General features: G+C 45.5%; 52 protein-coding genes and 1 pseudogene (1 of these 53 only partly in view). 40 read left to right on the top strand and 13 right to left on the bottom strand.

What is annotated here, in order from left to right; translation table 11 throughout:
• The 3 genes from rny to xerD all read left to right on the top strand — a co-directional run.
• Nucleotides 1–356, top strand: the 3' portion of a protein-coding gene (rny, locus tag GPK88_RS12215; RefSeq protein ID WP_021976878.1) for a ribonuclease Y. Its footprint begins 1,204 nt before the window's first position; only the last 356 of its 1,560 coding nucleotides appear in the window; its start codon lies beyond the left edge, outside the window; its stop codon occupies nt 354–356.
• Between the two features lie 129 nt (nt 357–485).
• The gene (locus tag GPK88_RS12210) at nt 486–1,094 is read left to right on the top strand and encodes a stage II sporulation protein M (protein ID WP_021976877.1); all 609 of its coding nucleotides are present in this window, start codon (nt 486–488) and stop codon (nt 1,092–1,094) included.
• Between the two features lie 204 nt (nt 1,095–1,298).
• Nucleotides 1,299–2,183 carry a site-specific tyrosine recombinase XerD gene (gene xerD / locus GPK88_RS12205; protein WP_215707852.1) on the top strand — a complete coding sequence of 295 codons (885 nt, stop codon included), beginning with the start codon at nt 1,299–1,301 and terminating at the stop codon, nt 2,181–2,183.
• A gap of 158 nt (nt 2,184–2,341) precedes the next feature.
• Here the strand turns inward: xerD and GPK88_RS12200 are convergent, their stop codons facing one another.
• Nucleotides 2,342–3,373, bottom strand: coding sequence for a 3-deoxy-7-phosphoheptulonate synthase (locus GPK88_RS12200; RefSeq protein ID WP_118062126.1), 1,032 nt, complete (start codon nt 3,371–3,373; stop codon nt 2,342–2,344).
• Between the two features lie 41 nt (nt 3,374–3,414).
• Nucleotides 3,415–4,749, bottom strand: a complete 1,335-nt coding sequence (locus GPK88_RS12195; protein WP_215707851.1) for a polysaccharide biosynthesis protein — start codon at nt 4,747–4,749, stop codon at nt 3,415–3,417.
• A 122-nt stretch (nt 4,750–4,871) separates the two neighbouring features.
• On the opposite strand from GPK88_RS12195, the gene GPK88_RS12190 reads away from it, so the two are divergent.
• From GPK88_RS12190 to GPK88_RS12175, 4 genes are all read left to right on the top strand, one after another.
• Entirely contained in the window at nt 4,872–5,300 is a 429-nt protein-coding gene (locus tag GPK88_RS12190) for an RrF2 family transcriptional regulator (protein ID WP_119239594.1), read from the top strand.
• 25 nt (nt 5,301–5,325) lie between these two features.
• Nucleotides 5,326–6,513, top strand: coding sequence for a cysteine desulfurase NifS (gene nifS, locus GPK88_RS12185; protein WP_148447435.1), 1,188 nt, complete (start codon nt 5,326–5,328; stop codon nt 6,511–6,513).
• 28 nt (nt 6,514–6,541) lie between these two features.
• Nucleotides 6,542–6,988, top strand: coding sequence for a Fe-S cluster assembly scaffold protein NifU (gene nifU / locus GPK88_RS12180; RefSeq protein ID WP_015526995.1), 447 nt, complete (start codon nt 6,542–6,544; stop codon nt 6,986–6,988).
• Between the two features lie 90 nt (nt 6,989–7,078).
• The gene (locus GPK88_RS12175; RefSeq protein ID WP_215707850.1) at nt 7,079–9,637 is read left to right on the top strand and encodes an HAD-IC family P-type ATPase; all 2,559 of its coding nucleotides are present in this window, start codon (nt 7,079–7,081) and stop codon (nt 9,635–9,637) included.
• Nucleotides 9,638–9,779: 142 nt separating this feature from the next.
• Here the strand turns inward: GPK88_RS12175 and GPK88_RS12170 are convergent, their stop codons facing one another.
• The gene (locus GPK88_RS12170; RefSeq protein ID WP_215707849.1) at nt 9,780–11,894 is read right to left on the bottom strand and encodes an alpha-amylase family glycosyl hydrolase; all 2,115 of its coding nucleotides are present in this window, start codon (nt 11,892–11,894) and stop codon (nt 9,780–9,782) included.
• 74 nt (nt 11,895–11,968) lie between these two features.
• Nucleotides 11,969–12,787 (bottom strand): histidinol-phosphatase HisJ family protein, encoded by an 819-nt coding sequence (locus GPK88_RS12165; RefSeq protein ID WP_022426901.1) that lies wholly within the window; start codon nt 12,785–12,787, stop codon nt 11,969–11,971.
• 305 nt (nt 12,788–13,092) lie between these two features.
• Here GPK88_RS12165 and gap point away from each other — a divergent pair, with 305 nt between their 5' ends.
• From gap to tpiA, 3 genes are all read left to right on the top strand, one after another.
• A complete protein-coding gene (gap, locus tag GPK88_RS12160) occupies nt 13,093–14,112 on the top strand; it encodes a type I glyceraldehyde-3-phosphate dehydrogenase (protein WP_021652276.1) in 1,020 nt (339 codons plus the stop codon).
• Between the two features lie 185 nt (nt 14,113–14,297).
• Complete coding sequence (locus tag GPK88_RS12155; RefSeq protein ID WP_215707848.1) at nt 14,298–15,494, top strand: phosphoglycerate kinase; 1,197 nt, start codon at nt 14,298–14,300, stop codon at nt 15,492–15,494.
• Nucleotides 15,495–15,538: 44 nt separating this feature from the next.
• The gene (tpiA, locus tag GPK88_RS12150) at nt 15,539–16,288 is read left to right on the top strand and encodes a triose-phosphate isomerase (RefSeq protein WP_015527001.1); all 750 of its coding nucleotides are present in this window, start codon (nt 15,539–15,541) and stop codon (nt 16,286–16,288) included.
• Between the two features lie 116 nt (nt 16,289–16,404).
• Here tpiA and GPK88_RS12145 read toward each other — a convergent pair whose 3' ends face one another.
• Nucleotides 16,405–16,653, bottom strand: coding sequence for a helix-turn-helix domain-containing protein (locus tag GPK88_RS12145; RefSeq protein ID WP_330626689.1), 249 nt, complete (start codon nt 16,651–16,653; stop codon nt 16,405–16,407).
• Nucleotides 16,654–16,784: 131 nt separating this feature from the next.
• On the opposite strand from GPK88_RS12145, the gene GPK88_RS12140 reads away from it, so the two are divergent.
• The 7 genes from GPK88_RS12140 to GPK88_RS12110 all read left to right on the top strand — a co-directional run bounded on the left by GPK88_RS12140 (nt 16,785) and on the right by GPK88_RS12110 (nt 25,023).
• Complete coding sequence (locus GPK88_RS12140; protein WP_177290991.1) at nt 16,785–17,006, top strand: hypothetical protein; 222 nt, start codon at nt 16,785–16,787, stop codon at nt 17,004–17,006.
• A gap of 123 nt (nt 17,007–17,129) precedes the next feature.
• Complete coding sequence (locus GPK88_RS12135; RefSeq protein ID WP_148447424.1) at nt 17,130–18,248, top strand: Mbeg1-like protein; 1,119 nt, start codon at nt 17,130–17,132, stop codon at nt 18,246–18,248.
• Between the two features lie 54 nt (nt 18,249–18,302).
• Nucleotides 18,303–19,598 carry a homoserine dehydrogenase gene (locus tag GPK88_RS12130; protein WP_148447422.1) on the top strand — a complete coding sequence of 432 codons (1,296 nt, stop codon included), beginning with the start codon at nt 18,303–18,305 and terminating at the stop codon, nt 19,596–19,598.
• A gap of 139 nt (nt 19,599–19,737) precedes the next feature.
• A complete protein-coding gene (gene gpmI, locus GPK88_RS12125) occupies nt 19,738–21,279 on the top strand; it encodes a 2,3-bisphosphoglycerate-independent phosphoglycerate mutase (protein WP_148447420.1) in 1,542 nt (513 codons plus the stop codon).
• A gap of 188 nt (nt 21,280–21,467) precedes the next feature.
• Nucleotides 21,468–22,820, top strand: coding sequence for an MATE family efflux transporter (locus tag GPK88_RS12120; protein ID WP_148447418.1), 1,353 nt, complete (start codon nt 21,468–21,470; stop codon nt 22,818–22,820).
• A gap of 153 nt (nt 22,821–22,973) precedes the next feature.
• On the top strand, nt 22,974–24,626 hold the full coding sequence (locus tag GPK88_RS12115; RefSeq protein WP_243279037.1) for a L,D-transpeptidase family protein: 1,653 nt from the start codon (nt 22,974–22,976) through the stop codon (nt 24,624–24,626).
• Nucleotides 24,627–24,723: 97 nt separating this feature from the next.
• Nucleotides 24,724–25,023 (top strand): DUF3784 domain-containing protein, encoded by a 300-nt coding sequence (locus tag GPK88_RS12110; protein WP_148447416.1) that lies wholly within the window; start codon nt 24,724–24,726, stop codon nt 25,021–25,023.
• Nucleotides 25,024–25,119: 96 nt separating this feature from the next.
• On the opposite strand, the gene GPK88_RS12105 is transcribed toward GPK88_RS12110, so the two are convergent.
• Together GPK88_RS12105 and GPK88_RS12100 are read right to left on the bottom strand one after the other, a co-directional pair.
• On the bottom strand, nt 25,120–26,478 hold the full coding sequence (locus GPK88_RS12105; protein ID WP_215707861.1) for an MATE family efflux transporter: 1,359 nt from the start codon (nt 26,476–26,478) through the stop codon (nt 25,120–25,122).
• A 2-nt stretch (nt 26,479–26,480) separates the two neighbouring features.
• Complete coding sequence (locus GPK88_RS12100) at nt 26,481–27,101, bottom strand: HAD family hydrolase (protein ID WP_215707847.1); 621 nt, start codon at nt 27,099–27,101, stop codon at nt 26,481–26,483.
• Between the two features lie 149 nt (nt 27,102–27,250).
• Here GPK88_RS12100 and sfsA point away from each other — a divergent pair, with 149 nt between their 5' ends.
• From sfsA to GPK88_RS12090, 3 genes are read left to right on the top strand one after another with little or no spacing between them, the layout of a single operon-like run.
• Nucleotides 27,251–27,931, top strand: a complete 681-nt coding sequence (sfsA, locus tag GPK88_RS18910; protein ID WP_252197766.1) for a DNA/RNA nuclease SfsA — start codon at nt 27,251–27,253, stop codon at nt 27,929–27,931.
• 12 nt (nt 27,932–27,943) lie between these two features.
• On the top strand, nt 27,944–28,999 hold the full coding sequence (gene mutY, locus GPK88_RS18905) for an A/G-specific adenine glycosylase (RefSeq protein ID WP_252197765.1): 1,056 nt from the start codon (nt 27,944–27,946) through the stop codon (nt 28,997–28,999).
• Nucleotides 28,996–30,012, top strand: coding sequence for a glycosyltransferase family 2 protein (locus GPK88_RS12090; protein ID WP_174095669.1), 1,017 nt, complete (start codon nt 28,996–28,998; stop codon nt 30,010–30,012). Before mutY ends, GPK88_RS12090 begins: the two co-directional genes overlap by 4 nt.
• Nucleotides 30,013–30,066: 54 nt before the next feature.
• On the opposite strand, the gene GPK88_RS12085 is transcribed toward GPK88_RS12090, so the two are convergent.
• On the bottom strand, nt 30,067–30,756 hold the full coding sequence (locus tag GPK88_RS12085) for a phosphatase PAP2 family protein (protein WP_215707846.1): 690 nt from the start codon (nt 30,754–30,756) through the stop codon (nt 30,067–30,069).
• Between the two features lie 84 nt (nt 30,757–30,840).
• Nucleotides 30,841–31,773 carry a diacylglycerol/lipid kinase family protein gene (locus GPK88_RS12080; RefSeq protein WP_148447403.1) on the bottom strand — a complete coding sequence of 311 codons (933 nt, stop codon included), beginning with the start codon at nt 31,771–31,773 and terminating at the stop codon, nt 30,841–30,843.
• A gap of 180 nt (nt 31,774–31,953) precedes the next feature.
• Between GPK88_RS12080 and GPK88_RS12075 the strand changes: the two genes are divergently transcribed.
• The 6 genes from GPK88_RS12075 to GPK88_RS12050 all read left to right on the top strand — a co-directional run bounded on the left by GPK88_RS12075 (nt 31,954) and on the right by GPK88_RS12050 (nt 38,039).
• Entirely contained in the window at nt 31,954–32,628 is a 675-nt protein-coding gene (locus GPK88_RS12075) for a response regulator transcription factor (protein ID WP_148447401.1), read from the top strand.
• Nucleotides 32,629–32,782: 154 nt separating this feature from the next.
• Complete coding sequence (locus tag GPK88_RS12070) at nt 32,783–34,978, top strand: DNA topoisomerase III (protein WP_148447399.1); 2,196 nt, start codon at nt 32,783–32,785, stop codon at nt 34,976–34,978.
• Between the two features lie 24 nt (nt 34,979–35,002).
• Entirely contained in the window at nt 35,003–35,383 is a 381-nt protein-coding gene (locus GPK88_RS12065) for a DUF6483 family protein (RefSeq protein ID WP_148447397.1), read from the top strand.
• Nucleotides 35,383–36,054, top strand: coding sequence for a YkgJ family cysteine cluster protein (locus tag GPK88_RS12060; RefSeq protein ID WP_148447395.1), 672 nt, complete (start codon nt 35,383–35,385; stop codon nt 36,052–36,054). The genes GPK88_RS12065 and GPK88_RS12060 overlap by 1 nt, the downstream gene beginning before the upstream one ends.
• A 43-nt stretch (nt 36,055–36,097) precedes the next feature.
• Complete coding sequence (locus tag GPK88_RS12055; RefSeq protein WP_148447393.1) at nt 36,098–36,997, top strand: LysR family transcriptional regulator; 900 nt, start codon at nt 36,098–36,100, stop codon at nt 36,995–36,997.
• A 253-nt stretch (nt 36,998–37,250) separates the two neighbouring features.
• Nucleotides 37,251–38,039 (top strand): shikimate kinase, encoded by a 789-nt coding sequence (locus tag GPK88_RS12050; RefSeq protein WP_215707845.1) that lies wholly within the window; start codon nt 37,251–37,253, stop codon nt 38,037–38,039.
• 94 nt (nt 38,040–38,133) lie between these two features.
• Here the strand turns inward: GPK88_RS12050 and GPK88_RS12045 are convergent, their stop codons facing one another.
• The gene (locus GPK88_RS12045; protein WP_215707844.1) at nt 38,134–39,042 is read right to left on the bottom strand and encodes a LysR family transcriptional regulator; all 909 of its coding nucleotides are present in this window, start codon (nt 39,040–39,042) and stop codon (nt 38,134–38,136) included.
• Between the two features lie 224 nt (nt 39,043–39,266).
• On the opposite strand from GPK88_RS12045, the gene GPK88_RS12040 reads away from it, so the two are divergent.
• From GPK88_RS12040 to GPK88_RS12020, 5 genes are all read left to right on the top strand, one after another.
• Entirely contained in the window at nt 39,267–40,106 is an 840-nt protein-coding gene (locus GPK88_RS12040) for a sugar phosphate isomerase/epimerase family protein (protein WP_148447387.1), read from the top strand.
• A gap of 18 nt (nt 40,107–40,124) precedes the next feature.
• On the top strand, nt 40,125–42,050 hold the full coding sequence (locus GPK88_RS12035; protein ID WP_173762884.1) for an oxidoreductase: 1,926 nt from the start codon (nt 40,125–40,127) through the stop codon (nt 42,048–42,050).
• A gap of 166 nt (nt 42,051–42,216) precedes the next feature.
• Nucleotides 42,217–43,098 carry a shikimate dehydrogenase gene (gene aroE, locus GPK88_RS12030; protein ID WP_173762885.1) on the top strand — a complete coding sequence of 294 codons (882 nt, stop codon included), beginning with the start codon at nt 42,217–42,219 and terminating at the stop codon, nt 43,096–43,098.
• A 5-nt stretch (nt 43,099–43,103) separates the two neighbouring features.
• The gene (locus GPK88_RS12025) at nt 43,104–44,303 is read left to right on the top strand and encodes an MFS transporter (RefSeq protein WP_173762886.1); all 1,200 of its coding nucleotides are present in this window, start codon (nt 43,104–43,106) and stop codon (nt 44,301–44,303) included.
• Nucleotides 44,304–44,497: 194 nt separating this feature from the next.
• Nucleotides 44,498–45,889 carry a SulP family inorganic anion transporter gene (locus GPK88_RS12020; RefSeq protein WP_173762887.1) on the top strand — a complete coding sequence of 464 codons (1,392 nt, stop codon included), beginning with the start codon at nt 44,498–44,500 and terminating at the stop codon, nt 45,887–45,889.
• Between the two features lie 188 nt (nt 45,890–46,077).
• Here GPK88_RS12020 and aroD read toward each other — a convergent pair whose 3' ends face one another.
• The 3 genes from aroD to GPK88_RS12005 all read right to left on the bottom strand — a co-directional run bounded on the left by aroD (nt 46,078) and on the right by GPK88_RS12005 (nt 49,968).
• Nucleotides 46,078–46,839, bottom strand: a complete 762-nt coding sequence (gene aroD / locus GPK88_RS12015) for a type I 3-dehydroquinate dehydratase (protein ID WP_173762888.1) — start codon at nt 46,837–46,839, stop codon at nt 46,078–46,080.
• A 31-nt stretch (nt 46,840–46,870) separates the two neighbouring features.
• A complete protein-coding gene (locus tag GPK88_RS12010; protein WP_118608570.1) occupies nt 46,871–47,749 on the bottom strand; it encodes a shikimate dehydrogenase in 879 nt (292 codons plus the stop codon).
• 221 nt (nt 47,750–47,970) lie between these two features.
• On the bottom strand, nt 47,971–49,968 hold the full coding sequence (locus GPK88_RS12005; RefSeq protein ID WP_173762889.1) for an oxidoreductase: 1,998 nt from the start codon (nt 49,966–49,968) through the stop codon (nt 47,971–47,973).
• A gap of 315 nt (nt 49,969–50,283) precedes the next feature.
• On the opposite strand from GPK88_RS12005, the gene GPK88_RS12000 reads away from it, so the two are divergent.
• From GPK88_RS12000 to GPK88_RS18900, 9 genes and pseudogenes are all read left to right on the top strand, one after another.
• Entirely contained in the window at nt 50,284–50,787 is a 504-nt protein-coding gene (locus GPK88_RS12000; RefSeq protein WP_148447374.1) for an NUDIX hydrolase, read from the top strand.
• Between the two features lie 262 nt (nt 50,788–51,049).
• Nucleotides 51,050–51,415: a BMC domain-containing protein gene (locus tag GPK88_RS11995; protein WP_021977225.1), complete on the top strand. Its 366-nt coding sequence runs from the start codon at nt 51,050–51,052 to the stop codon at nt 51,413–51,415.
• 11 nt (nt 51,416–51,426) lie between these two features.
• Entirely contained in the window at nt 51,427–51,858 is a 432-nt protein-coding gene (locus GPK88_RS11990) for a BMC domain-containing protein (RefSeq protein WP_173762890.1), read from the top strand.
• A gap of 18 nt (nt 51,859–51,876) precedes the next feature.
• The gene (locus GPK88_RS11985; RefSeq protein ID WP_148447370.1) at nt 51,877–52,407 is read left to right on the top strand and encodes a EutP/PduV family microcompartment system protein; all 531 of its coding nucleotides are present in this window, start codon (nt 51,877–51,879) and stop codon (nt 52,405–52,407) included.
• A gap of 316 nt (nt 52,408–52,723) precedes the next feature.
• A complete protein-coding gene (locus GPK88_RS11980) occupies nt 52,724–54,175 on the top strand; it encodes an alanine/glycine:cation symporter family protein (protein ID WP_173762891.1) in 1,452 nt (483 codons plus the stop codon).
• 3 nt (nt 54,176–54,178) lie between these two features.
• Nucleotides 54,179–55,789, top strand: a complete 1,611-nt coding sequence (locus tag GPK88_RS11975) for an amidohydrolase (protein WP_173745709.1) — start codon at nt 54,179–54,181, stop codon at nt 55,787–55,789.
• A 311-nt stretch (nt 55,790–56,100) separates the two neighbouring features.
• Nucleotides 56,101–56,691: a transcriptional regulator gene (locus GPK88_RS11970; protein ID WP_252197764.1), complete on the top strand. Its 591-nt coding sequence runs from the start codon at nt 56,101–56,103 to the stop codon at nt 56,689–56,691.
• A 256-nt stretch (nt 56,692–56,947) separates the two neighbouring features.
• On the top strand, nt 56,948–57,358 hold the full coding sequence (tnpA, locus tag GPK88_RS11965) for an IS200/IS605 family transposase (RefSeq protein WP_180214424.1): 411 nt from the start codon (nt 56,948–56,950) through the stop codon (nt 57,356–57,358).
• 54 nt (nt 57,359–57,412) lie between these two features.
• Nucleotides 57,413–57,671, top strand: a pseudogene (locus GPK88_RS18900) (RNA-guided endonuclease InsQ/TnpB family protein); the annotation flags it as partial.

Genomic DNA, 57,671 nt, shown 5'->3' with positions numbered 1-57,671 from the left:
TTGCGTCCCATCATGGCGATGTGGAACCGGAATCTCTTATCGCATGTATTGTACAGGCTGCTGACGCGATTTCCGCAGCAAGACCTGGTGCAAGACGAGAGACACTGGAAACCTATACCAATCGTCTGAAACAGCTCGAGGATATCACCAATGAGTTCAAGGGCGTAGAGAAATCTTTTGCTATTCAGGCAGGAAGAGAAATTCGTGTTATGGTTGTACCGGATCACGTAAGTGATGCAGATATGGTTCTCCTTGCAAGAGACATTGCAAAGCAAATCGAAGCAGAACTTGAATATCCGGGACAGATCAAGGTTAATGTGATCCGTGAAAGCAGAGCGGTTGATTACGCAAAATAAGCTTTCGCTCACAGAATACTCTGGAAATAATGAAAGCCGGACAGCTTTAATAGCTGGCCGGCTTTTTTGCTGCCCGGAAACAGGTTATATTACGGAGAGTTTGGACGTAAACTGGTACAGGGTGAGTGAATGGAAAAAAGAAATGAAAGCAGAAAATGGAAAACAGCTGGTCGTTTTCCGGCAGAGATTCTTTTTCTGACCGGTTTTCTGGTGGGAAATATCATACCGAATCTGATCTGGAAAATGGAATGGAAACAGAAAACCCTGGCTTCTTTCTATCTGATCCGGAATTTTGCGGGGAAAGATATTTCCGGCGGAGCATATTTGCTGGAAGTGTTACGACACAGGGGAGTACTCTTTCTTTTTCTGTTTTTCTGTGGGTTTACCATATTTGGGGTACCGCTGTCAGTGGCTTATATGCTGATTCTTGGGATGGAGACAGGACTTATCCTGACTTTATCCGTGCTGGAATTTGGTATTTACGGAGGTGTGGCCGGGGCCGGACTTCTGATTCCTCAGTATGTGATCTATATTCCGGTGTATTTTTATCTTGCTGGTCTTGTATACAGACAGTCCTATGATATCTGGAAAAACTATGGGCTTGTACCTCAGAAATCGAGGCTATATATCCGGCAGGGAATGACTGCATTTCTGGTGTATACAGGGGGAATTCTTGCGGAAAGTTTCCTGAATCCGTGGATTCTTGAGAAAGTTGTAAAGGGGCTGAAATTTTTTTGAAAAAATTTTTTACAATATGTAGTGATGGTTTCCATAAAATCTGCGATATTTGGTGGTTTGAGGCGGAAAGTGTTGAAATTGCGTGGTTTTGCGCTGAAAAACCGTTTGATTTTATGTAAAATACACAGTATAATTCAGTCATAAAAGAATACAGATTTTACGATTTTGTTGATAATGAGTTATTTAGAAACGGGATGTAAGAGAATGGACATAGAGATACGGGAATTTATTACATATTTACATAATAGAAAAAGAACATCTCATAATACAGAGGTGTCATATCAGAGAGATCTGAAGAAGATGGCAGCATATTTTGAAGGGCGTGGAATTTATGATATCCGTGAAGTGGGAGAGCTGGAACTGGAGGGATATCTCAGTTACATGGAGAGAGGACAGTTTGCCTCTTCTACCATTTCCAGAAATGTGGCTTCGATCCGTGCACTGTTTCAGTATCTTCAGCAGGAAGGCCGGATTGAGAGAGATCCATCCCTGGAACTGAAGCCACCTAAGGTTGAGAAGAGGATGCCGGAGATTCTTTCTGTGGATGAAGTGGACAGACTTCTGAGACAGCCGGATTTGAATACCCCGAAAGGAATTCGGGACAGCGCCATGCTGGAACTTCTTTATGCGACAGGAATGCGTGTCAGTGAACTGCTTCACCTGAATCTGGAGGATATGAATCTTCAGCTTGGTTATGTGGTCTGTCACGATGAAGAGAAGGAACGGGTCATTCCTGTGGGAAATGTGTGCAGGAATGCCATGGAGAAATATCTGAAAGAAGCCCGTGGAACATTTGTGAAAGAAAATGAGACACAGAGCCTTTTTACCAACTGTTCAGGAAAGTCCATGAGCAGACAGGGGTTCTGGAAAGTGCTGAAGGGATATGCGGAAGAAGCAGGAATCCAGCATGATATCACACCACACACCCTGAGACATTCTTTTGCCGCACATATGCTGCAGAACGGGGCGGATGTAAAGAGTGTACAGGAAATGCTGGGACATTCGGACATTTCCACTACACAGATCTATTTGAATTTTGGTGTTGCAAAAATGCGCGATGTGTATATGAAGGCGCATCCGAGGCATTAACCTGTAAACAGAAATATAATATTAAGCAGAAAAAAATAAGAACCGACGCTTCCAAAAAAGGAAGAACGTCGGTTCTTTTGATGTGCATTTCAGTCAAGGGAATATTTGCAATCCCGTAGGGACCCCTTGATTTGTTAAAACTGCAGATCGGACGGATCTTAGCAGTTCTCAGCAATCGTATAAAGCAGTTTCTCAGACTCATCCCATCCAAGGCATGCATCTGTGATGGATTTTCCGTAGATGTGATCTACACCGATCTTCTGATTGCCTGGCTCAATATAGCTCTCGATCATGAGACCTTTTACCATAGTGTGAAGCTCAGGATCTACCTGACGGCTGTGAAGAACCTCGCTTGCGATACGAACCTGCTGCTCGTAGTGCTTGTTGGAGTTGGAGTGGTTGGTATCCACGATTACTGCCGGGTTGGCAAGGTTCTTTGCGTGGTATTTGTCATAGAGAAGACGAAGATCCTCATAATGGTAGTTCGGGATAGCTTCTCCGTGTTTGTTTACCGCACCACGAAGGATTGCGTGGGAGAGCGGGTTACCGGTGGTCTCAACTTCCCAGCTTCTGTAAATGAAGCGGTGAGCGCCCTGTGCTGCAACGATGGAGTTCAGCATAACGCTGTAGTCGCCACTGGTAGGATTCTTCATACCAGCCGGAACGTCCATGCCGCTGACTGTCAGTCTGTGCTGCTGATCTTCAACAGAACGTGCACCTACAGCAACGTAGGAAAGAAGATCAGAAAGATAACGGTAGTTCTCCGGGTAAAGCATCTCATCTGCACAGGTAAAACCACTTTCGCGGATGGCACGCATGTGCATCTTACGGATTGCAATCAGTCCGGCAAGAAGGTTCGGTTTCTTCTCAGGATCCGGCTGATGGACCATTCCTTTGTATCCTTCTCCGGTTGTACGTGGTTTGTTTGTGTAAACACGCGGGATAATGAGGACTTTATCCTCGATCTTTTCCTGTACTTTGCGAAGTCTTAAAAGATAATCGCATACAGCATCTTCGTTATCTGCAGAACATGGTCCGATGATAGCGAGGAATTTATCAGATTTTCCGGTGAAAACGTCGCGAATCTCAGCATCGCGTTTCTCCTTGAGAGCCTGAAGTTCAGCATCGATGGGATACTGATTGCGGATTTCCTCAGGAGTTGGCAGTTTTTTTATGAATTCAAAACTCATAGTACTTTATTCCTCCATAATTATAACATTTCGGTTATTAATTATAAACGATTATCGCCCGCTTGTCGATAGGGAAATTTTAGCGCTTTCACGTGTAGAAGGGAAAGGAGCAGTTCACCCAGAAAAATGCCGTAAAAATAGCCTCGAATCCCAATTGCCGGAATCATAAAAACAACAGAAAAAATACGGATGAGAATGCCGGCAGCGCTGTGGATCAGGCAGCGCCCCGGCCTTCCAAGCCCCTGAAGGATGCTGGCGAGCATGGTGTTGGTATAAAGAAAAGGACAGATGAAAGAAAGATACCGTATGTAAGTTCCGGCAGTTTTGCTGTGAAAAAGCAGTGTTCCAAGGAATGGTCCAAAGAGAAAGAATCCGCTTCCACACAAAAATCCCAGAAACATGCAGAGAAAAAAAGTCTGGTCTGTGACATAGCGGATTTGTTTCTGATCTCCAAGGGCATCCATTCTTGCGACAGAGGGCATCAGCATTACAGCTGCGGAAGTTGTAATGGTGGAAGGAAACAGGAGCAGGGGAAGGGCCATTCCCGTAAAGATCCCGTAAATTTTCAGTGCCTCTGAAGAAGTCATTCCACAGCGAATCAGCATCTGTGGAATCAGAACCGCTTCTATGCTTCCGAGAAGTGTCAGGAGGATGCGGTTCAGGGATATGGGGAAAGACAGGGTAAAAAGATCTTTTATCAGCGGAAAAATTTTAACGGAAGTTTTTTCTTTTACAGGATGATTTCCAAAATGAAAAGAAACCATAAGGAGTGATATCAGAGAAGCGGCAGCTTCTCCTGCAAGGGAACCGCAGGCTGCGATCAGTGCAGTGACCGGGCGGTTTTCAGAGAGGAAGATCAGATACAGGATATAAGTGGCGCCGATCCGGACAGCCTGCTCCGTAAGCTGTACGACTGCGGGTACGGAAGCTTTTTTCCGGGCATAATAATAGCTGTCAATGCAGGAATGGACGGCGCAGAGTGGAATACTGACAGCACTCAGGCGGAGAAGGCCGGAAGTCCCGGGCGCTTTCAGGATTATGGAAGCAAAAAAATCGGCATACTGAAAAAGCAGAAAACCGATTACAGCAGAAAAAAAGACAGCTGCAAGGATTCCTGTAACCAGAGAAAAACGTGCCTCCTTTTTTTCCTGAAGAGCAAGCCTGGCTGCAATCAGCCGGGAAAGTGCAGACTGGATTCCTGCATAGGATAAAGCGGCCATAAGTCCCTGGAGAGGAAGAACCAGCTGGTACAATCCGAGACCTTCCGCACCAATGGCATGGGAGAGGAATATCCTATAAAAGAAACCTGCAATACGGCTGACAAGTCCCGTGCAGGCAAGAATCATGGTCTCTTTGAGAAATACTTTTTTTGACATGGATAACCTGGAGCCTTTTTTGTCAGTATATGAAGAAGTTAGTCTTGACAGAACCATAGGTTTCTGATAGAGTAAACATGAAATCCGAGGAAAACACTGGGAATTGAAAAAGAGGTGAGCGGATGAAACTGTCAACAAGAGCAAAATACGGACTTAAGGCTCTGATAGACCTTGGTCTTTACAGTGAAAAAGAAGCGGTCTCGCTTCAGAGTATTGCGGGCCGTCAGAATATATCAGTCAGCTATCTGGAACAGCTGATGGCGCTTTTGAAGAAAGCGGGCCTTGTGAAGAGTGTCCGCGGTGCTGCCGGAGGATACTTTCTTGGAAGACCGGCAGAAGAAATTTCAGTGGGAGATATCCTTCGTGTCCTGGAAGGTGGCTTGGAGGCTGCGTCATGTCCGGGAACAGAAGGTGACGGAGGCTGCCAGGGTTCTGATCTCTGCGTAGCTAAATTAGTGTGGAAGAGGATCAACGACAGTATCACAGATGCGGTGGATACACTGATGCTCAGTGAACTGATCGAAGAGAGCCGGAGAATACACGAAAAATAATTATCCTGAACAGGAGGAAAAGAAAATGGGAAAAATGATATATCTGGACAATGCGGCTACCACAAAGACCGCACCGGAAGTTGTGGAGGCAATGCTGCCATATTTTACAGAGTTTTACGGAAATGCTTCAACCGTTTATGATTTTGCGGCAAACAGTAAAGCTGCCATCGCAAAAGGAAGACAGCAGATCGCAGACGTGATCGGAGCCAAGAAAGAGGAGATCTATTTCACAGCGGGCGGTTCCGAGTCTGACAACTGGGCTCTGAAAGCAACTTTTGAGGCATACAAGAATAAAGGTAACCATATCATCACAACAAAGATCGAGCATCATGCAATCCTTCATACCTGCGAATACCTTGAAAAAGAGCGCGGTGCGAAGGTCACATATCTGGATGTGGATGAGAACGGTTTCATTGACCTGGATGAACTTCAGAAAGCCATCACACCGGAGACCATCCTGATTTCTGTTATGGCTGCAAACAATGAGATCGGTACTCTTGAGCCGCTGAAAGAGATCGGACAGATCGCACATGAGCATGGAATCCTGTTCCATACAGACGCTGTTCAGGCATTCGGACAGATCCCGATCAATGTAGATGAGTTTAACATTGATATGCTCAGCTCCAGCGGACATAAGATCAACGGACCGAAAGGAATCGGTTTCCTCTATATCCGTAAAGGTGTTAAGATCCGTTCCTTCGTACACGGCGGAGCACAGGAGAGAAAACGTCGTGCAGGTACAGAGAACGTTCCTGGTATCGTAGGATACGGTCTTGCAGCAGAGCGTGCAAACAAATCCATGAAAGAGCGTACTGCAAAAGAGATCGAGATTAGAGATCATATGATTAACAGAATTCTCACAGAGATCCCGTACGTACGTCTTAACGGAGATAAGGTAAAACGTCTTCCGAACAACGTAAACGTAAGCATTCAGTTCATCGAGGGTGAGTCCCTTCTTCTGATGCTTGACAACTTCGGAATCTGTGCATCCAGCGGTTCTGCATGTACATCCGGTTCTCTGGATCCGTCACATGTTCTGCTGGCTATCGGCCTTCCTCATGAGATCGCACACGGATCACTCCGTATGACATTAAGCGAGGAGACAACAATGGAGGACGTTGATTTTGTAGTAGATAAACTGAAAGATATTACTGCAAACTTAAGAAGTATGTCTCCATTATATGAAGATTTTATTAAAAAGCAGAAAAAATAATAAAAACACTTGCCAGGAGGAAAAAATAATGTATAGTGAAAAAGTAATGGATCATTTTCAGCATCCACGTAATGTAGGTGAGATTGAGAACGCAAGCGGCGTGGGTACTGTAGGAAATGCAAAATGCGGCGATATTATGAGAATATTCCTTGACATTGATGACGAAACTCATATTATCAAAGACTGCAAATTCAAAACATTTGGATGCGGTGCGGCAGTTGCAACAAGCAGCATGGCAACAGAGCTTGTAATGGGTAAAACCATTGAGGAAGCTATGGAAGTAACAAACAAAGCCGTTATGGAGGCTCTGGACGGACTTCCGCCAGTAAAGATTCACTGTTCCCTGCTTGCTGAGGAAGCAATTCATGCGGCTCTCTGGGATTATGCAGAGAAACATCACATTAAGATCGAAGGTCTTTCCAAACCGAAGTCTGATATCCACGAAGGTGAAGAGGACACAGAAGAGGAATATTAATTCCTTATATTTACGATCATAACCGAGGCATGAGCAAGCTTCAATCGAACAGAAACCGTAAGCCATTGAAAGGACAGGTAAGTAAGAAGCATGACAGGACTTACGAACGAAGAAGTTCAGGAAAGAATTGCGCAGGGCCAGGTAAATAATAACGAAAACCCCAACACCAGGACATATAAACAGATCATTATGGAGAATACACTGACATTCTTCAATTTTCTGAACCTGGTGCTGCTGGTTCTCGTACTGCTGGTTGGTTCCTACAAAAACTCCATGTTTGTAGGAATCATTTTTATTAATACCGTGATCGGGATCATTCAGGAGGTCCGTGCCAAGAAGACGATCGACAAGCTGGCCATCCTGACAGAATCCAAGACGGTTGTTCTGCGTGAAGGAAAAAAATGGAAAATTTCTACAGAGAAGCTGGTTGTCGATGACCTGATCTTTCTGAAGGCCGGAGAACAGGTCCCGGCAGATGCGAAGATCCTGGAAGGAAACCTGGAGGTCAATGAATCTCTGCTTACCGGTGAGGCGGACAATCTTCCGAAGAATCCGGGAGATGAGCTTTTTTCCGGAAGCTTTGTGACGGCGGGACAGGCCTGCTGTCAGATCATCCATGTAGGAAGCGACAACTATGCGTCAAGGATCACCAGCGAGGCCAAGGAATTCAAACGCCATAATTCAGAGCTTAGAAATTCCCTGAATGCCATCCTGAAGGTGATCAGTATCATTATCGTACCAATGGGTGCGATGCTTTTTTATAAACAGTATTATTTTGTGGGAGACAATATCCGGGATTCTGTTGTCAATATGGTTGCAGCGGTCCTGGGAATGATCCCGGAGGGACTGGTCCTTCTTACCAGTGTGGCACTGACTCTGGGTGCGCTGAAGCTGGCCCAGAAGAAGACGCTGGTGCAGGAGCTGTACTGTATAGAAACTCTTGCACGCGTGGATACGCTCTGCCTGGATAAGACAGGAACTATCACAGAGGGTACCATGTGTGTGGAGGCGGTGGAGAGCTATCCGCCGGTGTATGATGAGATTTCAGAGAAAATATCCGGGAAAGATCCTGAATCCGGCGAAGGTGACAGCAATGGAACTGAGAGTTCTGTGACTTCTGCAGTTTCAGCAACAGATGCGATCGCAAAGGAGGATGGAAGCGCGAATCTCGTATTACAGGAAAAGTCAGAAGCTGACCCGGAGAAACATAGTCAGGAAGATCCGGAGAAGATCCGGGAGATCGAGCATATCATGGGAAATCTGCTTTCTGTGCTGAAGGATCAGAATGCCACTGCCGATGCACTCAGGGCAAGATTTAAAGTATCTCAGGATATGGAGCTGGATCATGTGATCCCGTTTTCTTCTGACAGGAAGTACAGCGGAGCTGCATTTACAGATACAGGTACTTATCTGATGGGGGCAGTGCAGTTTCTTTTTCCGGAAGGGAACCCGGAGTTGATGGAGTATTGTGGCAGATTTGCAGAGGAAGGTCTTCGTGTGCTGGTTCTTGCCCATAGTGTAAATGTGAGTGAGGGAGCGGAGCTTCCGGAGGGACTGGAACCTGTCGGACTTTTGCTTATTACCGATGTGATCCGTGCAGAGGCACCGGATACACTGGCATATTTTGAAAGTCAGGGTGTTGATCTGAAAGTGATCTCCGGTGATGATCCGGTGACGGTTTCTGCAATTGCCAGACGTGCAGGCCTTAAAAATGCAGAGCATTATATCGATGCGACAACGATCACAACCCAGGAACAGATGGACGAGGCAGTTGCAGAATATAGTGTGTTCGGACGTGTAACACCTCAGCAGAAGCAGGCAATGGTGAAGTCTTTACAGGCTCAGAAGCATACGGTTGCCATGACCGGTGATGGTGTCAATGATGTTCTGGCGCTTAAAGAGGCGGACTGCAGTATTGCCATGGCTGAGGGCAGTGATGCTGCCAAGAATATTGCCAATGTGGTATTGCTGGATTCTAATTTTGCAGCAATGCCGGAAATTGTGAATCAGGGACGCCGGGTTGTAAATAATATCCGTACTGCGGCATCTATGTTTCTGATCAAAACGATTTTTTCCGTGCTGCTGTCACTGATCACGATCTTCTTCGGGGATTCCTATCCCTTTGAGCCGATCCAGATGTCTCTGATCAGTGCCTGCGCTGTTGGTATTCCTACATTCCTTCTGGCACAGGAGAATAATTATGAGAAGATCGACCATACATTTTTGCGTCATGTATTTATGAATGCATTTCCGGCTGCTGTGACCATCACGGGCTGTGTGTTCAGTGTGATGCTGGTATGCCAGAATGTATACCATTCCAATGCTATGCTGAATACAGCCTGTGTGCTTGTAACAGGATGGAATTATATGGCGGCACTTAAGACAGTTTACGCACCTCTGAATAAGTATCGAAAGGTGATCATTTACAGTATGCAGGTGATCTTTTTCGGTGCGGCGGTGGTTCTGCAGAATCTTCTGACACTGGGATCGCTGGAATTCGGAATGATCATTCTGGTGTTCCTTCTGATGACATTTTCTCCGATCCTGATCGATGTGATCACGGCCTGGCTCAGAAATATTTACAGCCGTTCGCTGGATAGTGGGGAACAGGGGAAATTTGCTGCATTTATTGATAAGCTGAGAAAATAATAATATGAGAAATAAAAAAGGACACTGCCCGTTGAAAATGGCAGTGTCCTTTTTTGCAAATAAACTGTGAAGCAGTTATCCAGTTATCCGGTGCAGAGCTGTGTAGAGAATGCAGATTGTGGATATTCGCCTGACAAAGCTATTATTTCGTGTGCATAAGCCAGATAAATCCGAAGGCCGGAATCTCTACAGCCTGTGCGTCTCTCTGAACTCCTGTGAGAAGATCTGTGTAGGTACCGTCCTGTTCGTTGATCCAGGCTACCTTATCCTGGTCGCTGAAGTTGTAGATGCAGATCAGCTTTTCTTCAGAAGTTTCTCTTACCAGGGCAAGGAGAGCTTTTTCCCAGGTTTCCAGTGTATGTGCAGAAACTTCAGGTGCAAATACCGGATGGCTGGCACGGATGGATTCCAGCTGCTCAAGGCTGTTGAAAATGCGTCCCTGGATCGTTTCGGCATCGGCTCTGTTCCGGGCAAGTGCCCAGTTGAAACGTCCGTTGTGGAGCCAGCGGGGATCAGCTGCTTTGGAAATGTCGGCTTTATAGGTGTAGTCATTCAGCTGTCCGACCTCGTCACCGCTTCGAAGTACCGGAATTCCGGGGAGGGAAAGAAGCAATGCATGAAGTGCTACGTCATAGCGGATTCCCCGGCTGACACCCTCCATATTTCCTTCATAATCAAAACGCTCGATTCCTGCAAGAGATGCGGTTGTTCCGCAGAGCTCCGATTCCTCGGTTTCCGGATTCACATAAATTTCACCCCGGGCAAAGGAATCAGGGAAAATACCTGCCAGGAATTCATTCAGATAATCTCTGTGAGGCCCTTCTGTGATAAAGCTTCCTTTCAGGAAATCATAGTCCAGATTCCAGCGTACCGTGTTGCGGTTACGGAGGTAATTCTGGAATACCGGTGCCTGCGGAAGGTCTGCAGCTCTGTCGATTCCCCGGCGGAGAAGGGCAGTGTCCTTTGTGGCAACGGTATGCCAGAGATCGGACATCAGCTGGGTGCTGTTTACAATGTGAAGTTCCGGCATATCGGAAGTTCCGCCGAATGCAGCAGCCTCTGCAGGTGGGCGGTCTGTTTCGCCAAGTAGAAGAATTCCGGGGCATACGATCTCACACACCATTCGGGTCATACGCAGCAGAGAGTGAAGCTTCCAGAGATTTTCTTCCGGCATCATCGGAAGGACACCAAGGCTGAATATAGAAGCACCTTCATTTGCAAGTTCCAGGATCTGAAGAAGCATTGCATTGAAATAAGCCGGAGTCTGGAGCACACATGGCGTACCGGACTGTGGGTCATCCACAGAAAGACTTAACGGGATCTCAAGAGCCAGGCGGATACCTGCTTTCCTACAGTTAGCTGCAAGTGTGTACAGATCTTCGGAGGTTCCGATCTCCGGGATAATGCGAAGAGAGCAGTTGGAGGTTGCCTGGAAAAGATCTGTCAGGTACAGAGTGTCTGCTTTGCATTCACTGATATAGTCCAGCTTATCGGACAGCCCGGAAAGAGTATCTGCGAAGTCAGCAGGATTTACAGCCATTCCGGTGAAAGTAGTCTTACGGAACCAGTCAGGATCAGCAGCGCAGGTCTGGTCAGCTTCCTTCATGGAAAGAGAGCGCTCACGATAAATCTCTTTCATTTTTTTTGTGAGGCTTGAGAATGTGCCGGCAACTTCCGGATGATCGCGGAACAGCTCACAGTAAAGCCATTTCAGATCATTGTAGTAGTGTTTCAGACGTTTCTCGTAGAGGGCATCGTAAGCTGTGTCCTCCTTGGAAGTTTCGACTTTCAGAGGCTCAATCTTGGAAGTAGTAACTTTCGCCGGCTCAGTCTTGGAAGTCTCGACCTTGATCGGTTCGGTCTTGGAAGTCTCAACCTTGATCGGCTCGGTCTTGGAAGTCTCAACCTTGATCGGCTCAGTCTTGGAAGTCTCGACCTTGATCGGTTCGGTCTTGGAAGTCTCGACCTTGATCGGTTCGGTCTTGGAAGTCTCAACCTTGATCGGCTCAGTTTTGGAAGTCTCGACCTTGATCGGTTCGGTCTTGGAAGTCTCGACTTTGATCGGTTCGGTTTTGGAGGTTTCGACTTTAAGCGTTTCCTTCTTTACGGTTTCAAGTTTTTTCACTTCGGCTTTAGCATTTTCAACAGATTTGGCAACACTGGAACTGGTGCCGGCAGCAGAGGTATTTTTTTTCAGCTGCTTTTCTTTTTTTGCCTGCATGGCAGCTTTCTTTTTCTGGAGTCTTTTTGTTGACATATAGAGTTCCTCCTTAGATAAAATGATATTTTCGGTATAAAATGTAAACTCTCTCACCGGAGAGAGAAACAGAGCTACAGCTTATGAAAAACAGGACGGCGGTTTTTAAATACAGCATAATAGGAAAAACCACATTCACGGAGAACATCAGCCGCCTTGTCAAAAGCGTAGCCAATCTTATCCGGAGTATGGGCATCTGCACCGATGGTGATGATCTCACCGCCAAGCTCACGGTAACGTCGGATAATATTGACACATGGATTCGGTTCACCAAGCCCGTAGTGATAACCGCCTGTGTTCAGCTCGATTCCCACATTTTTGCGGATCAATGTCCGCAGGATCTCGTCCAGGATCTCCTTATATCTTCCATAAGAATACTGACGGTTCTGATTTGGACCATAACGTACTACATAGTCGATATGTCCGTACACATCCATCTCGTCAAAAGCAGCGATATTTTCCAGGATGGATTCAAAATATTCCATGTAGCATGCGGATTCCTTACGGCCCTCAAAATAAGAAGGATAATAAGGATCGTATCCGTGCACCACATGGGAGGAACCAATAACGAAATCAAAGGGAACTTCTTTCAGAAGATCGGAAAAAGATTCTGCAAGCTGAGGCTGAAGTCCAAGCTCGATCCCGAAGTTAACCTGGATCTGGTCTTTAAAAGCATCCGCAAGACTCTCAAGTTTCTGGCGGTATGCAGGGATGTTCAGGGAAAAATCAAGATTTTCCGGAGTATCGGGATAATCCGGATCAAAATGTTCAGTAAAACAGATTCCCGTGAGACCCTGGTCTGCGGCAGTCTGGATCATTTCTTCCATCGGTGTATCGGAATCTGCGGAAAAAGAGGAGTGCATATGGCAGTCCCATAAAATTTTCTGGTCCATTTTGTACCTCCATATTCAAGCCTTTATATTCTGTGACAATGATCGTATCTGCCTGTTATGAATCCGGGAAAGTCAAACTCCCAGCGGGAATATAGATATCCGTTTTGGGAATCAGCAGGACAGAACTTTCTATCAGAGAATTATAGCACATTTTTCAGAAATTTTCTTAATATTTATTTTAATGTTCTTTTTTATAAATAGCTCTTGAATTTTTGTTTGGAATTAGGTACAATATGAAACAGGTTGATGTTTCTTTAACAAAGGAACGATTTAAATCACCATTCAATTCATAGGAGGAATTTATCATGGCAGTAAAAGTTGCAATTAATGGTTTTGGACGTATCGGTCGTCTTGCATTCCGTCAGATGTTTGGAGCAGAAGGATTTGAGATCGTAGCAATCAACGATCTTACATCTCCTAAGATGCTTGCTCACTTATTAAAATATGATTCTACACAGGGAAGATATGCTCTTGCTGATAAAGTAACAGCAGGCGAGGATTCCATCACAGTAGACGGAAAAGAGATCAAAATCTATGCTAAGGCTAACGCTGCAGAGCTTCCATGGGGAGAGATCGGTGTAGACGTAGTTCTTGAGTGCACAGGTTTCTACACATCCAAAGACAAAGCTCAGGCTCATATCGATGCAGGTGCTAAGCACGTAGTTATTTCCGCTCCGGCTGGAAACGACCTTAAGACAATCGTTTACAACGTAAACCATCAGGGTCTTACAAACGAGGACAAGATCATCTCCGCAGCTTCCTGTACAACAAACTGCCTTGCACCAATGGCTAAGGCTCTTAACGATCTTGCACCGATCAAATCCGGTATCATGTGCACAATCCACGCTTACACAGGCGATCAGATGACACTTGACGGACCGCAGAGAAAAGGCGATCTGAGAAGATCCCGTGCAGCTGCAGTTAACATCGTTCCGAACAGCACAGGTGCTGCTAAAGCTATCGGACTTGTTATCCCAGAGCTTAACGGCAAACTTATCGGTTCTGCACAGCGTGTACCTACCCCAACAGGTTCTACAACAATCCTTACAGCAGTAGTTGAAGGAAACGTTACTAAAGAGCAGATCAACGCAGCTATGAAAGCAGCTTCCAATGAGTCCTTCGGATACAACGAGGATGAGATCGTATCCAGCGATATCGTTGGTATGAGATTTGGTTCCCTCTTCGATGCTACTCAGACAATGGTACTTCCACTTGAGAATGGCACAACAGAGGTTCAGGTAGTTTCCTGGTATGACAACGAGAACTCCTACACAAGCCAGATGGTTCGTACAATCAAGCACTTCGGAAAACTTCTGAACGCTTAATTTTCTGCGAACGGGTGTAGAAGAATAGACTCAGAAAGGGTCCGGTCTGAAGAGGACCGGGCCCTTTTTTTCCAAAAGACCAAACAAAAAAATGTCTGAGGAATGACTGTTAACAGAGCGGACAACAATACCGCTCGCCCTTATTCATCTGCTTTTGCAGAAATAAAAGTTAAGGAGATATAGAGATGCTGAACAAAAAAAGTGTTGACGATATCAATGTAAAAGGACAGAAAGTACTTGTAAGATGCGACTTCAATGTTCCGCTTCAGGATGGAAAGATCACAGATGAGAACCGTCTTGTAGCTGCTCTTCCTACAATCAAGAAACTGATCGCAGACGGCGGAAAGGTTATCCTTTGCTCCCACCTTGGAAAACCGAAGGGAGAGCCGAAACCGGAGCTTTCTCTTGCACCTGTAGCAGTTCGTCTTTCTGAGCTTCTTGGCCAGGAAGTAAAATTTGCAGCAGATCCTGAGGTAGTAGGACCGAACGCAAAAGCTGCTGTAGCAGAGATGAAAGATGGCGATGTAGTTCTTCTTGAGAACACACGTTATCGTGCAGAAGAGACAAAGAACGAAGACAAGTTCAGCAAAGATCTTGCTTCCCTCTGTGATGTATTTGTAAATGATGCATTCGGAACTGCTCACAGAGCTCACTGCTCTAACGTAGGTGTTACCAAATATGTAAAAACAGCAGTTGTAGGATATCTGATGCAGAAAGAGATCGATTTCCTTGGAAACGCTGTAAACAATCCGGAGAGACCATTCGTAGCAATTCTTGGCGGTGCTAAGGTTTCCAGCAAGATCTCTGTAATCAACAACCTTCTTGACAAGGTAGATACACTGATCATCGGTGGTGGTATGTCCTATACATTCTCCAAGGCTATGGGCGGACATATCGGAACATCCCTCTGCGAGGATGATTACCTTCAGTATGCTCTTGACATGATGAAGAAAGCAGAGGAGAAGGGCGTGAAGCTTCTTCTTCCTGTAGATAACAGAATCGGTGATAACTTCTCCAATGACTGCAATATCCAGGTTGTAAAACGTGGTGAGATTCCGGACGGATGGGAAGGAATGGATATCGGACCGGAGACTGAGAAGCTTTTTGCAGACGCTGTAAAAGATGCCAAGACTGTTGTATGGAACGGACCGATGGGATGCTTCGAGATGCCGAACTTCGCTCATGGTACAGAAGCAGTTGCCAAAGCTCTTGCTGAGACAGATGCAACAACCATCATCGGTGGTGGTGATTCCGCAGCAGCTGTAAATATCCTTGGATATGGCGACAAGATGACACACATCTCCACAGGTGGCGGTGCTTCTCTTGAGTTCCTTGAGGGCAAAGAGCTTCCGGGCGTAGCAGCAGCTAACGATAAAGACTGATAAAAAATAAAGTGTTCCGCGAACACGAAAAGGAGATAAAAACAATGGCAAGAAAGAAAATTATTGCTGGAAACTGGAAAATGAACATGACACCAAGCGAGGCTGTAAAGCTTGTTGAGACTTTAAAACCGCTTGTTGTTAACGATGAAGTTGACGTAGTATTCTGCGTACCGGCTATCGACATCATTCCTGTTGTTGAGGCAGCTAAAGGAACAAACATCCAGGTTGGCGCTGAGAACATGTACTTCGAGGAGAAGGGTGCTTACACAGGCGAGATCGCTCCGGCTATGCTCGTAGATGCTGGCGTTAAGTACGTAGTACTTGGACATTCCGAGAGAAGAGAGTATTTCGGTGAGACAAACGAAGACGTTAACAAAAAAATGCTTAAAGCTTTCGAGCATGGTATCACACCGATCATGTGCTGTGGTGAGACACTTACTCAGAGAGAGCAGGGCGTAACAATGGACTTCATCCGTCAGCAGGTTAAGGTTGGATTCCAGGGTGTTACAGCTGATCAGGCTAAGACAGCAGTTATCGCTTACGAGCCGATCTGGGCTATCGGAACAGGTAAGACAGCTACAACAGAGCAGGCTCAGGAAGTTTGCGCTGATATCCGTAAATGCATCGCTGAGATCTATGATGATGCTACAGCAGCAGAGATCCGTATCCAGTACGGCGGATCTGTAAACGCTGCAACAGCTCCTGACTTATTCGCTCAGGCTGACATCGACGGCGGTCTTGTAGGCGGCGCTTCCCTGAAACCAGATTTCGGAAAGATCGTAAACTACAAATAAGAATAAATAAAGAAAGGGGCTTCGGCCCCTTTTTTTAATGGAATAATGGAAATATCTATTTGTCAAAAAACTCTCTCTGACATAAATACACAGAAGTAAAAATTCGGTGTTTATGCTCAGAGAGAGTTTTTCTCATTTTCGGAGGAAGAATTGTTTTTCTCCGAAACTTCTTTTGGATTATTATTCATTTCATCCGGATCAGGAATATGTTCTACGATATCTTCAATATCACAGTGAAGAATGGAACACAACCTGTCTATTGTAAAAATTTCAATGTTTTTGTTTTTTCTAAGCCTGTCCAGAAGAGAACGGGTAATTTCATAGTGTTCATAAAGATCATACTGAGTAATACCACGTTCTTTCATTGTGACCCAAAATCTGTCATATTTTATCATATGTTTATCCTGTCCGATTCGTCCTTGAATTAATCTTATTATGAATGTAAAATTGGAATCACAACAGTGTCCTTATAGAGACACTATGGAAAGGAGAAACAATGAGGAAATTTTTGAAGGTATTTTTTTCGCTGGCGGTTACCATATATTTTTCGACTACCATGTTCTATTGTTTTGTGGCCGGAGCACCGCAGAATGGAAAAGGAGCTGTAATTTATGTCGTGTCAGCAGCAGGCCTGTCAATTCTGTTTCCGGCTTTTACCTGTGGCTGTCTTCATTACATTATCTATCTCAGGAAAAAACTGGATAAACAGGGCAAATAATCAGGATTTATGGTATGATAAAGAAAAACAGGGATGGATGAAACCGGACAGTTATGTATTATAATAGAAAGAAAGACCGTAACTGTGCGGAAGACGCTTATGTGATTATTTGTGGAGGGTTTTATGGGAAATATTCTGGATTATCTTGACTGGAGAGGGGATCTTACTTTTGAACAGTCACCGTTTAATGAAGTTGACAATCTGATACTGTCATGCTTTTCCTATCTGGATCTGGATGAGATAACCGAGTTGAAAAATGGAGATACTCTTTGCATAAAGGATCTCTCAGAGAGATTTTCCACAGAAAAAAAAGAACAGGATATGAAAGCAGAAAGTGCGTTTTTGCAGAATACGCCGGTTCTTCTTGAAAAGATGGCCCGTTCGAAACGATTCCGGGAATGCATAGTGGGAGGATTTGTGAATGAAATTCTGTCCAGACAGGCACAGCAGTTTGCGGCAGTGATGATCGGGCTGGGAGATGGAACATCCTATATATCTTTCCGGGGAACCGATGATACGATTGTGGGATGGAAAGAGGATTTTAATTTGAGCAACGGAGTTGTTCCATCCCACAGAAAAGCTCTGGAATATCTGGAAGAACACGGAACCTATCTGCAATCCATGTTGCGTATCGGAGGACATTCCAAAGGTGGTAATCTGGCTATGTATGCTGCCATGCAGTGTAATGAAATACTTCAGGAGAAGATTCTTTCTGTTTACGATAACGACGGACCAGGATTTCCGGAGGAATTTTTCAGCCCTGAGAGAGTGGAGAAGGTTTTGCCCAAAGTCACCCGTATTATACCGGAGGCATCTGTGATCGGTATGCTTCTTACGCATCAGAAAGAACCGCTGATCGTGGCAAGCAGTCAGAAAGGCATCCTGCAGCACGATGCTTTTACCTGGGAGGTGATGGGGCCGTCTTTTATTCAGAAAGAAACACTGACAAGGAGGGCGGCGGCATCAGACCGGAGTCTTCACAAATGGATTGATACTATGAATGAAGAGGAAAGGGCACATCTGATAGGAGAACTTTTTTCTGTGCTTGAGGCCACCGGCGCGGATACGATTTCCCAGATTCAGGATGGAGGCCTGAAAAGTCTGGCTGCCATGGTACGACAGCTGGATAAAATGGAGCCTCACTCCAAAGCTATGGTACAGGAATTGATTGTCGGAATTTTTGGCAGCTGGCTGGAACTCCTTCCGCTGCCGGAGCTTGACAAAAAGCGTTTTCTGCCATAACATAGGAGTTAACTCTGATAAAAATTGGAAAAAACGGAAAGGGGACATCAGAAAATGAGCGAAAAAGTCGTAAATGCGGCCCTTCTTGGTCTTGGAACAGTAGGAACCGGAGTCTATAAAGTTATCAAAAATCAGGAGCAGGAAATGACAGCCAAGCTTGGATGTCAGGTAAAGATCACAAAGATCCTGGTGCGTAACCTCGAAAAAGCATCTAAAAAAGTAGAAGATCCATCTGTTCTTACAACAGACTGGGCAGATATCGAAGGAGATCCTTCTATTGATATTGTGATCGAGCTGATCGGTGGAATTGAGCCGGCCCGTACTTACATTCTTGCAGCACTGAAAGCCGGAAAGAATGTAGTAACTGCAAATAAAGACCTGATCGCAGTTCACGGAAAAGAGATTCTGGAAACTGCCAAGGCTGCACAGAAAGATTTCCTGTTTGAGGCTGCTGTTGCCGGAGGAATTCCGATTATCAGCCCGCTTAAGAATAGCCTCGAGGCCAACCATGTAACGGAAGTTATGGGAATCGTAAACGGAACTACGAACTTTATCCTTACCAAGATGTCCCAGGAAGGAATGGAATTTTCCGATGCCCTTGCCCTTGCCACAGAGCTTGGATATGCAGAGGCAGATCCGACTGCAGATATAGAAGGAATTGATGCAGGAAGAAAGGTAGCGATCCTTGCTTCTGTTGCTTTTAATTCCAGAGTTACCCTTGACAATGTTCATATCGAGGGAATCACCAAGATCACAGCGAAAGATATCCGTTACGCCAAGGAAATGGGCTGTGAGATCAAACTTCTGGGTGTTGCCCGCTGCCAGGAGGATGGCGTTGAGGCCTATGTATGCCCAATGCTGATCCCTGCAGAGCATCCTCTTGCATCTGTCAATGATTCCTACAATGCAGTATTTGTACATGGAGATGCTGTAGGTGATACTATGTTCTACGGACGTGGAGCAGGAGAACTTCCAACAGCAAGTGCGGTTGTTGGAGATGTATTTGAGGTAGTCCGCAACATGAAGGCAGACTGCTGCGGCCGTGTGGGCTGCACCTGCTATAAGACACTTCCTGTAAAAGCCATGGCAGATACCCACAACCGTTACTTCCTCCGTCTGCAGGTTGAGGACCGTTGCGGTGTGCTGGCAGAGATCCTGGAGCACTTTGCAAAATATCAGGCAAGTGTCGCACAGATCATGCAGAAAGAGAGCAAGAGACCGGATACCGCCGAGGTTGTTGTGATTACCAAGCTGGTAAGTGAGGGTGCTTTCTTTAAGGTTAAGGAAGAGCTGGAGAACAGTGCCTCTGTAAGAAAGATTTCTTCTATGATCCGTGTATATGAGAAATAAAAAAAGCGTTGCAAAATTCCTGGATTTTGGTACTATATAAAATGGAAAACAAAAGAATCCCAGATGGCGCAGGACATTTCAGGATTTCCGGAAACTTACGCCGGCTGGAACTTCGATCAAAGATAAGAAGGGGAAAATTATGAGTAAAAAACCAACAGTTTTAATGATCCTTGATGGATACGGACTCAATGACAGACATGACGGAAATGCTGTATATGAGGCGAAGACACCGGTTATGGACGGACTTATGAAAGATTATCCGTTTGTAAAAGGTAATGCCAGCGGTCTTGCTGTAGGTCTTCCGGACGGACAGATGGGTAACTCCGAGGTTGGTCATATGAATATGGGCGCAGGCCGTATCGTATACCAGGAGCTTACAAGAATCACAAAAGAGATCCAGGACGGAGATTTCTTCAAGAACGAGGCGCTTCTTGCTGCTATGAAGAACGCAAAAGAGAACGATTCCGCAATCCATTTCATGGGACTTCTTTCTGACGGTGGTGTACACAGCCACAACACACATCTTTACGGACTTCTCGAGATGGCCAAGAGAGAAGGTCTCAAGAAAGTTTACGTACACTGCTTCCTGGATGGACGTGACACACCGCCTGCATCCGGTAAAGAGTTCGTAGAGCAGCTGGAAGCCAAGATGAAAGAGATCGGCGTTGGTGAGATCGGTGTGATCTCCGGACGTTACTATGCAATGGACCGTGATAACCGCTGGGATCGTGTTGAGCTTGCATACAAAGCACTTACACAGGGCGAAGGCGTAAAGGGAACAGACGCTGCAGCAGCAGTTCAGGCTTCCTATGACGATGACAAGACAGATGAGTTCGTACTTCCGACAGTTATCGAGAAAGACGGCAAACCGGTTGCAACGATTTCCGATAAGGATTCCGTTGTATTCTTCAACTTCCGCCCGGACCGTGCAAGAGAGATCACAAGAGCTTTCTGTGATGATGATTTCAAAGGCTTTGAGAGAGCTAAGAGACTGGATACCACATTCGTATGCTTCACAGAGTATGACGATACCATCCAGAATAAACTGGTAGCATTCCACAAAGTTCTTCTTCACAATACATTCGGTGAGTACCTTGCAGCTCATGATATGACACAGGCACGTATCGCTGAGACAGAGAAATATGCACATGTTACCTTCTTCTTCAACGGTGGCGTTGAGGAGCCGAACAAGGGAGAGGATCGAATCCTTGTAAAATCCCCGAAGGTTCCGACCTACGATATGCAGCCGGAGATGAGCGCACCGGAAGTTTGCGAGAAACTTGTAGAGGCGATCAAATCTGACAAATATGATGTGATCATCATCAACTTCGCAAACCCGGATATGGTTGGCCACACAGGTGTTGAGGCAGCTGCAATCAAGGCTGTTGAGACTGTTGATGAGTGTGTAGGTAAGGCTGTAGAGGCAATCAAAGAGGTTGACGGACAGCTCTTTATCTGTGCTGACCACGGTAACGCAGAACAGCTTGTAAACTATGAGACAGGTGAGCCATGGACAGCTCATACAACCAACCCTGTTCCGTTTATCCTGGTAAACGCAGATCCGAAATACACACTTCGTGAGAACGGATGCCTTGCAGACATCGTTCCGACACTGATCCAGCTTATGGGCATGGAGCAGCCGAAGGAAATGACAGGAGAGTCTCTTCTTGTTGAGAAATAAATAAGATATTATGGAATCCCCGCAGATTTTCACAGATCTGCGGGGATTTTTTGTATTTCCTTGTTTCTGTTTCCACACATAAAAAATTTTTTCAAAATCATCTTGTAAAATCATTCCATTTCAACTATAATCCCTCTGATACATAAAAACAGGTAACTTTTGGGTAATTTGGGGGAAAAGAATATTTCATGAAAACAGACATGACACAGGGCAAACCGGTAAAAGTGCTCCTGGGATTTACGATCCCGGTATTTATTGGTAATGTATTTCAGCAGTTCTACAATATGGTAGATGCGGTGGTGGTAGGAAAATTTGTAGGAACAAAGGCACTGGCGGCAGTGGGCTCAACAGGAACCATCATCTTTCTGATCATAGGTTTTCTTCTGGGACTGACTGCCGGCTTTACCGTACTGACCGCGCAGAAATATGGTGCGGGAAAAATGGATGAGATGCGCCAGACAGTAGGTAACGCACTGATTCTGACAGCAGTGATTTCCGCAGTTATGACAGCAATCAGCATGACAGGCATGCATGCACTTCTGAAATTCATGCATACACCAGATGATATTTTTAACGATGCATATGCTTACGTTATGATCATCTGCGGAGGTATTTTTGCCCAGGCATTGTATAATATCCTGGCCAGCATCCTCCGTGCACTTGGAAACAGTAAAATTCCGCTGTATTTTCTGATCTTATCTGCAATGTTGAATATCGTGCTGGATCTCGTATTTATCATTGTGTTTAAGCTGGGAGCACCCGGAGCAGCCTGGGCTACCATTATTTCCCAGGGAGTATCCGGAGTTTTATGCCTTCTGTATATCTGGAAATTTGTGCCGGAACTCCGCATGAAAAAAGAAGACTGGTATTTCCGGCGCAGTCTTGCTTTCAAGCAGATTGGTGTTGGAATTCCCATGGGACTTCAGTATTCTATTACAGCAATTGGAACTATGATGGTACAGTCTGCTTTAAATATGTTGGGATCCTATGCAGTGGCAGCATTTACCGCAGGAAGTAAGATCGAGCAGATTTTTACCCAGGCATTTGTAGCACAGGGAACTGCCAGCGCTACCTATAACGCACAGAATATCGGAGCCGGAAAGCTTGAAAGAGTGAGGGAAGGATTCCGGGCTTCTCATTTTATCGGAATTGTATACTCGATTATTGTGGGAGGTTTTCTGTTCTTTGCTGGAAAATATTTTGCATATCTGTTTATCTCGGATAACATTGAAGAAGTGCTTCCTATGGTAGCAATCTATGTAAAATGTGTGGCGTTGTTCTTTATTCCGCTGTATTTTGTTAATGTACTTAGAAACGGAATCCAGGGAATGGGATATGGTCTCCTTCCTATGATGGCCGGCGTGGCAGAACTGGCGGGAAGAGGAATCACAGCTACGATTGCGGCAGGAAGAAGCAGCTATATTGGCACATGTCTGGCAAGTCCGGTGGCATGGATTTTTGCAACGGTGCTTCTCTGGGGTATGTATTTCTATGTTATGAAAGATATGTCCCGGAAATTGTACGGTACAAATAAGTTATAAAAAAACCGTGAAATGAGATGCAATTTCCAGAAAGTATGATATAATGAAAAAGCTGGTAACTGATCCGTGTATATAAGTGCGGATCAGCCCGGAAAGTATCAATGGAAAGGTGTCTTTTCGAAAGACACATAAACATAGAGGTGAAATAAAAATATGAGCAACGAGGAGAAGAGGGACATCGAAGATAAGATCAACGACGCCATGGCCAAGATTGTCAGCGATACAGTCGGAGATGCCCAGCCTGAGAAAAAATCAGATGCATCTGCTTCTCAAAAGTCTGCCCGGCCTTCGAAGTCAGCGAGACCTTCCAAGTCGGCAAGACCGAAGAAGATCACATATGTACCGATTGATGAGTCTGAATTTGCCCCAATCGTTCTCCCCCAAAAAAAGAAGCATAAGGCGTTAAAAGTAACCGGAATGATCGCAGCCATGGTTCTGGTAGCAGCCGGCTGTGCATATGCCGGAGTGTCTTATTATTACACGAACCACTTTTTTGAAGGGACAACGATCAACGGAATTGACAGTTCCAACAAGACTGCCTATGAGGTGGAGCAGGAGATTGCCAGCAAGATGGAGAACTATACCATCGAGGTAAAAGCGAGAGATCAGGAATCACAGACCATTACAGGATCAGATATTGATTATCGCTATATATCCAGTGGTGAAATTCTGAAACTCCTGAAATCTCAGAAGCCATATGAGTGGGTGAAGGGATTTTTTGGAGAAACCACTTACACAGCCAAGGAAGAAACAGCTTTTGACAAGAGTAAGCTGGAAACACAGGTGAAAGCACTGAATTGTGCACAGAAAGAAAACCAGGTGGCCCCGGAGAATGCATATGTAAGTTTTAACAATTCAGAATTTACCATTGTGCCGGAAACCGAGGGCACGGAGCTGAAGGTGAAGGAAGCATACCAGATGATCAGCGAAGCCATCAGCAGTGATGATGCAGAAGTAGATCTGGGCAGTAATCCGGATGCATATGTCACAGCGGATGTTACCAGTGACAGTGCAGATCTTCAGGCAACGGTAGATGCATATAATAACTTTGCAAAAGCAAGCATCACCTATACATTTGGAGATGAAACAGTAACACTTGATGGAAACACCATTAAGGACTGGCTGCAGTTTGATGAAAAAGGACAGCTGATACAGGACGATGCGTCTTTTAAACAGCATATTGTGGATTATGTAGCACAACTTGCAGCTTCTCATGATACGGTAGGTACTGAGAGACAGTTCCAGACCACAAGTGGAAGAACGGTATCGGTATATGGTTCTGCATATGGATGGAAAATTGACCAGGACGCAGAGGTAGCACAGCTTACCCAGGAGATTCAGTCCGGTACACAGACAACAAGAGAGCCGGTATATTCCATGACAGCCAATTCCTATGGCGTTAATGATCTTGGTAATACTTACATTGAAGTAGATCTTACAGAACAGTATATGCGGTATTATCAGGATGGAAGTGTGATTTTTGAGTCCGATATTGTATCCGGACTTGCAAGTGATCCGGAGAGGAAAACACCTCCAGGAATCTTTACCCTGTATTATAAGAAGAGCCCGGATGTGCTCCGTGGTACCAAGAAGGCAGATGGAACATATTCCTATGAACAGCCGGTAACCTACTGGATGCCGTTTAACGGGGGAATTGGATTCCACGATGCAGACTGGCAGCCATACTTTGGTGGTGACCGGTATCTTACAGGAGGTTCCCACGGCTGTATCAACATGCCACCGGATAAGGCAGGAGAACTTTACAATATTATTCAGTACAATGTTCCGATTATCTGTTTCTATTGATCGAACCCATATCAAGCGGATATTCGGTTAAAATCAGACAGGAGCCAGCCGGTGATCCGGTGCAGGGCTCCTGTTATTTATAAGGAGGAAAATAATTATGTTTGATCAGTCATTCAGTTACATACTGGCAATTGCGGCACTGGTAATTGGTATTATGATTCTTACCGGCCATGGTTCTGTTTTTATGAAAGGTGGAAACACCCAGGCCAGAGCGCAGAAATATGATGAGAAAAAAATGGAAAAAGTTTCCGGAATCGGTCTGATTCTGATTGGAATCGCAACAGGAATTGATGCGTTTACCACAAGTGTGACAGCGAAGATTGTTTATGTGGTTGTGCTGTTTGTGATACTTGCGGTATATCTGTTTGTTCTCAGAACAAAATGCCTGAAAAAATAAGGAAGAAAATAAAAAGGACTCCCCGTAAATAAGAAATCTGTATCCGAATGATTCCTTATTTACGGGGAGTCCTTTTTGTCCCTGACATGGGAAAAATTATTTTAATTTTGTACGGCTGGTATGCCGGAAGGTCAGTGTAAAGACAATACCTTTCACTATAGATGTAAGGGAAAGTGCCCACCAGATACCATCAAGGCCCATTCCCACATGAGTCAGCAGCATGGCAAGAGGTATTCTGGCCCCTGTCAGAATAATACTGATGATACTGCAGAGCTTGGTCATACCAAGGCCGGACAGTGCACCGATGGTCATCAGCTCAATGGCCATGAAAGCCTCACAGAAGCCGATGATGATCAGGTAATTTACAGAAATCCCAAGGGATTCCGGATCATGGAAAAACAGACCGGAGATCGGGCGTGGGAGCAGCACAAAGGCTACAGTTATGATAAGACCCCAGATTGTCAGGATACCAAAGGAAATACGGTAGCCCTGGCGGATGCGGTCGTATTTTTTTGCACCGAAATTCTGTGCGGTAAAAGCATTTAAGGCAGAGGCAAAGCCGTCCGCGGTGTTCCAGGAAACGGATTCGATCTGTCCGCCCACACGCTGGACAGCAATGGCAGCAGCACCGAAGGCGGAAACCATTCTGGTCAGTACCATGGAGATCATACAGTAGAGCATGCTCTGGATAGCGGTTGGAAAACCAATGCGGAAGATATTTTTATAAAATTTTCCCGGAAAACGTGAAAAAAGATGAAGTTCACGAAGTACATTTGTTTCCAGCCCGGAAGTAAAGATCCGGAAAACCAGCACTGCAAAAACCAGGAACTGTGCAGTTACTGTGGCAATGGCAGCACCTGCCGTTTCAAGCTGTGGAAAAGGTCCAATGCCAAGGATCAGGAGCGGATCCAGGAGCATATTTCCCACAAGTCCAAGAAAATTGGCCATCAGCGGAGACCTGGAATCTCCCTGGGCTGTAAAAAGTCCGGTGAGAGTCAGGTTCAGGAAGGAAAAAATGATCAGTCCGCAGGTGATCAGCATATAAGATCTGGCAGAAGAATATGCTTCCGGGTCTGTCAGATTAAAAAAACCGATCAGAGGATCAAGAAATATAATACTTGCTGCAGCAAATAAGAGACCGAAGAGAATGGTCATCTGCAGGGCACTGGCCGCGTAGAAACGTGCCTCTTTATAATCTTTCCTGCCGCAGGCCTGGGCTGTGTTTACCTGTCCTCCCATTCGGGGAAGGGCGACCAGTCCCTGGGAAAGCCACACATACATGCCGCCTACCCCCACACCGGCAACTGCCTTGGATCCCAGAAGCCCGATCCAGGCCATGTCCGTGATATTATAGGCAGTTCCCAGAAAGGACGAGGCCATGATAGGAAGGGCCAGTTCCGCAAGAGTTTTCAGGATTGGACCGGAAGTAAGGTCTATGGATTTTGATCTTTTCATACTCATCTGCATATCTCCGTAAGGTCAAAAGGCCTGGTGATCCGGTAATCCGGTTTATCCACCTGACCGAAACCGTATTCAGCAAAGATAAAAGGAACTCCTGCTTTCCGGCAGGCATTAAAGTCTCCTATAGTATCACCGATATAAACCGGATCGGAAAGATTATTATCCTTGCGGATCTTCATGATATTTTCCGCTTTGGCCATGCCGGTGTCACCGGGACAGAGATGGCCCTTGAAATAGTGTCCGAAGCCTGTGGATTTCAGGAACACTTCAATATATCCGGCCTGGCAGTTACTGACGATAAAAAGAGGAAAACGGCTGGAAAGAATCTTCAGTGTTTTCTCAAGATCCGGATACAGCGGAGCACATTTGAGAAGCAGTGCCTCGTGCTCTGCCTGGCAGCAGCCGTCGATGATACGAAGCTGTTCTGCTTCCGGAAGCTCAGGGAAAAGAGCCTTTGCTATATCCGGCAGCAGCTGGCCGAAAAGCCCCATCAGTCGTTTGGCGCTTACGTCGGTATCCATGTGCTCCGTATGGATAAGGTAATCACTCCAGGCCTCAGCTACGATCCCGGTGGAATCCCAGAGCGTACCGTCAACATCAAAAATAATACTGTCCATCAGAAAAACCTCCCAAAAAATCTGTAATATGTAAAAAAGTAACCTTTTGTAATGGATATAGTACAAAACAATTCTATATGAGAAAAGAAAAAAAAGCAACTGCGCTTTTGAAGATTTTATGTTATAGTAAAAGATACGAGGGAAAAAATATGAACTATAAAAATACGATTAGAGGTATTTTCAAAGACAGGCCCAACCGGTTTATCGCTCATGTACAGATCGGGGATCAGCTGGAAACGGTCCACGTAAAGAACACAGGCAGATGCCGGGAACTTCTTGTTCCGGAAACGGAAGTGATCCTGGAAAAGAGTGACAATCCTGCCAGAAAAACGAAATACGATCTGATCTGTGTGAACAAGACGGGCCGCTGGATCAATATGGATTCCCAGGCCCCAAATAAAGCAGCAGAAGAGTGGGTGGCAGCCGGAAATCTTTTTCCGGAGAAAGTGACAGTCAGGCGTGAGAAGACATACGGAAACTCCCGTTTTGACCTGTATGTGGAATCCGAAATGCGGAAGGCTTTTATCGAGGTAAAAGGCGTCACCCTGGAAGAAAATAATATCGTGCGCTTTCCGGACGCACCTACAGAGCGTGGAATCAAGCATCTCCACGAACTGATGAAGGCGGCAGCTGACGGCTATGAGGCCTATCTTCTTCTGGTGATCCAGATGAAGGATGTACAATATTTTGAACCCAACTGGGAGACACATCCGAAGTTCGGGGAAACACTTAAGGAGGCAGCAGATGCCGGTGTCTACATCCTGGCCTATGACTGCGCTATCACGGAAGATTCCATGAAAATCTGTGATCCGGTACAGGTGAAATTATAGAAAGGAAACAATATGACCGAAAACATTGCAGAACCCCTTCTGAAATGGTACGATAAAAACAAGAGGATCCTGCCCTGGCGTGATAAGAATAATGCCTATTATACCTGGGTATCAGAGATCATGCTCCAGCAGACCCGTGTGGAAGCTGTGAAACCTTATTTTGCACGGTTTATCCAGGAACTTCCCGATGTGGAAGCCCTTGCAGCAGCGCCGGAAGAGCGGATCGTCAAGCTGTGGGAAGGCCTTGGTTATTACAGCCGTGTTCGCAATATGCAGAAAGCGGCCATTCAGGTCATGGAAGAATATGATGGCAGGATTCCTGAAGACTTTGAGACACTTCTCTCGTTAAAAGGAATAGGAAGATATACGGCAGGTGCCATTGCGTCCATTGCCTATGGGAAGAAAGTCCCGGCAGTAGATGGAAATGTGCTGCGGGTATATGCAAGACTGACCGAAAACAGGGGAGATATCATGAAACAGTCTGTGCGGAAAGCCGTGGAAAACGAGCTTACAGAGCGGATGCCTAAGGATCGGCCAGGGGATTTCAACCAGGCCATGATGGAACTGGGAGCTGTAGTCTGTGTTCCAAACGGAACGGCGAAGTGTGAAGAATGTCCCCTTGGGCAGTTCTGTCTTGCCAGAAAACACGGAACTGTAGAAGAACTTCCGGTAAAAGCACCGAAAAAAGCTCGCACCATAGAACAGCGCACAGTCCTTGTGATCCAGGACGGGGCCAGCACAGCGATCCGGAAACGCCCGGATACAGGACTTCTGGCAGGCCTTTATGAACTTCCCAATGTGGAAGGACACCTGACCAAAAAGGCAGCGCTTGCCCAGGTGAAAGATATGGGACTGGAACCCTTAAGGATCGAAGCACTGCCGGATGCGAAGCACATTTTTTCCCATATTGAATGGAGAATGTGCGCCTATCGTATCGCCGTATCCTCCCTGGAAGAAGCACCTAGGGAAAAGTTCCTGTTTGCGGATAAGAGAGAATCCGATAAAAAATATGCAATACCATCTGCGTTTCGCGCATACACCAGATACATGAAGGAGGAAAACTCATGAAACTTTTGAGCGTAGCAATACCATGCTATAATTCAGAGGCTTATATGTCAAAATGCATCAATTCCCTGCTGATCGGAGGAGAAGAAGTGGAGATCATCATTGTAGATGATGGCTCCAGCGACCGTACTGCCGAGATCGCGGATGACTATGCAGAGAAATATCCAACCATCGTAAAAGCCATCCACCAGGAAAACGGCGGCCATGGACAGGCAGTTAACACAGGAATCAAAAATGCAACAGGCCTTTATTTTAAAGTTGTGGACAGTGATGACTGGGTAAATCAGGACGCCTACTATGAGATCCTGAAGACACTTTATGATCTTACCCGTGGAGCCGAGACTGTGGATCTTCTTATCAGTAACTTTGTTTATGAGAAGCAGGGCGCTACCCGCAAAAAAGTCATGCAGTACAGACACTGTTTCCCGACAAATCAGATCTTCGGCTGGGACGAAATACGCCACATGAAAAAAGGTCAGTACCTTCTTATGCATTCCATGATCTACCGTACCAAACTTCTCCATGACTGTGGAATGGAGCTTCCGAAGCATACGTTCTATGTAGATAACCTGTTTGCATTTGAGCCGCTTCCCTATGTAAAAAATCTCTATTATCTGGATGTGAATTTCTACCGGTATTTTATCGGAAGAGATGACCAGTCCGTCAATGAGAAAGTGATGATCAAACGTATCGATCAGCAGATCCGTGTAAACAAGCTGATGGTAGATGCCTACCTGAAAGCCAATGTAAGCAACCGGAGACTTCGTGCCTATATGTTCAGTTATCTGGATATCATCACAACCGTTTCCTCGATCATGCTGGTAAGAGCTGCAACGCAGGAATGCCTGGACAAAAAACAGGAGCTGCAGGATTATATCAAAGACCAGAATATGGGACTGTACCGGAAACTTCGGAGAAGTCTCTTCGGAAGAGTGTCAAACCTTCCGGGAAGAGGTGGAAGAAAGATGTTTGTGGCAGCCTATAAGATCTGCCAGAAGTTTTATGGATTTAACTAAAGATTTTATATGAAAGACTAAATAAAAAAAGCCCCCACCTGGAGGGCTTTTTTATTATAAATTCTGTTCAGTTTTTTTCTTGCTCATCTGTGCCATAGCACGCTGTTCCTCATAATCTTCCACTCTCTGTGGATAGAACATAAGGTGTCCGAACAGTGCCATCGTGGTACCGAGGCATACATCGATCACCGAATGCTGCTTGATAAACATGGTGGACAGGATGATCAGAATGGAAAGGATCAGAGATCCTCTCTGGATCCATTTCTTATCTTTCAAAGCCTGGCAGTGATGGATGGCAAAATAAACAGCCAGGGAATTAAATACATGGATGCTTGGCAGGATATTAGTAGGGGTATCTGTCCGGTAGATTCCTGCAACCAGTTGTGTAAAGATGTTGTTTCTCGGGAATACCGCAGGGCGGAGATGCTGAATGTTCGGATAGATGTAAGAAACAACAAGGAAAACTGTCATTCCCATCATCAGGTTGAAGATCAGCTGGAAATATTCCCGTTTATTCTTATTGCGGAACAGGAAATACACAACCGTCAGTATCACATATGGAAACCATAAAAGGTACGGGATAACAAAGATCTCGCAGAACGGGATCATATCATCAAAAACAGTATGTACAACATGGTAGGCACGTACAGGCCGCTGTTCCAGATATCCGAACAGGATAAGATACACAACGAAATAGATTGCTATGATAAAACCGTGCCTGTATTTTTTTATCTTACTCAACATTTTGCCGCTCCTTTTCTTGATGTATGGCCAAAATGCCACGGGTGTCAGTCTTAAGCTTCTTTTTTGTTAAGTATCTACCTGCTACTATAACACAGGCATTATGATTTTTAAAGGTTTCTTTTCAATGGTCACAGAAAATTCACGCTGGATTCCGCCGGATTCTCCGTCTTTATGCACAGGAAGAGGACGGTCACTTGTAATATGTACGTCTTTACACTGTAAAATATGTACACCGCGAAGGTGTGTATGTTTCCCCCAGAGTGCGCCCGGCAGACAGAAAAGCATTTTCAGTTTGGAGATCCCTTCAATGACGATCACATCCAGGAGGCCGTCATCCGGACTGGCATCCGGGCAGAACTTAAAGCCGCCTCCCTCGTATTTCTGGTTCATTACAGCCGCGAACCAGGTCTTCTGGAAGGTCTGTGGTTCTTTTCCGTTAAGGGTTACCGTAACCGAGGACGGTGTGAGGAAGAGAAACTGTTTCAGAGCCACCATAAGGTAGATCAGTTTACCCATATGGAGACGGTTGAGAAATTTTTTCCCGGGGGTGATCAGGACTTCCTGACAGACCGCCGCATCATAGCCCATTCCCGCACTGATACCGAACCGGTAGGAATGGCTGCCGAGATGGATCACAGGAACATCCATGGAAATCGTCCGTTTGTTCTCAAGGATGGAGCGAAGCGCCTCAAAAGGATCAAAAGGAAGCCCCATACTGCGGCAGAAATCATTGCCGGACCCAACTGGGATAAATCCAAAGATGACCGAAGACAGATCGCTGATCCCGGTAAGTACTTCGTAAATTGTGCCATCGCCGCCTACAGTTACCAGTGTTACCGGACTTTCCGGTGTTCCGGCGGCACTGATTTTTTTCGCCAGTACTGTGGCGTGTCCCACATATTCTGTGAGAAAATACTGATATGAAATCCCCTGACTTTCCATGATGCTGCGAAGCCGGTTCCAGACATTACGCCCCTCTCCGGATCTTGAATTGGGATTCACAATAAAAGAATACATAATAAAAAACCTCCAAACAACTGTCAGCTTTATCATAACATTGACGTCCGGCTTTTACAAATTAAAATTTCTTAAGGATTTCTATATTTTACATAAACTTAACGTTTTTTCTATGCTGGATTTTACGAAGGCATTTTATACTTGCAACTATCAGTTGAAAAATAAAGTTGGAGGAAAATTATGATATATCTGGTGGAAGATGATGAAAGTATCCGTGAACTTGTTGTATATACATTAAACAGTCAGGGCCTGGAGGCACAGGGATTTGAACGGCCATCACTTTTCTGGAAGGCGCTGGAAAAAGAACTGCCTTCCCTGGTGCTTCTGGATATTATGCTTCCGGAGGAGGACGGACTGTCCATTTTAAAGAAAATCCGTATCCGTCCGGATGTCCGGAAACTTCCGGTAATCATGCTTACCGCAAAAGGCAGTGAGTTTGACACCGTGGTAGGCCTGGACAGCGGTGCAGATGATTATATTCCGAAGCCATTCCGTATGATGGAGCTGATCTCCAGGGTACGTGCCCTCCTTCGAAGATCCGAGGACAACGGTGCAGAGGAGTACCGCATGGAAAATCTTTATGTGTGCCCGGGAAGACATGAGGTGACGGTTGACCAGGAACCTGTAAATCTGACACTGAAAGAATACGAGATGCTTTGTCTCCTTCTGAAAAACAGTGGCACGGTTCTCTCCAGAACCCAGCTTTTAAATCAGATCTGGGGCTATGAATTTGACGGGGAAAGCAGAACCGTAGATGTACATATCCGTACCCTCCGCCAGAAACTTGGTTCTGCCGGAGATCTGGTGGAAACAGTCCGTGGCGTGGGCTATAAGATCAGCGGAAAATGCGCGTGACCAACGGTTAAGAACCATACAAAACAGACAGGCACTTCGCAGGAAAAAGGCTTCGGCCCTTTTCTGGACGAAGTGCTTTTTTCATGCTATAATAGGTGAACCCTGGGGCATATCCGAAGAATTGTCCCAAAGACTAAGAGGTGAAATAAAAAATATGAAATCATTAGTGATCGCGGAGAAACCGTCGGTTGCCAGAGACATTGCAAGAGTCCTTCACTGCAGCCAGAAAGGGAACGGAACCCTGGAAGGAAAAGATTATGTAGTGACCTGGGCACTGGGACATCTGGTAACCCTGGCAGATCCGGAAGAATACGATAAAAAATATACCAAATGGGAACTTTCCACCCTTCCTATGATGCCGGAAAAAATGAAACTGGTGGTGATCCGCCAGACATCCAAACAGTACAATACGGTAAAAAAACAGCTTTACCGGAAGGATATCGGGGAGATCATCATTGCCACAGATGCCGGACGTGAGGGAGAACTGGTAGCCAGATGGATCCTTGCAAAGGCAGACTGTCATAAACCGATCAAACGTCTGTGGATCTCATCGGTAACGGATAAGGCGATTCGTGACGGTTTTGCCCACCTGAAGAACGGCCATGATTATGATAATCTTTACCGTGCGGCACAGGCCAGGGCAGAAGCAGACTGGCTGGTGGGAATGAACGGAACAAGAGCACTGACCTGTAAATACAATGCCCAGCTTTCCTGTGGACGTGTGCAGACACCGACCCTTGCCATGATCGCAAGAAGAGAGCAGGATATCCGGGAATTTAAACCGGAAGATTATTACGGCATCACCCTGCAGGCAGGAAACGTGCGCTGGACCTGGAGAGACAAAAAGAGCGGAAGTCTCCGGACTTTTAAGAAGGAACGGGCCCAGGAAATCCAGGCAAAAGCCGGAAAAAGCAGCCTTACAGTAACCAAAGTTTCCAGAAAACCGAAGAAGACCTATGCGCCGGGACTTTATGACCTGACAACCCTTCAGAGAGAAGCCAATCAGAAATATGGTTTTTCCGCAAAAGAGACTCTGAATATCATGCAGCGGCTCTATGAGAACCACAAGGTTCTTACGTATCCAAGAACCGATTCCAGATATATCGGAAAGGATGTAGTTCCTACGATTAAAGAACGCCTTCAGGCATGCGGAACAGGCCCCTACCGGAAACTTGCCGGTGCGCTGGCAAACAAACCGATCCAGGCCAATGCAAGTTTTGTGGATGATAAGAAAGTCAGTGATCATCATGCCATCATTCCTACAGAACAGTTTGTACAGCTGGATCACATGACAAATGAGGAACGGAAGATCTATGATATGGTAGTCCGCCGTTTCTTAAGTGTGCTGTATCCGCCGGCTGTATATGAGCAGGTAAGTATGGAAGGAACTGCAGCAGGAGAAACTTTTGCCGCAAGCGGACGGATCGTAAAAAGCGCCGGATGGAGGGAAGTCTATGAAGGTGGTTGGCAGGATGAGGAAGAAGAGGATTCCTCTGATAAGCTGAAAGACCAGAAACTTCCGGAGCTCACGGAAGGCCAGATTCTTACTGTGGAATCTGCATCTCTTACAAATGGCAAAACAAAACCGCCTGCAAGATTTACAGAGGCCACACTTCTCGGGGCTATGGAGAATCCGGTCCACTTTATGGAAAGCCACGACAAAAAGGCGGCGAAGACCCTTGGCGAAACCGGTGGACTTGGAACGGTAGCTACAAGAGCCGATATCATCGAGAAGCTTTTTAACAGTTTTATGATGGAAAAAAGAGGCAATGAGATCTACATTACCTCCAAGGCAAAACAGCTCCTGGAACTGGTTCCGGAAGAACTGAAAAAGCCGGAACTTACCGCAGACTGGGAGATGAAACTTAGCGATATTGCAAACGGGAAACTCCGTCAGGATAAATTCCTCACAGGGATCCGTGAGTATGCCTGCGAGATCGTAGATGAGATCAAGAGCGGGCAGGGAACGTTCCGCCATGATAATATGACAAACAAGAAATGCCCCAACTGCGGAAAACATCTTCTGGCAGTAAACGGCAAGAATGCAAAGATGCTGGTGTGCGAAGACAGGGAATGTGGATACAGGGAGACGGTATCCCGAACCACCAACGCACGCTGCCCGAAATGCCACAAGCGTATGGAGATGCTTCTGAAGGGAAAAGAAGAAACCTTTGTATGCCAGTGCGGATATAAAGAGAAACTTTCATCCTTCCAGGCGAGACGTGCTAAAGAAGGTGCAGGTGTCAATAAACGGGATGTGCAGCGTTATCTGAAAAAGCAGCAGAAAGAGGCAAATGAGCCGGTGAACAACGCATTTGCACAGGCATTATCCGGGATTAAACTGGATTAAGAAGCAGAAAGAGAGGAAACGGACATGGGATTACAGGATGACAGAATGTCAGGAAATATTCAGGATATCGCAAGACTGATCACAAGACTTCTTCTTAATGGAGATATGCCGCAGTATACACTTCCTGCAGCAGAGGCAGATTATACAGAAGCAGATCATCTTTTTAAGAAAGTTATCGGACTTGCCGATGAGGGCGACATCAATGGAGCGGAAAATGAGCTTCTTATGAATATGGAGGACGATGATCCAGATTATCTGGAACTTGCCCTTACATTTTATCTGTATCTCAATGATATGGATGGCGATTACCTGGATGACCACGGTTATTCCAGGGAAGAGGTCCTGGATGGGGTGAAAAGCCTTGCGGAAGACTGGGGCGTTACCGGACTGGAGACCCTGGTCTGATGCGGCGGGAAGTTACGCTGGAGGAGATTTCCGACGGCCGTTTATACGAAGCAAATGACATGGTAAAGGCAGACTGCCAGGACTGTAAAGGCTGTTTTGACTGCTGTACCGGAATGGGAGATTCCGTTGTGCTGGATCCTTTGGACGTATGGCGTTTAAGCCAGGGACTTGGTTTAAGTGTGGATCAGCTTCTTGCGGGAAAAATCGAGCTTGGCGTTACAGACGGGAATATTTTGCCGCATCTTAAGATGGCAGGTGCAGAGGAACGATGCGTATTTCTGGATGGAAACGGAAGGTGTTCCATCCACAGTTTCCGTCCGGGATTCTGCCGTCTGTTCCCGCTGGGAAGATATTATGAGGATGGTGGCTTTAAATACATCCTTCAGATTCACGAGTGCAAAAAGACCAGCCGCAGTAAGATTAAAGTCCGGAAATGGGTAGATACACCGGATTTCAAAAACTACGAAAAATTTGTCTGTGACTGGCATTATTTTCTTCTGGATGTGCAGGAAGTTCTCTATGAGAGTGAGGACAGTGACCTGATCCGAAATCTGAACATGTATGTGGTAAACCAGTTCTACCGGAAGCCTTATGACGGGAACCGGGATTTTTATGAGCAGTTTTACGAGAGACTTGCGGCTGGAAAAGAGCTCCTGAGCCTTGGGATGTGAGACAGGTTCTCTCAAGCGGAGGAAAGAAAGGATTTTTTAACATATGAACTTAAATCAGCTCACATATTTTGTGACACTTGCCCAGATCGAGAATTATACTAGGGCGGCAAAGAGGCTGGATATTACGCAGCCAAGCCTGAGCCATGCGATTTCCAACCTGGAAAAGGAACTTCAGGTGCCCCTTTTTGAGCGCCACGGAAGAAATGTGACCATGACAAAATACGGGGAAATGTTTCTGAAATATGTGCAGGACTCCTTACATATCCTGAATCTTGGTGTGGAGAGGATTCAGGAAGCGGCAAGGATTCCAGGTGGAAGTATTTCCATCGGGTATATCCATACCCAGGGACGCAGGTTTATTCCGGAGCTTGTCCGTGGGTTCTTAAATGAACAGGAAGGGAAAAAAATAGATTTTCATTTTCAGAATGCGGCAACAGGTACTCTGATCCGTGGATTGAAGGAAGAGAAGTTTGACGTGATCTTCTGCTCCCGTGCGGAAGGGGAAAAAGAAATCAGCTTTGTGCCGGTAGCAGAAGAAAAACTGGTGGCTGTTGTACCGGAAGATCATGCCCTTGCCGGAAAAAATACAGTGACCATAGAAGAACTGGGCCAGTATCCCCAGGTGACGTTTACCCCCACCAGCGGACTGTATTTTGTGGTACGGGAACTTTTTGAAAAAGAGGGAATCGTACCGGAAACCGCTTTTGAAGTGGAAGAGGATGGTGCCCTTGCGGGAATGGTGGCAGAAGGTTTCGGTGTGGGGATCGTGCCGGATGTGCCGGTGATCCATACCCTGCCTGTGAAGATCTTAAATATCGAGAATCTTCATTACCGCCGTTACATATACATGGGAATGCTGAAAAACCGGTATCCAAGTTCTCTTGTAGAGCAGTTTCGGGATTATATCTTCAAGCATTACCGGATCTATGAAGTGATACAGTAGAATACCTGCGAAAAAATTTCTGTGAAAAATCTCTGCTTCTTATGAGGAGGCAGAGATTTTTTTACAGGGGAGGAGAATGGCGAATCTATAGAGAAATTTATAGAAAATATCTATAGATTACATGTATAAATTCAATAAAAGTTTAGGTTGAGATAAAAATGACCAGTTGGTATAATAAGGACAGACACTTGATTTAAAGTGATAAAGTGATGACGGAAATCCGTAATAAAATGAACGAAGCAAAGGAGAAATTATGAACCAGTTAGAAGTATTAAGAGAGAGCCTTGGACAGTGCGATGAGATCATCCTGGACGCACTGCTTATGAGAAACAGAATCGTAGAGGACATCATGGTATACAAGGAAGCCAATGATCTTCCGGTACTTCAGCCGGAGCAGGAGGCGAAGCAGAAAGGATGGCTGGAAGCCAGAATGGAAGGCAGGCGCCATAAGAAAGAAGTAAACGATGTTTTCGCAAGCATCACACAGAACAGTAAGAGAATCCAGTCCAGAAATCTTTTCAACTACAATATCTTCCTGATCGGATTCATGGGCGCAGGTAAATCCACAATCTCTGATTATCTGAAGAATGCACTGGCAATGGATGTTGTGGAGATGGATCAGTGTATTGTGGAGAGACAGGGAATGAGTATTTCCGATATATTTGAGACTTACGGAGAAGAGTATTTCCGCGAGCTTGAGACAAATCTTCTCATCGAGATGCAGTCCCAGTCCAATGTTGTAGTATCCTGTGGCGGCGGTGTTCCAATGAGAGAGCGTAACGTTGTTGAGATGAAGAAAAACGGCCGTGTTGTACTCCTTACCGCAAAACCGGAGACGATCCTTGAGCGTGTAAAAGATAACCATGACCGTCCGCTTCTTGAAAACAACAAGACAGTTCCATTTATCGCAGACCTGATGGAGAAACGTCGCGCAAAATATGAGGCAGCAGCCGACATCGTGATCCAGACAGACGGAAAGAGCGAGCTTGAGATCTGCGAGGAGCTGATCCACAGACTTCGTGAGGCAGATGCGAATAAATAATCGCTGATCATAAAACAGAATATTTTTTACATATTAAAAGGATAGCTGTCCGATAAACCGTACAGAAACAAGACGGAATCGGGCAGCTGTCCTTTTAATTGGTCTTATAAAAAATTTCCTTAGATGTTTTCTCGATCACAAACTTCTTAAAGGCTTCCACAACCGGCGGATGGTACACATCTTTCAGCATGGCCATGTAGAAATTCCTCTGCCAGCTTGGAGAGACAAGTGGCAGGATCTTAAGATCCAGAGAATGAAGGATGGGGATATCCGGGGCAATGCAGATGCCGAAATCATTGGCAACAAATCCTGCGGCAACCTGGTCCTCATCGATTTCAAAAGCAACATCCGGGTACTGGCCGATACTCTTAAACAGCTGGTCAATGATCTGGCGGAGACCACTTCTCTTCTTGAAGATGATCTGTTTATATGAAAGAGTTTCCTCCAGATGGATCTCGGATTTCTCCGCAAGAGGATGTCCGGGAGGAACAATAACCACCAGATCCTGCTTGGCAACGGGGATAAACTCGATCAGCGGTTCGTCATCAAATTTGGAACAGAAGCCGATATCATATTTCTTCTCTTTCAGGCCGGTAAGGATATCGCCGGTAAGCACCTTGTCGCAGAACAGATTGAAATTGATCTGTTTTCCCTCGTTGGCAGTGAGAAAACTGCGGATGATCTTCGGCACAAAATCAACACCCAGAGTCCGGAGAAAGGCCACATCAATCTGTCCTTCTCCCTTTCCGGCAAGCTGGAGACCGTTTACAGAGGAATCCAGCCGGTTCAGGGTTTCTTCCACATCCCCCAGAAAAGTTTTGCCATATTTGGTGAGAGAAACATTCCGTCCGTTTTTTTCAAATAATTTCACTCCAAGTTCTTCCTCCAGGGAAGAGATCGCGTGACTTAAACTGGGCTGTGTGATCGCCAGAACATCAGCAGCTTTCGTGTAATGTTCCAGATGGGCCAGTGTCACGAAATATCGAAGATGATACAGGTTCATTTTCAAAGCTCCTTTCGTAAGTTTATCTGAAGGTTTTATTTAAGCAGATTCCAGTGAAAATGTTTTATATAGTATACCACGATATATTGATAAAATCTATGAATTCTCCTGGTACAATCAATTTGTTTTGTATTTAACAAAGTTATATAATGCTTATAGAAAAAAGATACAAAATAATTTAAAAAAAACAAAAAAAATTATTTATATTTTCAGGAGGAATCACCATGTCAAAAGAATTTCCAATTACAATCAGTTCCTGGACACTTGGAGATCAGTGCAAATTTGAGGACCGTGTAAAAGCAGCCAAAGAAGCTGGCTATGAGGGAATCGGCCTGAGAGCGGAAACCTACGTAGATGCCCTGAATGAGGGACTTTTCGACGAGGATATCCTGGCAATCCTGGATAAATATGACATGAAGGTAACAGAGGTTGAGTACATCGTACAGTGGGCAGAGGAACATCGTTCCTATGAGCAGAAATACAAAGAGCAGCTCTGCTTCCATATGTGTGAATTATTTAACGTAGAACAGATCAACTGTGGACTGATGGAGAACTATTCCGTAGAGTACACAGCACAGAAACTCCGTGAGCTCTGCCACAGAGCAGGCAAATACATCATCGGTGTTGAGCCAATGCCATACAGCGGAATCCCGGATGTGAAAAAAGGATGGGCTGTTGTAAAAGCTGCTGACTGTGAGAACGCAAAACTGATTCTTGATACATGGCACTGGGTAAGAGCAAATCAGCCCATCGAGCTTTCCGTACTTGAGGGAATCCCGGCAGACAAGATCGTATCCATCCAGATCAACGATGTATGGGAAAGACCATACGCAACAACAATCTTAAGAGATGAGTCCATGCATGATCGTCTTGCTCCTGGAACAGGAATCGGAACAACCGTACCGTTCGTAAAAATGATCAAAGAAAAAGGTATCAAACCAAATGCAATCGGTGTAGAGGTTATCAGCGATGCAAACCTTGAAAAAGGTATCGAGTATGCTGCAAAACATACATACGAGAACACCAAGAAAGTACTGGAAGAGGCTTGGCCGGAAGTACTCTAATCAGAAAGGAGAACACACATGAAATTCAATGCGATGTTTCAGCCGATCGAAATCGGCCCTATGACAGTAAAGAACCGTTTCGTTGTTCCGCCAATGGGAAATAACTTTGCAAACACAGACGGAACTATGAGCGAGCAGTCCGCTGCATATTATAAGGAAAGAGCAAAAGGTGGTTTCGGTTTAATCACCATCGAGGCTACCGTCGTTCACAAAGGTGCAAAAGGCGGCCCGCGTAAACCATGTCTCTATGATGATTCCACCATCGAGAGCTTCCGCAAAGTCATCGACGGATGTCATGAGGAAGGTGCAAAAGTTTCCATCCAGCTTCAGAATGCAGGCCCGGAAGGAAATGCAAAGAACGCAGGAGCACCGATCACAGCAGCAACAAGCATTCCATCAGTATGTGGCCGTGACATTCCGAAACAGCTTACAACGGAAGAAGTTTATGAGCTGATCAAAGGATACGGCGAGGCAGCAAGAAGAGCCATGGAAGCCGGCGCAGATGCTGTAGAGATCCATATGGCACACGGTTATCTGGTAAGTACATTCCTTTCTCCAAGAACAAACAAGAGAGTAGACGAGTTCGGCGGATGCTTTGAAAACCGTATGCGTTTCTCCCGCCTGATCATTGAGGAGATCAAGAAAACAACACAGGGCAAGATCGCGATCCTCGCACGAATCAACTGTGCAGATGAGGTTCCGGGCGGTCTTGACATCCATGACAGTGCGGCAATCGCAGCATACCTGGAGAGCTGCGGACTGGATGCCATCCACGTATCCCGTGCCGTTCATATCAAAGATGAATTCATGTGGGCACCGACCGTTATCCACGGCGGATTCTCCGCATCAGAGGTTGAGGAGATCAAACGTGCGGTAAATATCCCGGTGATCACAGTTGGACGTTATACAGAGCCACAGTTTGCAGAACTGATGGTAAAAGAAGGAAGAGCAGACCTTGTGGCATTCGGACGTCAGAGCCTTGCAGATCCGGCTATGCCGAAAAAAGCACTGGAAGAGCGTCTGGAGGATATGACTCCATGTATCGCCTGTCTTCAGGGATGCGTCGCAAACATGTATGCAGGAAATCCGGTATGCTGTCTGACAAACCCATTCCTCGGCCATGAGGCAGAGCCCATCGAGAAAACAGAGAATCCGAAGAAAGTTATGGTGATCGGTGGCGGTGTTGCAGGACTTTGTGCAGCATTTATCGCAAAAGAGAAAGGTCATGAAGTAACACTTTACGAGGCAGGAGATGTTCTCGGTGGAAACATGAGACTGGCTGCTTACCCGCCAGGAAAAGGTGATATCACAAACATGATCCGCAGCTACATCCACCGCTGCCAGAAAGACGGCGTTAAGATCGTGATGAGCTGCGAGGTAACTCCGGAGCTTATCAAAGAGGAAAAACCGGACAGCGTGATCATCGCAACTGGTTCCAAGACTCTGATCCTTCCGATCGAGGGAATCGACAACCCGGCCATCATCCACGGTTCAGACCTTCTGGACGGAAAGAGAGCAGCAGGCAAAAAAGTTCTCGTTGTCGGCGGCGGAATGGTAGGATGCGAGACAGCTGCATTCTTAGGCGAGCAGGAGCATGATGTAACAGTTATCGAGTTCCGTGATACTGTAGGTGCAGACGTGATCCACGAGCATAGAGTATATCTCATGAAAGATTTCGAGGACTACGGAATCAAAGAGATCACCGGAGCAAAGGTATGCAAATTCTATGAAGACGGTGTAGAGTACGAGACAGCTGACGGAGTACGTCACGAGACAAGAGGATATGATTCTGTTATCCTTTCCATGGGATTCCGCAACTACAATCCACTGGAAGAAAAGATCAAAGATCTTGTACCTGAGACACACGTGATCGGAGATGCCATCCGTGCAAGACGTGCACTGGATGCAACAAAAGAGGCTTATGCCGTAGCTTCCAAACTTTGATCAGATATCTGTCTGAGAGCGTTACCAGCTATCGGATCGTATCATACAAAAAGAAAATAAAAGTCCAATAAAAAGGACAGTATAAAAATCAAAAAGACGTTGTGGCAGGCACCTGGAAAGACACTTCCGGTGTCTGTCAATGGGAAAATGCAGGAGGTAATAAGAAATGGAACAGAGAATTAAAGGAACAACTGGTTTACTCGCACTGATCGGAAGCCCGGTAGGACATTCAGGAAGCCCGGCTATGTACAACTTCAGCTTCCAGTACCATAACCTGGACTATGCTTACATGGCATTCGATATCAAAGAGGATCAGGTTCCGGCAGCTCTTGATGCAATGCGCCTTTTCAAAATGAGAGGATGCAACGTAACCATGCCTTGCAAGAACAAAGTAGCTCAGTGTGTAGACGAGCTTTCACCGGCAGCAAAGATCATCGGTGCTGTAAACACTATTGTTAATGAGGATGGAAAACTTGTAGGACATATCACAGACGGTATCGGATTTGTCCGCAACTTAAAAGAGCACGGCGTTGACGTAAAAGGCAAAAAGATGGTAGTTCTTGGAGCAGGTGGAGCAGCTACAGCTCTTACTGTACAGTGTGCCCTTGACGGAGCAGCATCCATCGCGATCTTTAATCCGAACGATCCATTCCTTGAAAGAGCAAAAGGAACAGCAGAGAAGCTTGCAAAAGAAGTACCGGACTGCAAAGTAAGCGTATACTGCCTTGACGATCAGGACAAACTGAGAGAAGAGATCGCAAACGCAGATATCCTTGCAAACGGAACACTTGCAGGTATGAAACCGCATGACGACCTTACACTGGTTGACAAATCCATGTTCCATAAAGATCTTGTTGTTGCTGACTGCGTATACAATCCTGCAGAGACAAGAATGGTAAAAGAAGCAAAAGAGGCAGGTGTAAAACTTGCAGTAGGTGGAAAAGGAATGCTTCTGTGGCAGGGTGCTGAGTCCTATAAACTGTACACAGGACTTGAGATGCCGACAGATGAGTACCAGAAATTCCAGGCTGAGAACGAAGGGAAATAAGAATCATGAGCCAGACAGGTAAGAAAAACTTAGTGATTACTTCTATCGCACTGTATTTTACATACTTCATCCACGGAATCGGAGCTTCCATCATGGGCCAGTACAAGCCGGAGCTTGCAGCTCACTGGGGAGCAAAGGCTTTAAGTGATGGAACTATGGATGTCAGCATGGTAGTATCTGTAATTGCTGCACTTGGACTTGGAAGACTGATCTCGCTTCCGTTTTCCGGTCCCCTGTCCGACAAATTCGGACGCAGATTAAGCGGAATCATCGGTGTGATCTGTTATGCAGCATACTTTATGGGGATCGCATTTGCTCCATCTATGGGAGTTGCCTACGCCTTTGCCATTGTAGGCGGTATCGCAAACTCCTTCCTGGACACCTGCGTAAGCCCTACATGTATGGAGATCTATGTAAACAATCCTTCTGTGGCGAACCTGTTTACAAAATTCTCCATGTGTATCAGCCAGTTCCTGCTTCCTTTCCTCATTGGATTCGTATCAGCGGCCAATATGTCCTACAGAACCATCTTTATCGTTGCAGGTGCTGCGATCTTTATTGATGGAATCCTGATCCTGTTCCTGCCATTCCCTGACAGAAATACAGCAGGTGCGGCAAAGAAAGAAAAAACAAAATTAAAGATCACTCCTGCGGCAATTGCGGCGATCCTCATCGGATTTACAAGTTCTTCCACATTCATGCTGTGGCTGAACTGTAACCAGGAACTTGGAAAACTTTACAACTTAAGTGATCCGTCCAAGATCCAGTCCTTCTACGCAGTAGGAACTTTTGCAGCGATCCTGTGTTCCTCCGTATTTATCAAAAAAGGACTGAAAGAGATCAACATCCTGATCATCTATCCGCTGATCTCCTTTATCATGCTGGGACTGTGCTACTTTATCCAGAACCCGACCATCTGTCTCGTTGGTGGATTTGTCATCGGTTTCGCAGGTGCAGGCGGAGTGCTTCAGCTGGCTGTTTCCACAACCGCTGAGTTTTTCCCGGAGAACAAGGGAACTGCAACATCCATGGTTATGATCGCATCCAGTGTTGCAAACTATACGATCCTGACATTGGCAGGTTATATCACAAAAACTGCCGGAACCAGCGCTCCGAGAATGATCCTGCTTCTTAACATGGCAGTGACATTCGTTGGAATCCTTCTTGCACTGTTCGTCAAGATGAACCGTGGAAAAGAGGCCTGAGACAGGGTGAAATAAGTGAATAATTGTATGGATTCAGACGAAGATGACTGAATCTATGCAAATCAAAGTTCCAATTCGGGAACAATTCCCGGGTTGGACTTTGCCGTTTCTGAAAATGTTTGTTAATTAACAAACTTCCAGAACAGAAGATACTATATATGTATTATCAAAAAAACTGACAAAGGAGAATCGTTATGGCGCGTGCAGCAAGACAGAGAAGAGAAAACGAACTGCCCTACATTCCGTTTGGGCCATTTCAGATTCGTCTTCCCTTTATTCACTACAAACTTGAGTCCGTAGAGTTTATCCAGGGTCTGATCCTTGGTGTTACGGCACTGGCGGCTGTCCCTTATCTGGAACAGTATCTGGGGCTGCCTTATGAGCTGGCATGGAGCTGTGTGATCATAGAGACCATGCTGTATATGCTACACAGTTTACTTGGTGATCCGGTAGTTCCCGGATGGATCACGCCGACCCTTCCGCTGACTATCGTATTCCTGGAAGGCTTTCCTCTGGGAAAAGAGCGTATCCAGGCAATGATCGCCCTGCAGATGCTGGTTGGTCTTGTGTTCATATTTATGGGCGTTACCAAACTTGCGGATAAATTTGTCCATGCTGTACCGGATTCCGTCAAGGGTGGAATCCTTCTTGCTGCGCCGGTTACGGTTATGGCAGGACAGCTGGGAGAGGGCGGCAACATGCATAAATATCCTCTGGCAATCGTTGCCGGTGTTGGTCTTCTGATCCTGATCAGCTTTTCCGACAAATATCAGGAAAAGAGACAGCATAATAAATTTCTGGATCTTGTTGCCCGGTACGGAAATCTTTTCCCGTATCTGATTGCTATGGTGGTAGGACTTCTTGTTGGAGAACTGGATAAACCGGGACTTGAGATCGGAACTTTTATCAAGATCCCGCAGTTTAAAGAGATCATCTCACAGGTAAGTATCTTCGGTGTGGGGATCCCGCCACTTTCCATGTTTATCAAGGCTCTTCCGCTGGCACTTGTATGTTATGTGATCGCGTTTGGTGATTTTGTTACCACAGAGACACTTGTCACAGAGGCGCGTCAGTCCAGAGATGATGAGTACATTGATTTCAATTCCAGCCGCTCCAACCTGGTCAGCGGTCTTCGAAATCTGATCCTTTCCATCATCGCACCGTTCCCGCCGCTTTCCGGTCCGTTATGGGTTGGCATGACAGTATCTGTCTCTATTCGCTACAAAGAAGGAAAGAAAGCCATGAAATCTCTTCTTGGCGGTATGGCATCCTTCCGTATTGCAACTTTTTTAAGTGTGCTGATCATTCCGGTTGTAAGTTTCTTCCGGCCGATCTTCGGAGTTGGTTCTTCCATCACTCTGATGTTCCAGGCGTTTGTCTGTGCAAGGATCGGTATGGATTACTGTAAGACAGACCGTGACAAGATGATTGCCGGTGTTATGGCAGCTGTCCTTGCAACCCAGGGAACTGCATGGGCATCCGCATGGGCGCTGGCTGTAGGTTTCGGACTGAACATTTTCCTTTCCAACTGGGATCCCAGGAAAAAAGCTCAGGAAACTGCCATTGAGGAAAAAGCTGAGAAATAATAAATAAAGTTACAAAAGATAAGAAAAGAGGAACTGCACTGGATGGGTCAGCGCAGTTCCTCTTTTTGGGTCATGAGATTTGTTTTTGTTACAAAATAGATTTGCTATTTACGGGATTAAAATCTGGTCTATAATTTACGTTCTTTCTTAAACGAAGCCGTAGATCCTTTCAATGGGAGGTTACGGGATCACAGGCTTTTGTGGATAATGTCAAGAACCTGTTCAAGTTCGCTGACATTGATCTGTCCCGGTGCGGAAGCTTTGGTAGCTGCACCGAAGGTAAGGGCGGAACCGAAGGTTTCGCCGGCGAGACGGCTGACAACACCTGTACCTGCCATGGACATGGTAATGATCGGGCGGTCGGCGAACTGCTGGGACATTTCCAGCGTGGCACTTAAGAGTGTAAGCACGTCCTGTTTGTTTCTTGGCATAACAGCCATTTTCGGGATATCTGCGCCATAGTCCTGCATCATGCGAAGACGGCGCACGATCTCATCTTTCTCAGGAGTTGCGTCAAAATCATGGTTGGAAGCGATGACCTTTACGCCATAGCTGTGTGCTTCCTGGATCATGCATTTTACGATCTCCTCGCCTGTGAAGGCTTCTACATCAATGAGATCTACATAGCCGCTTTTTGCGACAGCCATGTTGAGGGCTTTGTAATCTTCGTTGGAGATTGCTTTTTCTCCGCCTTCTTTTGCAGTACGGAAGGTGAAAAGAATCGGAGTGTCCTTTAAAACGGTCTGGAGATCTTTTGCCACATCCAGAACCTTGTCTGTGTCAAAAACATCTTCGAACCAGTCAACACGCCACTCTACAACGTCTACGGGGATTCTTGCGAAGGTTCCTGCCTCAAGAAGGATATCTTCTTTTGTTTGTCCAACGATCGGGACACAGATTTTCGGCCTGCCTTCTCCGATTGTGATATTTCTTACCTGAACTGTTTTCATAATGGTCCTTTCCGATACGGATGGGATTTTATCAGTCATCGTATCTGATGTTAAGAATCTCTTTCATATGCTCGATCGGCATCGGCTCGCCGGTCCACAGTTCAAATGCAGCGGAGCCCTGGAAAAGCATCATGCCAAGGCCGTTCATTGTCTTGCAGCCAACTTCCTTTGCCATGGAACGCATAGCAGTTTCAAGAGGAGAGTAAGGCACGTCAACAACGATAAGCTCCGGACGGAAGTAAGACTTGTCAGGAACAACGGACTGACCTTCCAGCGGTTTCATTCCAACACCTGTCGCATTTACGAAAATATAACTGTCAGCCATTTCTTTTTTCAGCTGGTCAAGATCTGCCAGATCATAGAGAACAGCATGGCTTGAAGTTCTGGTGTTGATCTTTTCTACCGTAGATACTGCACGGTCCCAGAATTCATCTTTGCGGTTGAAGATCACGATCTCGCCTACACCGTCAAGTGCTGCCTGGATCTCGATAGCAGTTGCGGCACCACCTGCACCTACGATGGTCATTTTCTTTCCGATGGCGTCGATGTTATTGTCTTTCAGTGCTGCCATAAATCCGATACCGTCTGTGATATGGCCTGTAAGATGACCATGATCATTAACGATGGTGTTTACAGCGCCGCACATTTCTGCTGCCGGTGAAAGCTCGTCAAGGTACTGGCCTACTAGAGTTTTGTTCGGCATGGAAACGTTAGAACCTCTCATTTTCAGAGTACGGATGGCTTTTACAGCATCCTCGATCTCGTCTGCGCCAACCTCAAATGCAAGGTATGCATAATCATAGCCAAGCTTTGCGAAAGCCTCATTCTGCATGGCCGGTGAGCTGGAGTGACGGATCGGATATGCCATAAGACCGATCAGTTCGGTATGTCCTGTGATTCTTTCTGACATGGTAATAACTCCTCTCGTTGGTAAAATCTGGATGAAGATTTGTCTTTTTTAAACCTCCCGCCACATAGATCTGAAGAAGCTGTGGACATCTCCGAACGGCTGCGGGGGAGGAAGACGTGGAAAATCTATGTTACGGATCACCGAGTGAACTGTAACAGATCTATATACACTTTCCGGTAGAAGGATGGAAATGTTCCCGGAAAGGGTATAGCGGAAAAATATTAAAGGTATCCCTTCTGCTCAAGAATGGTAAGGATATTGCGTCCTTCCTGGGTACCGTCAATGATTCGTCTTGCTCTCTGGCTGTCGCCGATGTTCATGATCTCAACATCCTCAGAAGAAAATTCCTCTGTGAGGCTCTGGTAAAGCTGTCCCTGAGCTCTCATTCCAAGACATACGAAACCGTACTCAAATGGAAGCTCATAAGGCTCGCCGTCACCCTTGACAAGGAAGGAAGAATCCTTAACCTCAAGGAGAGCAGTTTTTGTAAGCTGATGTACATTATGTTTTTTCATCATGGTCTTTGTGTCGTTTTTGCTTACAGGGTCAAGATCACGTCCGATCTGATCCATCATCTCAACAATAGAGATATCTGCGTTTCTGTCTGCGAAGAATTCCACAACATCAAGACCTACAGCACCGCCGCCTACCACAACGACTTTTTTGCCTTCCAGATCCTTCGGAAAATCATTAATGTGGCTGATCATACCAAGAATAGAATAAATATTATAGTTCTCGTTGTCAATACGATCCTTCAGTCCTGTGATCGGAGGAAGGAGCGGAGCGGAACCGGTGGAGCTTACGATGATATTCGGATGGAATTTGCGGATGTTCTCCGGTGTTCCTTCTGTGTTTTTGAAGATGTAAAGGTTCTCAAGCTGTTCTGCGCGATGCATGAGATAATGCGGGAAATCAGCCAGACGGTTCTTAGCTGGGATTCTGGAGATCAGAGATGCAAGTCCCCCAAGTTCATTGCCTTTTTCCAGAAGGAAGGTGTTGCAGCCAACCTCTGCGGCTGTACAGGCAGCTTCCAGTCCGGCAGTGCCTCCGCCGATAACAACTACGTTGCAGTTTTTATTTACATGTTTTTTCTTATATACATCGCCCTCAAGAACAGATGGGTTTACAGTACAGCGGATCGGACGGTTTACACCGATACGGTTTCCGGCACAGCCAACGTTACAGGAGATACATTTGCGGAGGTCACACTCATGACCTGTGGCAACCTTGTTTACCCATGCAGGGTCTGCAATCAGACCACGGCCCATACCGATCAGGTCTGCGTCACCGTCAGCCAGGATACGCTCAGCAACCTTCGGGTCACGGACATTACCCATGGAGATACATGGCTTGTTGAATTTTTCTCTTACGGCCTTTGCCATGTAGGAACGCCATCCGTCCGGGAGATAATTTGCATCGATCTGGTACTGGATGGAACCGTTAAGTCCGCAGGAAACATCGAAGATATCAACCTCTTCCTGAAGATAATCCAGGTATTCCAGGGTATCCTCCAGTGTATTTCCACCCTCCATCAGCTCATCCGCACTGAGACGGAGCATGATCGGGAAGAAAGGTCCTACCTGTTTTCTTACTTCATCGATGACCATACGGCAGAAACGGGTACGGTTCTCAACAGATCCGCCGAACTCATCGGTACGCTTGTTTGTGATCGGGGAGAGGAACTGACTGATCAGATAGGAGTGGCCTGCATGGATCTCTACCGCGTCAAAGCCAGCTGTCTGTGCACGTTTTGCAGCCTCACCATATTTTTTTACGATGTGAAGGATCTCATCTTTGGAAAGAGGACGCGGGATCTCACCGCCTTCTTTGGATGGAATGTCAGATGCGGAAACCGGCTGCATGTTGATCCTGGAAGAAACAGCGGAAGCTCCGGCATGGTTGATCTGAATCGCGATCTTTGTTCCATATCTGTGGATATTCTCACAGAATTTGAAAAGACGTGGCAGATAGTTGTCATGATCGATGCGCAGCTGTGTGGTTCCGTTGGAGCCCTGCGGGGAATCGATGCTTGCGTTCTCTACGATGATGAGGCCTGTGCCACCCTTTGCACGCTGCTCATAATAATTGATATGAAGAAAACTCATTTCGCCGTTCTGTTCACCGTAGTTGGTGCCCATCGGCATCATAACAATACGGTTCTTGATAGTCATATTTTTAACGGTTAATGGGGAAAAAATATGCGGATAATCATTCTTCATCTGAAAAAAACCTCCCTGGTTATTTTAAATAGAATCGTTTGTTTGTGTTAATTATATAACAAAAATATCTATAAAACTAATTCATAATACAAGTGATATAATAAAAATAATCTATAGATTTTCTTATGAGATAAAAGGAGCAGAATGTGCAGATAGCAGCTGAAAAAAAATAACTGGAAAAGGGTAGCAGATTCCAGGGTTTACATACAGGACTTTAGCGTGGTATCATAACAAATAAAAAAGATACAGAACACGGGGAGACGGAAATGTAAGACCATATTACCGTGAAATGTAAAAAAGACAGGAGATAGAAAAATGGAATTCTGGGATATTTACGATGCAGATAAGAAACCGACAGGACGTACCATGAAGCGCAACGACTGGTGCCTGAAAGATGGAGAATATCATCTGACAGTCTTAGGTGTGGTGGCAAGACCGGACAAAACTTTTCTCATTACCAAACGCGTGATGACAAAAGCCTGGGCTCCAGGCTGGTGGGAAGTTTCCGGCGGCGCTGCCCAGGCAGGTGAAGAATCCAGGGATGCGGTACTCCGTGAAGTAAAAGAGGAGACAGGACTGGATGCTAGCCAGGCAGAAGGCGGATATCTTTTTACCTATAAAAGAGAGAACCCTGGGGAAGGAGATAATTACTTTGTAGATGTGTACCGGTTTGTCATGGATGTGGAAGACAAGGATCTGAAACTTCAGACAGAAGAGACAGACGGATATATGTTTGCAACGCTGGATCAGATCAAAGCGTTTGCAGCTGAGGGAAAATTCCTGCATTATGACAGCATTAAGAAGGCGTTTGAGTTCTAAGCAGATTTTGACTGGTTTTCCGGACTGATGTGAAAATGAGTGTTGTTTTCTGTGGATTTTTATTTTTGAAAACGTTGTTTTTTGCCTTGTTTTCGAAGAATTGTATTGACATTAAGAGGTACAGATAGTAAAATTTAACGTAGGGAAATTGTAAGCCGGATGAACAAAATCCGGCTTATCGAATATTAGATCGATCGAGAAATCGATAGCATGGATCTTGACAATGCTATGTTACAAAATTTTTGAAAGCGAGGAATCATCAATGGCAGATGAACATAAAGACCAGATCAGAATCGTACAGGAGACCGTAGCCGGTAAGGAGATCACATTTGCCCATATCATGGGTGGTCCGGCACCGATCATATATCAGAAGCTTGGACTGAATCCACAGGTGGACTATGGCTCATCTGCGATCGGAATCATGAATATGACCCCTTCCGAATCCGCTGTGATCGCATCTGATATCGCAGTGAAGAGCGGCAATGTATATCTTGGTTTTGCAGACCGTTTTACAGGAACACTGATCATAACAGGAGAGATTTCCGATGTGCAGACAGCAATGGAAGAGATCGTGGACTATTTCCGCGATACTCTTGGATATGTAGTCTGCAAGATCACCAAGAGATAAGGAAGTGCACCATGGAAGAACGGATAACGAAGGAAGAACTGCTGGAGCGGCTGTTCCATGATGATTATGAGAACCTTAAGGGAAAAAGGCTGCGACTGACCCGGGTGAGAGTACCTGGAAAAGAGCTTTCTTTTGCACATGTTTTTACACCAAGTGACAAGTCGGTATATGAGAATCTTGCGTTACATATCGGAGTTCACGAAGGAGAGGACCATACGGGAGATGCCATCGGTATGGTCAGGGTTACACCCTGGGAGGCTATTGTAGTGGCTGCAGATGTTGCAGTGAAGGCTGCTCATGTGGAAGTGGGATTTATGGATCGTTTCTGTGGGACACTGATCCTGACAGGCGGTTTTACGGAAGTGATGACAGCTGTGGAGGAAGTGGTGCGGTTTTTCCATGAGACATTGAAATTCGATGTCTGTAAGATCCACAGAAGCTAGAGCAGGACGGGATAAAAAATGAAAAAAATTTTTCTGATGGGTCGAAGTGAAGCCGGCAAAACATCCCTGACACAGGCGTTGAAAGGGGAGGAGCTTCATTATCATAAAACCCAGTATACCAATACAAATGAAGATACCATTGATTCACCGGGAGAATATGCAGAGTCCAAGCATTTCAGCGTGGGACTTGCCTGTTTCTCTTTTGAGGCGGATGTGATTGCCATTGTACAGGCGGCCAACGAGCCATTTAATCTGTTCAGTGATGGCAGCAGGAATTTTCTCCTCCGCCCGCTGATTGGGATCATTACCAAGGTGGATTCCCCCCATGCCAATATCCCCATGGTCAGACAGTGGATGGAGAACATGGGCTGTGAGCGCATTTTTATGGTAAATAATAAAACCAGGGAAGGCATCGGCGAGCTGATGGATTATCTGAAAGATGATCTCCCGAAGCTCACTCTGGAACAGGCGAAGTTTAAACAGAGCCTTGGACTCAATGAGTGGGACCCCATGCCGGAAGGTGTGGAGTATCCGGAGTCGATCCGGTAGGAAAAAAGGTATCTTTAATTAATGAATAAATTAGTGAATAAAAATGCATATTTTCCTGCGGAATAAGTAGAAATAATTCAGAAATTATGTTATACTACAACAGTTTGGAAGATTTAGTGGACTGAATATAAGATCCCCAGGGCATGAAGGATAAAGATGATAAAAACGGGGCTCGAAGATATACGGCAAACGGCTGTATGTCGAGAACACCGATGACCCATCACTTCATGTTCCGGGGATTTTTTATGCGTTAAACACGGATTTTCTGAATGGGGTTGCAAAAACAAAAGAATACAAAGAACAGGAGAGGAAAAAGATGTTTGCGTTATTTGAAAATCTGACTAACTGGCTCTGGGGACTGCCGTTGCTGATTACGATCCTCGCTACAGGCGTATATCTGACAGTACGTTCCGGTTTCTTCCAGTTTCGCCATTTTGGTTACATTGTGAAAAACATGTTCAGTAAAGAACGTCGCCAGGAAGGCGGAGATGACGGAAAGAGCCTGACACCGTTCCAGGCTATTTCCATTGCGATCGGAGGTACTGTTGGTGTATCCAATATGTCCGGTGTTGCAACGGCCATTGCAACAGGAGGACCTGGGGCATTATTCTGGCTCTGGATCGCGGCGCTTCTTGCCATGGTCATCAAGATGGCAGAGGTAACACTTGCTGTATACTACAGAGAGAAACAGCCAAACGGTGAGTACCAGGGAGGCCCGACCTACTACATGCAGAAGGGTCTTGGCGGAGAGAAAAAGCTTCCCTTCTGGAAACTTTTTGCAGTACTGTTCGGCGGCTGTATTTTCATGACATGGTTCATTACTTTGCAGAATTATACAGTATCAGAGGCTGTCGGAAGTACCTTCCACCTGCCGTACATCGTACCGTCACTTTTGTATGTGGCAGCGATTTATCTGATCATCATCGGCGGTGTAAAGAAAGTCGGCGTGATCTCTTCCTATATGACACCGATCATGTGCATGCTTTACATTGTAGGCTCTCTCGCAATACTGGTAGTGAATTTTGACAAACTGCCGGAAACCTTTGGAATGATCTTCAAGGGCGCATTTACAACACAGGCGGCAGTCGGCGGATTTATGGGAGCCGGTGTTGCAACAGCAATGCGTCTTGGATTTGCCCGTTCCGTATACAGCAACGAGGCAGGCTGGGGAACCTCTCCTATGATTCATGCTTCCGCAAAGACAGATCATCCTGTAAAACAGGGACTGATGGGAGCATTTGAGGTATTTGCAGATACTATCGTAGTGTGCTCCATGACAGGTCTTGTTGTTATTACCACTGGCTACTGGAATTCAGGACTTCAGGGATCAGAGCTGACACTGACAGCATTTGAGTCCGGAATGGGCTCTGTTGCGAGAGCACTGATCGCGATCAGTATCTTCCTTTTCGGACTGACAACATCAACCGGATGGTTCACCTACTACAGCGTGATCCTGAAGCACTGGCTGAAAAATAATCAGAAGGTTCTGAAGATTGCAGAGAAGGTTTTTATCCTTGGAACACCATTATGGGGTCTTCTGGTCACAGTGCTTACTCTTTACGGAAACGGAACACCGGCGCAGCTGTGGGTAATTGCAGACTTTACAACCGTATTCCCTACATTTGTAAATGTTGCCACATTATTTATCTTAAGTGGTACTTTCTTTAAACTGCTGAAGGATTACAAGGCGCGTTACATGGGAATCGGAAAGGTAGACAAGGATATGGCACTTTTCTACGAGGATAAAAAAGAAAAAGAGGAAAAATAAACAGTGGATACAATTTTTTTTAACGGATGTATAAGAACACTGGATGACAGTGAAAAAGTGGCAGAGGCTGTGGGAATCGAAAATGGTCGGATCGTTTTTGTGGGAACTGATAAAGAAGCGGAAGCTTTTTCCTGCAAAAAACGGATCGACCTTAAGGGAAGGCTGATGCTGCCCGGTTTTGTGGATACACATATGCATATGCTGCATTATGCATTTGTGGAAAGATCTGTAAAACTGTTTGACTGTACAAGTGTTGAGGAAATGCTTGCCGCAGCAAAAAAAAGACTGGAGGAGAGCAAAGGTCAGAAGCTGACCTGGCTTTACTGCAGAGGCTGGAATGAGGAGCATTTTGATAAGCCACGCTATCCGCACAAGGATGAGCTGGATGCGCTCTCAACGGAAATCCCCATCATTATGGTGCGTGTCTGCGGGCATGTGGCTGTGTGCAACAGCTGCGGTCTGGAGCTTCTGAAAAAAATCCCGGAGTTCCCGGAGATTGCGAAGGAGGTTGACCTGGATACCGGACTTCTGAAGGAAAATGCAGTACAGTTTTATTCTTCCGTATTGGAAGCACCATCCCAGGAAGAAGTGGAAGGCTACATCAAATACAGTGCGAAGAAGCTGAATGAATGTGGATTTACAGGTGTACAGTCCGATGATCTTGCCTCACTTCCGGGGAAAAACTGGCGTCGGATCATGGCCTCCTACAAGGCACTGGATGCCAGAGGGGAGCTGAGTATCCGCCATTATGAGCAGTGCCTTTTTGAGCGGGCGGAGGATGCGAAGGCTTTTATTGAGGAAGGATATCGTACCGGACAGAGGGGGGATCACTTTACTGTCGGACCAATGAAGCTGATCCAGGATGGTTCCCTTGGTGCAAGAACTGCGGCCATGAATGAGCCTTACGAGGATTCGCCGGGAAATACCGGGATCATCACATTCAGTCAGGATGAGCTTGACGATCTGTTTGCTTTTTTTGACCAGCATCAGATGCAGGCAGCGGTACACTGTATCGGCGATCGTGCCATGGATATGGTCATTGAGGCAGCTGCGAAATCTCTTTACCGGAAGGATAATAAAAAGGGCAGACATGGTATCGTACATTGCCAGATCACCAATCCGCGTATTTTGCAGGGGATGAAAGACCAGGATCTTCTGGCATATATCCAGCCGGTATTTATCGATCTGGATATGAACACAGTGGAACCTGCCATCGGCGCACACCGTATGGATAAGGTGTATGCATGGAAGAGCATGCTGGATATGGGAATCCATACGTCCGGCGGTTCGGATGCTCCTGTGGTAAGCTTTGATGCCATGGAGAATATTTATTTTGCAGTCACCCGCAAAAATATCAGCGGTCAGCCACAGGAAGGCTGGATCCCCTCCGAAAAAATGTCTGTAGATGAGGCGGTGAAGCTTTTTACAAAAAACGCAGCTTACGCTTCCTATACAGAAGACGAGAACGGAACCATCGAAGTGGAAAAAAATGCAGACTTCGTAGTTCTGGAGAAAGATATTTATAAGATTGATCCGGATGAGATCAAGACCACGAAAGTGGATATGACAGTTCTTGGCGGTGAGATCGTTTATGAGAGAAAAGTAGAAGAATGACGGCAGTATAAAAAGAAAAAAGTGAGAGGCAGAGTCTGAGTGGAGCAGGCTCTGCCTTTTTGTGTGGTGCAGTAAAAAGTATAGAACAAATATTCGGTTGCCCTATACTTTTTTACGCTGAATGACATACTGTAAAAGCAACAATAATAAAGATAAAAGCACTCTCTTTACATATAGTAACAGGCAGTATTTACATATCCACAAATTTCAGAACAACAAGGAGAACCGTATGGATCATTTCAAATTACACTCCGAATACCAACCCACAGGAGACCAGCCTCAGGCTATCGAAAAACTGGTCAATCATTATAGTGCTTCTTATTGTAGTGGGAATATCTATGGTTACTTTTGGATCCATCGTATGTAATAAATTGCGACAACCACAAAACTATATTGAAGCAGTAGACTCAGATAGTATAGAAATGAAAACTGCTGAATTGTTATCAGGAATTGATGGAACAATGATGTTTCGATACAATTCAAGGGATACATTTAAAACGTTATCTATTTACTTGTCAGAATATCAGCTTGGACAACGAGTTTCACATAAAAAAGTTTTGGAACTTTCCTATGAAGATGTGAAATCTTCCACAAATGGATTGATTGTCATTACACCGGATTTTGATAATTTTACTGCAAAGCTCATCGCAGCAGATAAATATTCAAAATATATGACAGAAATACCAATTTTGGAGGGAGTTAAAAACAGGGAATATTATGGAAGATCAGCAACGACTATTGAAAACAAATGCAAGATAGAGTATGGAACAGAGCAAGGATTAGCAGCACTGATTTATGGAGAAAAAGGGTTAAGCTCGTTGCCAATACAGGATATTGCAGGGGAGCATATAGATACAGATAATGAGTACATGTATTACTATTCGGTTGAATTTATAAAATAGCACTAATAAAAAGAAGAGGATGTTACGTAATCTGCTTTGATTCGTTGGCATCCTTTTTTGATATTTAGGACAATAAGCGGGAATCCTTGGCAATTCAATTACCGAGATGAAAGCGCAGGATTGTGCATATCTGCACATTGAAATAATATAATAATCTCCCAATCCCTTGGTATTAATGCCGTAACCGGCATATAATCAATCGAAAATATGTTCGTTTTTTATTGCGCATTTCTACTTGTTATGTTATACTATATGTATGAAAGAAAATCTAATACATTACAGGACTTGTGTGTGTAATATTAATTACCATATGGTGTGGTCGGTGAAATACCGGCGGAAGATATTAAACCCAGAAATTGAGGAATACCTAAAGGAACTGGTGCAGCAGATCGCTGAGGATAAAGGTTTTACTGTTCATTTATTTGAATGTGGTGAAGGTGATCATGTCCACTGTTTTGTATCAGCTCCACCAAAACTGTCCATAACAGCGATTGTCAAGTATCTGAAGGGGATCACCGGCAGAAAACTGTTCGAACGTTTTCCGGAAATAAGAGACCAGCTATGGAAGGGAGAGCTGTGGAACCATTCCTATTATGTGGAAACGATCGGATCTGTATCGGAGGAAAATATCCGCCGTTATATTGAGCATCAGAGCAAGTCGTATTAAACCAAGGTGGAGTGTAGATTTCTATCTGCATAGCTGTCCAAAGGGGGAAGAGGAATGCTGCTGTCACACAGAACATCTGTAAAGATCCGGCCGGAATATTCCAATATCATAGGGCATATGTGTTATGCAGCTTCCAAACTCTGGAATGTCTGCAACTACGAACGTCATCATTATAAAGAGCTGGGACTGGAAAAGTATCCTGACTGGTATTATCAGAAAAAAGCGCATAAAGGAGATCTGTGGTACAGACAGCTTCCGTCACAGACAGCACAGGAGACCTGCAAGCAGCTGGACAAAGCATGGAGATCTTTCT

Source organism: Blautia sp. MCC269 (assembly GCF_018785655.1).
Lineage (GTDB): Bacteria > Bacillota > Clostridia > Lachnospirales > Lachnospiraceae > Blautia_A.
The sequence above is the reverse complement of the archived record's forward strand: the minus strand, read 5'-3'. Positions and strand labels throughout refer to the sequence as shown.

Bases quoted from the DNA above. Each gene is read 5' to 3' on its own strand.
- tnpA (WP_180214424.1), top strand. From the start codon at position 56,948: ATGAAAGAAAATCTAATACATTACAGGACTTGTGTGTGTAATATTAAT.
- GPK88_RS12080 (WP_148447403.1), bottom strand. From the start codon at position 31,773: ATGTATTCTTTTATTGTGAATCCCAATTCAAGATCCGGAGAGGGGCGT.
- GPK88_RS12075 (WP_148447401.1), top strand. From the start codon at position 31,954: ATGATATATCTGGTGGAAGATGATGAAAGTATCCGTGAACTTGTTGTA.
- GPK88_RS12165 (WP_022426901.1), bottom strand. From the start codon at position 12,787: ATGGACCAGAAAATTTTATGGGACTGCCATATGCACTCCTCTTTTTCC.
- nifS (WP_148447435.1), top strand. From the start codon at position 5,326: ATGGGAAAAATGATATATCTGGACAATGCGGCTACCACAAAGACCGCA.
- sfsA (WP_252197766.1), top strand. From the start codon at position 27,251: ATGAACTATAAAAATACGATTAGAGGTATTTTCAAAGACAGGCCCAAC.
- GPK88_RS12060 (WP_148447395.1), top strand. From the start codon at position 35,383: ATGCGGCGGGAAGTTACGCTGGAGGAGATTTCCGACGGCCGTTTATAC.
- aroD (WP_173762888.1), bottom strand. From the start codon at position 46,839: ATGAAAACAGTTCAGGTAAGAAATATCACAATCGGAGAAGGCAGGCCG.
- GPK88_RS12100 (WP_215707847.1), bottom strand. From the start codon at position 27,101: ATGGACAGTATTATTTTTGATGTTGACGGTACGCTCTGGGATTCCACC.
- nifU (WP_015526995.1), top strand. From the start codon at position 6,542: ATGTATAGTGAAAAAGTAATGGATCATTTTCAGCATCCACGTAATGTA.
- GPK88_RS12070 (WP_148447399.1), top strand. From the start codon at position 32,783: ATGAAATCATTAGTGATCGCGGAGAAACCGTCGGTTGCCAGAGACATT.
- GPK88_RS11995 (WP_021977225.1), top strand. From the start codon at position 51,050: ATGGCAGATGAACATAAAGACCAGATCAGAATCGTACAGGAGACCGTA.
- GPK88_RS12065 (WP_148447397.1), top strand. From the start codon at position 35,003: ATGGGATTACAGGATGACAGAATGTCAGGAAATATTCAGGATATCGCA.
- GPK88_RS12020 (WP_173762887.1), top strand. From the start codon at position 44,498: ATGGCGCGTGCAGCAAGACAGAGAAGAGAAAACGAACTGCCCTACATT.
- xerD (WP_215707852.1), top strand. From the start codon at position 1,299: ATGGACATAGAGATACGGGAATTTATTACATATTTACATAATAGAAAA.
- GPK88_RS12140 (WP_177290991.1), top strand. From the start codon at position 16,785: ATGAGGAAATTTTTGAAGGTATTTTTTTCGCTGGCGGTTACCATATAT.
- GPK88_RS12120 (WP_148447418.1), top strand. From the start codon at position 21,468: ATGAAAACAGACATGACACAGGGCAAACCGGTAAAAGTGCTCCTGGGA.
- GPK88_RS12055 (WP_148447393.1), top strand. From the start codon at position 36,098: ATGAACTTAAATCAGCTCACATATTTTGTGACACTTGCCCAGATCGAG.
- GPK88_RS12025 (WP_173762886.1), top strand. From the start codon at position 43,104: ATGAGCCAGACAGGTAAGAAAAACTTAGTGATTACTTCTATCGCACTG.
- GPK88_RS12045 (WP_215707844.1), bottom strand. From the start codon at position 39,042: ATGAACCTGTATCATCTTCGATATTTCGTGACACTGGCCCATCTGGAA.
- GPK88_RS12175 (WP_215707850.1), top strand. From the start codon at position 7,079: ATGACAGGACTTACGAACGAAGAAGTTCAGGAAAGAATTGCGCAGGGC.
- tpiA (WP_015527001.1), top strand. From the start codon at position 15,539: ATGGCAAGAAAGAAAATTATTGCTGGAAACTGGAAAATGAACATGACA.
- GPK88_RS12000 (WP_148447374.1), top strand. From the start codon at position 50,284: ATGGAATTCTGGGATATTTACGATGCAGATAAGAAACCGACAGGACGT.
- GPK88_RS12005 (WP_173762889.1), bottom strand. From the start codon at position 49,968: ATGAAGAATGATTATCCGCATATTTTTTCCCCATTAACCGTTAAAAAT.
- GPK88_RS12145 (WP_330626689.1), bottom strand. From the start codon at position 16,653: ATGAAAGAACGTGGTATTACTCAGTATGATCTTTATGAACACTATGAA.
- aroE (WP_173762885.1), top strand. From the start codon at position 42,217: ATGGAACAGAGAATTAAAGGAACAACTGGTTTACTCGCACTGATCGGA.
- GPK88_RS12085 (WP_215707846.1), bottom strand. From the start codon at position 30,756: ATGTTGAGTAAGATAAAAAAATACAGGCACGGTTTTATCATAGCAATC.
- gap (WP_021652276.1), top strand. From the start codon at position 13,093: ATGGCAGTAAAAGTTGCAATTAATGGTTTTGGACGTATCGGTCGTCTT.
- GPK88_RS12110 (WP_148447416.1), top strand. From the start codon at position 24,724: ATGTTTGATCAGTCATTCAGTTACATACTGGCAATTGCGGCACTGGTA.
- mutY (WP_252197765.1), top strand. From the start codon at position 27,944: ATGACCGAAAACATTGCAGAACCCCTTCTGAAATGGTACGATAAAAAC.
- GPK88_RS12105 (WP_215707861.1), bottom strand. From the start codon at position 26,478: ATGAAAAGATCAAAATCCATAGACCTTACTTCCGGTCCAATCCTGAAA.
- GPK88_RS11980 (WP_173762891.1), top strand. From the start codon at position 52,724: ATGTTTGCGTTATTTGAAAATCTGACTAACTGGCTCTGGGGACTGCCG.
- GPK88_RS12115 (WP_243279037.1), top strand. From the start codon at position 22,974: ATGAGCAACGAGGAGAAGAGGGACATCGAAGATAAGATCAACGACGCC.
- GPK88_RS12040 (WP_148447387.1), top strand. From the start codon at position 39,267: ATGTCAAAAGAATTTCCAATTACAATCAGTTCCTGGACACTTGGAGAT.
- GPK88_RS12135 (WP_148447424.1), top strand. From the start codon at position 17,130: ATGGGAAATATTCTGGATTATCTTGACTGGAGAGGGGATCTTACTTTT.
- GPK88_RS12195 (WP_215707851.1), bottom strand. From the start codon at position 4,749: ATGTCAAAAAAAGTATTTCTCAAAGAGACCATGATTCTTGCCTGCACG.
- GPK88_RS11985 (WP_148447370.1), top strand. From the start codon at position 51,877: ATGAAAAAAATTTTTCTGATGGGTCGAAGTGAAGCCGGCAAAACATCC.
- GPK88_RS11990 (WP_173762890.1), top strand. From the start codon at position 51,427: ATGGAAGAACGGATAACGAAGGAAGAACTGCTGGAGCGGCTGTTCCAT.
- GPK88_RS12050 (WP_215707845.1), top strand. From the start codon at position 37,251: ATGAACCAGTTAGAAGTATTAAGAGAGAGCCTTGGACAGTGCGATGAG.
- GPK88_RS12190 (WP_119239594.1), top strand. From the start codon at position 4,872: ATGAAACTGTCAACAAGAGCAAAATACGGACTTAAGGCTCTGATAGAC.
- GPK88_RS12010 (WP_118608570.1), bottom strand. From the start codon at position 47,749: ATGTCAGAAAGAATCACAGGACATACCGAACTGATCGGTCTTATGGCA.
- GPK88_RS12170 (WP_215707849.1), bottom strand. From the start codon at position 11,894: ATGTCAACAAAAAGACTCCAGAAAAAGAAAGCTGCCATGCAGGCAAAA.
- gpmI (WP_148447420.1), top strand. From the start codon at position 19,738: ATGAGTAAAAAACCAACAGTTTTAATGATCCTTGATGGATACGGACTC.
- GPK88_RS12155 (WP_215707848.1), top strand. From the start codon at position 14,298: ATGCTGAACAAAAAAAGTGTTGACGATATCAATGTAAAAGGACAGAAA.
- GPK88_RS12090 (WP_174095669.1), top strand. From the start codon at position 28,996: ATGAAACTTTTGAGCGTAGCAATACCATGCTATAATTCAGAGGCTTAT.
- GPK88_RS12210 (WP_021976877.1), top strand. From the start codon at position 486: ATGGAAAAAAGAAATGAAAGCAGAAAATGGAAAACAGCTGGTCGTTTT.
- GPK88_RS12035 (WP_173762884.1), top strand. From the start codon at position 40,125: ATGAAATTCAATGCGATGTTTCAGCCGATCGAAATCGGCCCTATGACA.
- GPK88_RS12130 (WP_148447422.1), top strand. From the start codon at position 18,303: ATGAGCGAAAAAGTCGTAAATGCGGCCCTTCTTGGTCTTGGAACAGTA.
- GPK88_RS12200 (WP_118062126.1), bottom strand. From the start codon at position 3,373: ATGAGTTTTGAATTCATAAAAAAACTGCCAACTCCTGAGGAAATCCGC.